58 protein-coding genes (2 of these 58 cut by a window edge) are annotated in these 57,671 nt (G+C 47.9%); 14 read left to right on the top strand and 44 right to left on the bottom strand.

Annotated elements, in window-relative coordinates:
* The 4 genes from HAP68_RS01520 to HAP68_RS01505 all read right to left on the bottom strand — a co-directional run.
* Window positions 1-91, bottom strand: partial view of a nucleotidyltransferase domain-containing protein gene (locus HAP68_RS01520; RefSeq protein ID WP_003156605.1) — the 5' end (the start) only. 695 nt of this gene lie to the left of the window's left edge; only the first 91 of its 786 coding nucleotides appear in the window; it begins with the start codon at window positions 89-91; its stop codon lies beyond the left edge, outside the window.
* 65 nt (window positions 92-156) lie between these two features.
* Window positions 157-1,113 (bottom strand): cephalosporin C deacetylase, encoded by a 957-nt coding sequence (cah, locus tag HAP68_RS01515; RefSeq protein WP_003156607.1) that lies wholly within the window; start codon window positions 1,111-1,113, stop codon window positions 157-159.
* A 144-nt stretch (window positions 1,114-1,257) separates the two neighbouring features.
* Window positions 1,258-1,818: a shikimate kinase gene (locus HAP68_RS01510; protein WP_003156609.1), complete on the bottom strand. Its 561-nt coding sequence runs from the start codon at window positions 1,816-1,818 to the stop codon at window positions 1,258-1,260.
* Window positions 1,819-1,943: 125 nt separating this feature from the next.
* Window positions 1,944-3,254 carry an MFS transporter gene (locus HAP68_RS01505; RefSeq protein WP_003156611.1) on the bottom strand — a complete coding sequence of 437 codons (1,311 nt, stop codon included), beginning with the start codon at window positions 3,252-3,254 and terminating at the stop codon, window positions 1,944-1,946.
* A 203-nt stretch (window positions 3,255-3,457) separates the two neighbouring features.
* Between HAP68_RS01505 and HAP68_RS01500 the strand changes: the two genes are divergently transcribed.
* The 3 genes from HAP68_RS01500 (at window position 3,458) to HAP68_RS01490 (ending at window position 5,359) form a co-directional block, all read left to right on the top strand.
* Entirely contained in the window at window positions 3,458-4,246 is a 789-nt protein-coding gene (locus tag HAP68_RS01500; RefSeq protein ID WP_003156612.1) for a sugar phosphate isomerase/epimerase family protein, read from the top strand.
* A 55-nt stretch (window positions 4,247-4,301) separates the two neighbouring features.
* Entirely contained in the window at window positions 4,302-4,895 is a 594-nt protein-coding gene (gene tmrB / locus HAP68_RS01495) for a tunicamycin resistance ATP-binding TmrB (RefSeq protein WP_024084868.1), read from the top strand.
* A 179-nt stretch (window positions 4,896-5,074) separates the two neighbouring features.
* Window positions 5,075-5,359, top strand: coding sequence for an antimicrobial peptide LCI (locus HAP68_RS01490; RefSeq protein ID WP_003156618.1), 285 nt, complete (start codon window positions 5,075-5,077; stop codon window positions 5,357-5,359).
* 49 nt (window positions 5,360-5,408) lie between these two features.
* Here the strand turns inward: HAP68_RS01490 and nadE are convergent, their stop codons facing one another.
* Both nadE and HAP68_RS01480 read right to left on the bottom strand, forming a co-directional pair.
* Window positions 5,409-6,227: an ammonia-dependent NAD(+) synthetase gene (nadE, locus tag HAP68_RS01485; RefSeq protein ID WP_007409061.1), complete on the bottom strand. Its 819-nt coding sequence runs from the start codon at window positions 6,225-6,227 to the stop codon at window positions 5,409-5,411.
* A 134-nt stretch (window positions 6,228-6,361) separates the two neighbouring features.
* Window positions 6,362-6,958 (bottom strand): DUF1989 domain-containing protein, encoded by a 597-nt coding sequence (locus HAP68_RS01480; RefSeq protein ID WP_011996295.1) that lies wholly within the window; start codon window positions 6,956-6,958, stop codon window positions 6,362-6,364.
* 124 nt (window positions 6,959-7,082) lie between these two features.
* Between HAP68_RS01480 and HAP68_RS01475 the strand changes: the two genes are divergently transcribed.
* Entirely contained in the window at window positions 7,083-8,411 is a 1,329-nt protein-coding gene (locus tag HAP68_RS01475) for an amino acid permease (protein WP_003156623.1), read from the top strand.
* A 1-nt stretch (window position 8,412) separates the two neighbouring features.
* On the opposite strand, the gene HAP68_RS01470 is transcribed toward HAP68_RS01475, so the two are convergent.
* The 3 genes from HAP68_RS01470 to HAP68_RS01460 all read right to left on the bottom strand — a co-directional run bounded on the left by HAP68_RS01470 (window position 8,413) and on the right by HAP68_RS01460 (window position 10,396).
* Window positions 8,413-9,174: a YqcI/YcgG family protein gene (locus tag HAP68_RS01470; protein ID WP_014304302.1), complete on the bottom strand. Its 762-nt coding sequence runs from the start codon at window positions 9,172-9,174 to the stop codon at window positions 8,413-8,415.
* A 67-nt stretch (window positions 9,175-9,241) separates the two neighbouring features.
* The gene (locus tag HAP68_RS01465) at window positions 9,242-9,871 is read right to left on the bottom strand and encodes a LysE family translocator (RefSeq protein ID WP_007409057.1); all 630 of its coding nucleotides are present in this window, start codon (window positions 9,869-9,871) and stop codon (window positions 9,242-9,244) included.
* A gap of 63 nt (window positions 9,872-9,934) precedes the next feature.
* A complete protein-coding gene (locus HAP68_RS01460) occupies window positions 9,935-10,396 on the bottom strand; it encodes a MarR family transcriptional regulator (protein WP_003156626.1) in 462 nt (153 codons plus the stop codon).
* Between the two features lie 113 nt (window positions 10,397-10,509).
* On the opposite strand from HAP68_RS01460, the gene HAP68_RS01455 reads away from it, so the two are divergent.
* The gene (locus tag HAP68_RS01455; RefSeq protein WP_003156627.1) at window positions 10,510-12,042 is read left to right on the top strand and encodes an MDR family MFS transporter; all 1,533 of its coding nucleotides are present in this window, start codon (window positions 10,510-10,512) and stop codon (window positions 12,040-12,042) included.
* Between the two features lie 41 nt (window positions 12,043-12,083).
* Here HAP68_RS01455 and HAP68_RS01450 read toward each other — a convergent pair whose 3' ends face one another.
* The 4 genes from HAP68_RS01450 to HAP68_RS01435 all read right to left on the bottom strand — a co-directional run bounded on the left by HAP68_RS01450 (window position 12,084) and on the right by HAP68_RS01435 (window position 17,528).
* Window positions 12,084-13,037, bottom strand: coding sequence for an L-lactate dehydrogenase (locus HAP68_RS01450; RefSeq protein WP_024084867.1), 954 nt, complete (start codon window positions 13,035-13,037; stop codon window positions 12,084-12,086).
* A gap of 268 nt (window positions 13,038-13,305) precedes the next feature.
* Window positions 13,306-15,285, bottom strand: coding sequence for an alpha-amylase (gene amyE, locus HAP68_RS01445; RefSeq protein ID WP_024084866.1), 1,980 nt, complete (start codon window positions 15,283-15,285; stop codon window positions 13,306-13,308).
* Between the two features lie 229 nt (window positions 15,286-15,514).
* The gene (locus tag HAP68_RS01440) at window positions 15,515-16,003 is read right to left on the bottom strand and encodes a DUF6773 family protein (protein WP_003156631.1); all 489 of its coding nucleotides are present in this window, start codon (window positions 16,001-16,003) and stop codon (window positions 15,515-15,517) included.
* A 91-nt stretch (window positions 16,004-16,094) separates the two neighbouring features.
* Window positions 16,095-17,528 carry a YfcC family protein gene (locus HAP68_RS01435; RefSeq protein ID WP_024084865.1) on the bottom strand — a complete coding sequence of 478 codons (1,434 nt, stop codon included), beginning with the start codon at window positions 17,526-17,528 and terminating at the stop codon, window positions 16,095-16,097.
* A 134-nt stretch (window positions 17,529-17,662) separates the two neighbouring features.
* Between HAP68_RS01435 and HAP68_RS01430 the strand changes: the two genes are divergently transcribed.
* Entirely contained in the window at window positions 17,663-18,784 is a 1,122-nt protein-coding gene (locus tag HAP68_RS01430; protein WP_024084864.1) for a M20 peptidase aminoacylase family protein, read from the top strand.
* Window positions 18,785-18,819: 35 nt separating this feature from the next.
* On the opposite strand, the gene HAP68_RS01425 is transcribed toward HAP68_RS01430, so the two are convergent.
* The 10 genes from HAP68_RS01425 to HAP68_RS01380 form a co-directional block, all read right to left on the bottom strand.
* Window positions 18,820-19,701 (bottom strand): glycine betaine ABC transporter substrate-binding protein, encoded by an 882-nt coding sequence (locus tag HAP68_RS01425; RefSeq protein ID WP_024084863.1) that lies wholly within the window; start codon window positions 19,699-19,701, stop codon window positions 18,820-18,822.
* Entirely contained in the window at window positions 19,701-20,549 is an 849-nt protein-coding gene (gene opuAB, locus HAP68_RS01420; protein ID WP_003156639.1) for a glycine/proline betaine ABC transporter permease subunit OpuAB, read from the bottom strand. Before opuAB ends, HAP68_RS01425 begins: the two co-directional genes overlap by 1 nt.
* A complete protein-coding gene (opuAA, locus tag HAP68_RS01415) occupies window positions 20,550-21,806 on the bottom strand; it encodes a glycine/proline betaine ABC transporter ATP-binding protein OpuAA (RefSeq protein ID WP_003156640.1) in 1,257 nt (418 codons plus the stop codon).
* A gap of 381 nt (window positions 21,807-22,187) precedes the next feature.
* Entirely contained in the window at window positions 22,188-23,390 is a 1,203-nt protein-coding gene (locus HAP68_RS01410; protein WP_003156641.1) for an MFS transporter, read from the bottom strand.
* A gap of 114 nt (window positions 23,391-23,504) precedes the next feature.
* Window positions 23,505-24,593, bottom strand: a complete 1,089-nt coding sequence (locus HAP68_RS01405; protein WP_007609246.1) for a toxic anion resistance protein — start codon at window positions 24,591-24,593, stop codon at window positions 23,505-23,507.
* Between the two features lie 6 nt (window positions 24,594-24,599).
* The gene (locus HAP68_RS01400; protein WP_014304294.1) at window positions 24,600-26,222 is read right to left on the bottom strand and encodes a YceG family protein; all 1,623 of its coding nucleotides are present in this window, start codon (window positions 26,220-26,222) and stop codon (window positions 24,600-24,602) included.
* Window positions 26,223-26,294: 72 nt separating this feature from the next.
* Complete coding sequence (locus HAP68_RS01395) at window positions 26,295-27,068, bottom strand: TerC family protein (protein ID WP_003156644.1); 774 nt, start codon at window positions 27,066-27,068, stop codon at window positions 26,295-26,297.
* 38 nt (window positions 27,069-27,106) lie between these two features.
* Complete coding sequence (locus HAP68_RS01390) at window positions 27,107-27,685, bottom strand: TerD family protein (protein WP_003156645.1); 579 nt, start codon at window positions 27,683-27,685, stop codon at window positions 27,107-27,109.
* A 33-nt stretch (window positions 27,686-27,718) separates the two neighbouring features.
* Complete coding sequence (locus HAP68_RS01385) at window positions 27,719-28,300, bottom strand: TerD family protein (protein ID WP_003156648.1); 582 nt, start codon at window positions 28,298-28,300, stop codon at window positions 27,719-27,721.
* 23 nt (window positions 28,301-28,323) lie between these two features.
* The gene (locus HAP68_RS01380) at window positions 28,324-28,920 is read right to left on the bottom strand and encodes a TerD family protein (protein WP_003156649.1); all 597 of its coding nucleotides are present in this window, start codon (window positions 28,918-28,920) and stop codon (window positions 28,324-28,326) included.
* A 275-nt stretch (window positions 28,921-29,195) separates the two neighbouring features.
* Between HAP68_RS01380 and HAP68_RS01375 the strand changes: the two genes are divergently transcribed.
* Window positions 29,196-30,191, top strand: coding sequence for an LLM class flavin-dependent oxidoreductase (locus HAP68_RS01375; RefSeq protein ID WP_015388735.1), 996 nt, complete (start codon window positions 29,196-29,198; stop codon window positions 30,189-30,191).
* A gap of 43 nt (window positions 30,192-30,234) precedes the next feature.
* Here the strand turns inward: HAP68_RS01375 and HAP68_RS01370 are convergent, their stop codons facing one another.
* The 6 genes from HAP68_RS01370 to HAP68_RS01345 form a co-directional block, all read right to left on the bottom strand.
* Entirely contained in the window at window positions 30,235-31,074 is an 840-nt protein-coding gene (locus HAP68_RS01370; RefSeq protein WP_003156653.1) for a metal ABC transporter permease, read from the bottom strand.
* Window positions 31,032-31,727, bottom strand: a complete 696-nt coding sequence (locus HAP68_RS01365; RefSeq protein ID WP_003156655.1) for a metal ABC transporter ATP-binding protein — start codon at window positions 31,725-31,727, stop codon at window positions 31,032-31,034. Before HAP68_RS01365 ends, HAP68_RS01370 begins: the two co-directional genes overlap by 43 nt.
* A 54-nt stretch (window positions 31,728-31,781) precedes the next feature.
* Window positions 31,782-32,741, bottom strand: a complete 960-nt coding sequence (locus HAP68_RS01360; protein WP_024084862.1) for a metal ABC transporter substrate-binding protein — start codon at window positions 32,739-32,741, stop codon at window positions 31,782-31,784.
* Window positions 32,742-32,931: 190 nt separating this feature from the next.
* The gene (locus HAP68_RS01355) at window positions 32,932-34,611 is read right to left on the bottom strand and encodes a glycoside hydrolase family 13 protein (protein WP_024084861.1); all 1,680 of its coding nucleotides are present in this window, start codon (window positions 34,609-34,611) and stop codon (window positions 32,932-32,934) included.
* Between the two features lie 82 nt (window positions 34,612-34,693).
* Window positions 34,694-35,473: a glucose 1-dehydrogenase gene (locus HAP68_RS01350; protein WP_015388737.1), complete on the bottom strand. Its 780-nt coding sequence runs from the start codon at window positions 35,471-35,473 to the stop codon at window positions 34,694-34,696.
* A gap of 115 nt (window positions 35,474-35,588) precedes the next feature.
* Window positions 35,589-36,710: a response regulator aspartate phosphatase gene (locus HAP68_RS01345; protein WP_003156660.1), complete on the bottom strand. Its 1,122-nt coding sequence runs from the start codon at window positions 36,708-36,710 to the stop codon at window positions 35,589-35,591.
* A 109-nt stretch (window positions 36,711-36,819) separates the two neighbouring features.
* Here HAP68_RS01345 and HAP68_RS01340 point away from each other — a divergent pair, with 109 nt between their 5' ends.
* Window positions 36,820-37,323, top strand: coding sequence for a M15 family metallopeptidase (locus HAP68_RS01340; RefSeq protein WP_015388738.1), 504 nt, complete (start codon window positions 36,820-36,822; stop codon window positions 37,321-37,323).
* Here HAP68_RS01340 and HAP68_RS01335 read toward each other — a convergent pair.
* Window positions 37,320-38,678: a YcdB/YcdC domain-containing protein gene (locus HAP68_RS01335; protein WP_024084860.1), complete on the bottom strand. Its 1,359-nt coding sequence runs from the start codon at window positions 38,676-38,678 to the stop codon at window positions 37,320-37,322. The two genes, HAP68_RS01340 and HAP68_RS01335, sit on opposite strands and share 4 nt — an antisense overlap.
* Window positions 38,679-38,878: 200 nt before the next feature.
* Window positions 38,879-40,279 (bottom strand): YcdB/YcdC domain-containing protein, encoded by a 1,401-nt coding sequence (locus HAP68_RS01330; RefSeq protein ID WP_024084859.1) that lies wholly within the window; start codon window positions 40,277-40,279, stop codon window positions 38,879-38,881.
* Between the two features lie 128 nt (window positions 40,280-40,407).
* Here HAP68_RS01330 and HAP68_RS01325 point away from each other — a divergent pair, with 128 nt between their 5' ends.
* Window positions 40,408-41,403 (top strand): DUF5105 domain-containing protein, encoded by a 996-nt coding sequence (locus HAP68_RS01325; protein ID WP_014304282.1) that lies wholly within the window; start codon window positions 40,408-40,410, stop codon window positions 41,401-41,403.
* A gap of 43 nt (window positions 41,404-41,446) precedes the next feature.
* On the opposite strand, the gene HAP68_RS01320 is transcribed toward HAP68_RS01325, so the two are convergent.
* From HAP68_RS01320 to HAP68_RS01305, 4 genes are all read right to left on the bottom strand, one after another.
* Entirely contained in the window at window positions 41,447-42,379 is a 933-nt protein-coding gene (locus HAP68_RS01320; protein WP_003156667.1) for an aldo/keto reductase, read from the bottom strand.
* Between the two features lie 130 nt (window positions 42,380-42,509).
* Window positions 42,510-43,580 (bottom strand): helix-turn-helix domain-containing protein, encoded by a 1,071-nt coding sequence (locus tag HAP68_RS01315; protein WP_003156670.1) that lies wholly within the window; start codon window positions 43,578-43,580, stop codon window positions 42,510-42,512.
* Window positions 43,581-43,716: 136 nt separating this feature from the next.
* Complete coding sequence (gene estA / locus HAP68_RS01310) at window positions 43,717-44,361, bottom strand: lipase EstA (RefSeq protein WP_003156672.1); 645 nt, start codon at window positions 44,359-44,361, stop codon at window positions 43,717-43,719.
* Between the two features lie 195 nt (window positions 44,362-44,556).
* Complete coding sequence (locus HAP68_RS01305) at window positions 44,557-45,672, bottom strand: type II asparaginase (protein ID WP_003156675.1); 1,116 nt, start codon at window positions 45,670-45,672, stop codon at window positions 44,557-44,559.
* Between the two features lie 177 nt (window positions 45,673-45,849).
* Between HAP68_RS01305 and lmrA the strand changes: the two genes are divergently transcribed.
* A complete protein-coding gene (gene lmrA, locus HAP68_RS01300) occupies window positions 45,850-46,416 on the top strand; it encodes a transcriptional regulator LmrA (RefSeq protein ID WP_003156676.1) in 567 nt (188 codons plus the stop codon).
* A 36-nt stretch (window positions 46,417-46,452) separates the two neighbouring features.
* Entirely contained in the window at window positions 46,453-47,892 is a 1,440-nt protein-coding gene (lmr(B), locus tag HAP68_RS01295) for a lincomycin efflux MFS transporter Lmr(B) (RefSeq protein WP_041482350.1), read from the top strand.
* Window positions 47,893-47,927: 35 nt separating this feature from the next.
* Here lmr(B) and HAP68_RS01290 read toward each other — a convergent pair whose 3' ends face one another.
* Window positions 47,928-49,055, bottom strand: a complete 1,128-nt coding sequence (locus tag HAP68_RS01290; protein WP_024084856.1) for an aminotransferase class V-fold PLP-dependent enzyme — start codon at window positions 49,053-49,055, stop codon at window positions 47,928-47,930.
* Between the two features lie 71 nt (window positions 49,056-49,126).
* Here HAP68_RS01290 and pcp point away from each other — a divergent pair, with 71 nt between their 5' ends.
* Entirely contained in the window at window positions 49,127-49,774 is a 648-nt protein-coding gene (gene pcp, locus HAP68_RS01285) for a pyroglutamyl-peptidase I (RefSeq protein WP_024084855.1), read from the top strand.
* On the opposite strand, the gene tatC is transcribed toward pcp, so the two are convergent.
* The 4 genes from tatC to HAP68_RS01265 all read right to left on the bottom strand — a co-directional run bounded on the left by tatC (window position 49,771) and on the right by HAP68_RS01265 (window position 53,211).
* The gene (gene tatC, locus HAP68_RS01280) at window positions 49,771-50,496 is read right to left on the bottom strand and encodes a twin-arginine translocase subunit TatC (RefSeq protein ID WP_024084854.1); all 726 of its coding nucleotides are present in this window, start codon (window positions 50,494-50,496) and stop codon (window positions 49,771-49,773) included. The two genes, pcp and tatC, sit on opposite strands and share 4 nt — an antisense overlap.
* Window positions 50,497-50,557: 61 nt before the next feature.
* Window positions 50,558-50,755 carry a twin-arginine translocase TatA/TatE family subunit gene (locus HAP68_RS01275; protein WP_003156681.1) on the bottom strand — a complete coding sequence of 66 codons (198 nt, stop codon included), beginning with the start codon at window positions 50,753-50,755 and terminating at the stop codon, window positions 50,558-50,560.
* A gap of 12 nt (window positions 50,756-50,767) precedes the next feature.
* A complete protein-coding gene (locus HAP68_RS01270) occupies window positions 50,768-52,519 on the bottom strand; it encodes an alkaline phosphatase D family protein (RefSeq protein ID WP_014304274.1) in 1,752 nt (583 codons plus the stop codon).
* Window positions 52,520-52,782: 263 nt separating this feature from the next.
* Window positions 52,783-53,211, bottom strand: coding sequence for a cell wall hydrolase (locus tag HAP68_RS01265; protein WP_003156683.1), 429 nt, complete (start codon window positions 53,209-53,211; stop codon window positions 52,783-52,785).
* Between the two features lie 153 nt (window positions 53,212-53,364).
* On the opposite strand from HAP68_RS01265, the gene HAP68_RS01260 reads away from it, so the two are divergent.
* Window positions 53,365-53,748, top strand: coding sequence for a DUF2512 family protein (locus tag HAP68_RS01260; RefSeq protein ID WP_003156684.1), 384 nt, complete (start codon window positions 53,365-53,367; stop codon window positions 53,746-53,748).
* A 144-nt stretch (window positions 53,749-53,892) separates the two neighbouring features.
* On the opposite strand, the gene HAP68_RS01255 is transcribed toward HAP68_RS01260, so the two are convergent.
* The 4 genes from HAP68_RS01255 to HAP68_RS01240 all read right to left on the bottom strand — a co-directional run bounded on the left by HAP68_RS01255 (window position 53,893) and on the right by HAP68_RS01240 (window position 56,486).
* The gene (locus HAP68_RS01255; RefSeq protein WP_024084853.1) at window positions 53,893-54,231 is read right to left on the bottom strand and encodes a thioredoxin family protein; all 339 of its coding nucleotides are present in this window, start codon (window positions 54,229-54,231) and stop codon (window positions 53,893-53,895) included.
* Window positions 54,232-54,410: 179 nt separating this feature from the next.
* Window positions 54,411-54,800 (bottom strand): DoxX family protein, encoded by a 390-nt coding sequence (locus HAP68_RS01250; RefSeq protein WP_007609195.1) that lies wholly within the window; start codon window positions 54,798-54,800, stop codon window positions 54,411-54,413.
* A gap of 102 nt (window positions 54,801-54,902) precedes the next feature.
* Window positions 54,903-55,841, bottom strand: a complete 939-nt coding sequence (locus tag HAP68_RS01245) for a ring-cleaving dioxygenase (RefSeq protein ID WP_024084852.1) — start codon at window positions 55,839-55,841, stop codon at window positions 54,903-54,905.
* Between the two features lie 24 nt (window positions 55,842-55,865).
* Entirely contained in the window at window positions 55,866-56,486 is a 621-nt protein-coding gene (locus HAP68_RS01240) for a nitroreductase family protein (protein ID WP_024084851.1), read from the bottom strand.
* A 397-nt stretch (window positions 56,487-56,883) separates the two neighbouring features.
* Here HAP68_RS01240 and HAP68_RS01235 point away from each other — a divergent pair, with 397 nt between their 5' ends.
* Window positions 56,884-57,671, top strand: partial view of a cation diffusion facilitator family transporter gene (locus tag HAP68_RS01235; RefSeq protein ID WP_014304270.1) — the 5' portion only. Its footprint extends 106 nt past the window's final position; 788 of the gene's 894 nt are visible here — the first part of the coding sequence; it begins with the start codon at window positions 56,884-56,886; its stop codon lies off the right edge, out of view.

Genomic DNA, 57,671 nt, shown 5'->3' with positions numbered 1-57,671 from the left:
ATGCGCGGCTCCCTGATTCTACGGCGTAAAGCACCTTGACGCCGTGCTGTGCTTCAATTCGTTTTAATTCTTCGATGATCCTTTGTTTCATCTGTATCCGTCCTTTTCCGTGATCATTCCTGAAAAAAGCCCAAGTACTTGGGCTTTTCGCTGTCGTCAGCCTTTCAGATGCGCTTTCAGAAAGGCCAGCTTTTCCGTATGGAAAGAAGGTATGTATTCATGTCCGAAATACCGGTAAACCTTCAATTCTTTTTCCGTTTCCAGATGATTGTAAGCGGCAAACACCGTCGACGGCGGAGTCACGCGGTCAATCAGCCCGATAGACATGAGCACCGGAACTTTTACGCGGTCCGCCAGATTCATGATATCAAAATAGGCCAGTGTATTCATCGCGGCCTTCTCCGTCTCAGGGCTGCCGTTCTTTCTGAAAAAGGAGTTAATCTCAAGATACGGCTCATCAAGAGCGACATCAATGGCCCGCTCAAAATTGCTTAAATAAGGATAATCGGCCGCAACCGCTCTCGGAATGTCAGATAGTGCCGCCGCGGCGATTGAAAGTCCGCCTCCCTGGCTCCCCCCGATGACGGCGATTCTCGTCTCATCCACTTCATCAAAGCCGCTGATGACTTCCAAAGCCCGGACGGCGTCTAAGTACACGCCGCGGTAATAATATGTATCTTTATCTAAAATCCCTTTCGTCATCCAGCCGGGAACGTGTCCGTGCGGTGAAACGCTTGTATCTGTGCTGCTGTGCTGGCCGCGGACAAGCATGCCGAACGCGGCATATCCGTGAAGCGCCCAATTTACGATGTCATGTATATCCCCGTCATAGCTCGCGTTGTAGCCGTGATATTTCACGATGGCCGGATGCGGTCCTTGCCGGTCGGGAACGGCGTACCATCCCTCAATTTCCGCCTTGCCGAAGCTTCGGTATGTCAGCCGGAATACTTTCACGCCGTCAGCCGGGTAGCTTTCAGCCGTCAATTCAGGCTTTGCCTCTACCTTTGCAAGCTCATGTAATGATGATGCCCAAAAATCCGAAAAGTCATGAGGAGCGGTTTTATTTGGTTTATAGGTTTGCAGTTGGTCGAGCGGCAAGTCGTATAATTGCATATCCGATTATTCTCCTTTGTTTTATAAGATTTAATTTTCTGACTCTATCTTAACACGATTTTACACTCATTTTCTAAACATTTTAATAAACGTTTGTTTAAAAGAAAACAAAAAAGCCGTACGCTCACAGCGTCACGGCTCTTTTTACATCGGCTGATACAGATCCCAGCCGATTTTTAACGTTTCTACGATATAATCGGCGATTTCTTCTGGTTCCAGATTATCCGTCGCCACTTTTGAATTATGTTTATCATAGATGCTTTGGCGCTCGTTAAAGAGCTGCTGCATTTCATCCATGGAACGGTTATGCAGAACGGGACGGCTTTCAATCAGCAGGTCAGCCCGCTGCTTCCAATTCTCCCATGATAAATCAAGATGGAGCACGAGACAGTTTTCAAGGCAGCACTGTCTGATTTCCTCTTGTTTAAACGAACCGCCCCCAAGTGACACGATCTTGAATTTCGTATTGCGGCAGATATCTAATATATAATCCTTTTCGGTCTGACGGAAAAAGGCTTCACCTTTTTTCTCAAACATTTCAGGGATGGACATATTGAAATCTTTCTCAATCTGCAAATCAATATCAATGAAGTCTCTGTATAATTTCTTAGCGACCAGCTGGCCGATTGTTGTCTTTCCGACACCCATGAATCCGATCAGTACGATGTTTCTTTCTCTTACGGGAATGGCACGTTTTGCGTTCATCTTCGGCGAAATCCTCCTAAGAAATGAAAAAGTTATGTTTATTATATGATAACCCAATATTGAAATATAGAGATAATGCAATGAAAGAAAACCCATCCTTTATAAGAAGAGATGAGTTTTTCTTTCTATCGGAGCGTAATGCGTTCCACCTTTCCGACAATGAAAATATAAGAAAATGCCCCGATAAATGCGACAGCGCCGACAAACAGAATCGCTCCGTTATATGAACCGGTCGCAGAGACGATAAACCCGATGATAAGCGGCGTGATAATACCGGCCATATTGGCGAAAAAGTTAAACACGCCCCCTGCCAATCCGATTGTCTCGCTTGGCGCCACTTCACTCAGCATCGTCCAGGAAATATTGGACATGCCCTGCGCAAAAGAAGCAATGGATAAGATCGCCAAAACCGCCGGGGAAGAGTCCGTAACATTCGCGAGCACGATGGAGCCCGTCAGCAGAAGACCGAGGATAACGGGCGTCTTTCGGGCAACATTCACTGATACGCCCCGCTTCATCATGCCGTCAGACCAAAATCCGCCGAACAATACGCCGAAAAAGGCGGCGATATACGGGATTGATGCGGCGAAGCCGACTTTTAAGAAAGCCATGTGCTTTGCCTCCGCCAGATAAGTCGGAAACCATGTCAAAAAGAAGAACAGCGTGGAGGCTACGGCGAATTGGCCGATATACAAGCCGACAAGCTTGCGGTATTTAAGAAGCTGGACGAAATCCCGCCACGTGATCCTGCCGGCTGATTCAGACACCTCTGTCAGTCCGCCGCCTTCTCTAATATAATCAAGCTCTTCCCGGTTCACTTTCCGGTACCGATTCGGCTCGTGATACATTTTGAACCAGAAAACGGAGAAAACAAGCCCGAGCACGCCTGAAGAAATAAAGACGGCGCGCCAGTCAAATGCCGTTAACACCCAGAATAAAACCGGTGTGGCGAACGCCAGTCCCACATATTCCCCCGCCGTATAAACACCCGTGGCAAAGGCGCGTTCCCGCCTTGGAAACCATGTCGTGACAATCCGGTTGTTTGCCGGAAACGCAGGCGATTCAGCCAGCCCGATAATCAGGCGGCAGCCGAATAAAAATCCGAAACTGGCTGCAAAAGCCTGCACTCCGGTGAAAACAGACCAGATCATTAAAGAAACGCCGTACGTCCGTTTTGACCCGAATTTGTCCAAAATGAGCCCGCCGGGAATCTGCATACCCGTATAGGTCCAGCTGAATGCGGAAAAGACGACGCCCAAAAGCGCGGGGCTTATGTTCAGCGATGTCTGAATGGACGGGGCGGCGATGGATACACTGGCACGGTCTATATAATTAATCGCAGTGATAAAAAACAAAAGAAACAGTATCACATAACGAGCGCGAGTCGGTTTATTGCGGACGGGACTGAAGTCCGTCAGCTCCGTTTCATTTTTCAATGGCTTCTCCCCCCTTACTCGAATGAAATTAATTGTACAACACTTCGGTCAATTATTTAATACTTTGACGCAAAAAAGCGCTAAACAATTTGTGCGCCGCACTGACACTCCGCTTATAAAAGTGTCTGCCCTTTCCACCTGTTTATCCGTATCTCACCCGGGGAAAAGTACACATATGATAGACAGTTACGGGAGGATTACCGATGAAACTGAGTTTTTGCACGACAGGATTTAAAAAAAAGCATATTTTCGACATCATTTCTTTCGCGAAGGAGCACTCCTTTGACGGAATCGAACTGTGGTACGGACACGCTAAACAATATATAGAGGAAATCGGCCCGCTCGACAGGCTTGATCAGCAGCTTCAGGAGGAAGGCCTCGGGGTGCCTGCCGTCAGTTTGTACACTGACTTCGCCGCTCAGGATGAAAGGCAGGCGTTAAAGGATGTTCAAGGGGCATTAAGCGCGGCACGACAGCTGCACAGCCCCTTGATCAGAGTCTTTGCTGGCAATCTTCCTTCGCATCGGACGTCACCGGAAAAGTGGCAACGTGCGGTTGATCAATTTCAGCAGGCGGCACGGCTCGCAGATGACTATGAAGTCGATATCGGGCTTGAGATTCATTACGATACGTACGCGGATACACCGGAGGCGGCACTGGCATTTTTGGAGGATGTCGGACATCCGCGGGTCCGCACCATTTTTGACGGCTCCAACCTACACGTCAATCACGTTGACCAAATGTCCGCTTTAGAAAAGCTGTATCATACCGTCAGCCATATTCATCTGAAAAACTATCACTGGAATTTTGACAACTGGTATCTCAGCAAGCCAACTCCGATTTTCCAAGGAGATCTCGATCAAAAAGCATTTTTAAAAGAGCTGATGAACAGACAATATGACGGTTTTGTTTCTCTTGAGTATTTTGGAGAACATGCCTTTACGCATATAAAGGAATCGCTCCGGGAATATACGTCTGTTTTTTCCCGCTGACTCTTCGATCGAAGGGTCTTTTTTTTGTATCATATAGAAAAAGGGGGATATCATGATGATCATTTGGATAAATGGGGCTTTCGGTTCCGGAAAAACACAAACAGCGTTTGAACTGCACAGAAGACTGAAACCGTCTTACGTATATGATCCTGAAAAGATGGGGTTTGCGATGCGTTCGATGATACCGCCGGATATCGCTGAAGATGACTTTCAAAGCTACCCTCTGTGGCGGGAATTCAATTACAGCATGCTTTCCTATTTGTCAGATACATATCAGGGCATCATCATTGTGCCCATGACCATTACGAACGATCAATACTTCCATGACATTATCAGCAGGCTGAGACAGGATGGCCGGACCATTCACCACTTTACCCTGCTGGCTTCAAAGGAAACATTGCTGAAACGCCTGCGCACCAGAGCGGAAGGAAAAAACTCCTGGGCCGCAAAACAAATCGACCGCTGTATCAACAGCCTGTCTGATAGCCTCTTCGCAGAACATCTCCATACAGACCAAATGTCTATTCAGCAGGCCGCAGAAACGATCGCTGCCCAAGCAAATCTGCCTCTTGAGCCTGATTCGAGAGGCAGCCTTCGAAGATTTACCGACAAATTAATGGTGAAGCTGAATCATATCCGTATCAAATAAAAAAGCGTTTTGAAAACATGTCCCTGACCCATGCAAATGGATCAATAAATAAAAAGTCCCTCCGAAGGTTTGTTTTTTCAAATTAAGAAAAAAATTTTAGAAACATAGAAGGAATTATATGGATAATTGTCTAATTATTAACACTGTAATACATTTCATTTGAAAAGGGAGTGTTCGAAATGAAATTCAAAAAAGTGTTAACCGGTTCTGCGCTGTCTCTTGCCTTACTGATGTCTGCCGCTCCTGCCTTTGCCGCATCACCAACAGCATCCGCATCCGTGGAAAATAGCCCAATCTCAACGAAAGCAGATGCCGGCATTAATGCCATCAAACTCGTTCAAAGCCCTAACGGCAACTTCGCTGCTTCTTTCGTTTTAGATGGAACAAAGTGGATTTTCAAAAGCAAATACTATGACAGCAGCAAAGGGTATTGGGTAGGGATTTATGAAAGTGTAGATAAATAAAAATGAGATAAACAAAAAACCTCCCTTTCAAAAGGGAGGTTTTTTCATTCTATTTCCACCAATCATCAAACATTGATGCCGGCACCTGGCGCTTGTGCTCCGTACTGAGGTAGCGTTTTTCCAGCGCCTCAATCACTTCGGAAGAAACATCCTTGCCTTCTAAATAATCATCAATGTCATTGTATGTGATGCCGAGTTCGGTCTCATCCGTCTGCTGCGGTTTTTCATCAAGCAGATCGGCCGTCGGTAATTTCAAATACAGGCGTTCCGGCGCGCCGAGTTCTTCTAATAAACGTCTGCCCTGGCGTTTCGTTAATCCGGTCAGCGGCAGCAGATCAGCTCCGCCGTCACCGTATTTCGTGAAGAAACCGGTCACCGCCTCGGCCGCATGGTCGGTTCCGATGACAAGCAGCCCCTCTTGTCCGCCGATGGCATATTGAGCGATCATTCTCATTCTGGCTTTTACATTTCCTTTGTTAAAGTCAGACAGCTGATCGCCCGTGTCTTTTTTATACTGATCAGCGAACGCGCTGACAGCGGACTTAATATCAAATGTCCATGATTTATCAGGTTTAATGAATTTGAGCGCCAATTGGGCGTCATCCTCATCTTGCTGTGTGCCGTGCGGAAGGCGGACGGCGATAAATTCAGCGTTTCCGCCTTCTTCTCTGATGCTTTCAGCCGCCAACTGGGCGAGGCGTCCCGCAAGCGTGGAATCCTGCCCCCCGCTGATGCCGAGCACAAAGCCTTTGGCACCTGTTTTTTTCAAATATTGTTTCAGAAAGTTCACTCTGTCCTCAATTTCTTGTTTCGGATCAATTGAGGGCTTTACATGGAGATCATTCATAATTTGTTTCTGGATGCTCATCCCAATCACTCCTCCTGCATTGTTTCTTTATGATCCATTTCCCGTTCATGCTGAAAATGAATCATGCCACTATGTACGACTCTCTGTTAAATATAGCACAGGTGCAGATTTTAAGTGAATCAAATACACCGGGATCAGCTGATTTCCACCCGCAGCGCCGTGATGCTGTCTCCGTTGCATTTTCCTTTTTCGATCGGACAGGATGAAAACGCGACGACGAGATCCATTTCCGCACGGAGCCGTACATAATCACCCGCGTCAGAAAGAGGGGTTTCGACTGATAAGTTCCCCTTCTCATCGAGCACCGTGTTCATAAAGATGGCAAATGGGTAATGCATATGCGGCCGCGGCACCCCGAACGGTTCAAGCGCCCCGCTCATATTGTCATAGCACGTATCCTGGAGCTCGTCTTTATGCTTTCCGTATAAAAGCCTGTTCATATCCGGACGGCAGGCGGGAAGCAGCAAGTCGTGCTTGCCGACTGTATCCTCAATCAGCGTCAGCATCGGCTTGTATAAATTCGAATAAATATGATCACCCGTTTTTACATGAATGGACTGATTGGCATCGATCGTCGCGCCCTGATCAAGATGTTCATAAAAGTCCTTGGCATGATACGCCGTAAAATCAGCCACCTGCTGTCCTTCCACATCGACAACTTTTATAATCTGCCCTTTGTGAACCTTCAGGCCTAGCCCTTTTTTCGGCGGTACGATAAATTGCTGTGTCATCAGACTGCTCCTTTTTTTCTTCTATTATGAACCCCGGCCGTTTGTTTCATGTAAAGCAATTTATTGGATGTATATTCCCCTTCTGACGGCCGCAATCTAAGCTTTGATAAAGGGGTTGAACTTCATGAGTAAATCACAGGACCAGCCTAAAGGGAATCTCGCTTGGTGGCAGCTCTCCTTAATCGGCGTCGGCTGCACAATCGGGACGGGCTTTTTTCTCGGGTCCAGCATCGCTATTGTCAAAAGCGGATATTCCGCGCTGATCTCATTTCTTATTGCCGGGCTTGGCACCTATTTTGTCTTTGAGCAGCTCGCGAAGCTCTCGGCCAAACAGCCCGAAAAGGGGTCTTTTTGCGCGTATGCGAGAAAGGCTTTCGGCACTTGGGCCGGTTTCAGCAACGGATGGGTGTACTGGTCGTCCGAGATGCTGATCACGGGAAGCCAGCTGACAGCGATCTCGCTTTTTACGAAGCATTGGTTTCCGAATGTGCCGCTGTGGATTTTCGCCTCCATCTATGCGGTGCTCGGTCTTTTGATTATATTTACGGGGCTGTCCGTTTTTCAAAAAACGGAAAATGTGCTCGCTGTTGTCAAGACGGCGGCGATTGTTATGTTTATCGTGATCGCCATATTGGCGCTGTGCGGTATATTTTCTCATAAACCGGATGTGCAGGTGCCGAACGAATCAAAGGATTTGTTCCCGCACGGAGCGATGGGGCTATGGACGGGACTGATTTATGCGTTTTACGCCTTCGGAGGAATTGAAGTCTTGGGGCTGATGACCGTGCATTTGAAAAAGCCGGAGGAAGCCTCAAAATCAGGCCGGCTGATGCTTGCCGTTCTTGCGGTGATTTACGTCATTTCTCTCGGCCTGGCGCTGCTGTTAGTGCCGCTGGGCAAATTCACCGAACAGGACAGCCCGTTTATTACATCGCTGAAGGGTTTTCATTTAGATATCATTCTTGATATTTTTAACGGGATTTTTATTATTGCGGGATTTTCCACGCTCGTCGCCTCGCTGTTTGCCGTGACGACATTGCTTTGTACGATGGCAGATGACGGAGATGCGCCGAAATGCTTCAGATTAAAGGAAAACAAAAAAATCTGCTGGCCCGCGCTCGGATTGACGTTTGCCGGACTCATCGTCTCCATCATCCTGTCATTGGTGCTGCCGAAAAACATATATGAACACATGACAACCGCGGCGGGCCTCATGCTTCTTTATACGTGGCTGTTCATTTTGTTCTCGGGCAAGAAACTGCTTGAAACGACAAAGATGGGAACCGTACAGATTGTTATCGCCCTTGTGCTGATTGTCGCGGCCGTCTCCGGGACGCTGTTTGAGAAATCGAGCCGGCCCGGTTTTCTGGTCAGCCTTTGTTTTCTCGCCGTCATTGCGATCGTGACATGGATCGTACAAAAAAAGCAGGGACACAGCCCTGCCGGATCATAGCTTATTTCGTCGGTTTAAACAGTCTCTTCAAATAAGAAAAGGGACACTTTGACACTTGCGTCTCATCATCACGGAGGAAATATTGCTTCCATTCTAAATTGTCTTTTCCTCCGTACCACCCCAATCGGGGATGAAGAGGGGCTTCGTCATATGCCTCTAAACGTTTTCTGATCAGCCGGCTCATGTTTCGTCCGAACGCGGTTGAATCATTTAATCCTTCAAAAACCCATCTCGGCTGAAACGCGAGCATAAAAAACGGGAAGCTTCTGCTTTGTCTCGCTTCATGCGCAGGCGTCGCGCACAGAATAAAATACGGTTCGCCGTCAAAGCAGAACTCCCATTTATAATGTTCAGGGTCTTCCGGCATGTCTTCCGGCCAGTCTTTCGGGTCGCAGCCGCTCAGCCGGTTTAAAAAAGACCAGAACAGCTCTTCATACGCCTCAACGGAATAATGCTCAGCTAAATCCTCAGGCGTATCAAAAATCACAAGCAGCGACGCGTATCTTCCGGTATTCCTTGAGATCTTTCCGTACTCAGACAGCAGCATCCCCACTTCCTCCGGGGTTCCCTCTTCGCGGGGATCACCCGCAAAGGATATCCGGAGCTGATCTGTCAAAAATCCCTGACGTCCGGGAATGCACGGAAACGTATCCGCTTTATCGCCTACTTTTTCTGATAGAAGCTCAAAAGCGATTCTCTGCCAATTTGGCAGATCCAATAACTTTTCCTCAAGGCAACTTTTTGTGTACAGCCCGCTTGCCATCGGCCCACCTCCAGTATCGTCATGATACGTTATGACGGAGACAGGCGATGGGTGACAGTCCTTCTATTTATGAGATGAGCATTTGAATCCCCTGCCATCCGAAATAAAACCCGAAAACGATCAAAGACACACCCGCCGCTCCCGTCAGCCAGCGGAGCGCTTTTTCATGAAGGAGATTTCTGAAAGTGCTCGCGGCGACCGCCATGCAGAAATCCCAGATCAAAATGCCGAGAAGAATGCCGGAGCTGTAAATCAAAAGCTGATTTGCATCGAAGGATTCAGCGGTTTTGGCGAGAATGCTCCCGTATATGCCGAGCCAGAATAAAATGCTCAGCGGATTGGAAAGAGAAATAAAAAACCCCGCGCCGAAAGTTTTGTAAAAAGCCGGTTTTCCTTTTCCGCTTCTGACATTCATGGCTTCCCTTATATTTTTTAACGTTTCGACTCCCGTGTAGGTCAGCACGAAAAAACCGAAGAGCCACAAAAACGTTTTTACAAAAGGAGCGGTCAAAAATTGAGACAGCCCGAAATAGATCAGAATCATATACAGCCCGTCTGCGGCCATGGCGCCGAGACCGAAAATCCATGCATGCCAAAAGCCGTTTTTGATGCCTTTGTCAATTTGCGCCGCATTGACCGGTCCGACAGGTGCTGACAATGACAGCCCGAGAACGATGTAGCTTAAAAAGATGTTCATTGGCTTCCCCCTCATTCATGCAACTTGTACAAGTTATTCATGAATGGGCCGTGCTATGATACATTATTTTAATTTCTCAAGCTCGTCTTCCATCATGTCCGTCGCTTTTCCTAAAAAATCGAATATCAGCCGCAGTTCTTCTTCTTTATATTGCCGGCAAAGGCTGATCGTGGACTGGGATAAGGAGCTGAATAATTGCTTCACATTCGCTTTTCCGGCTGTCAGCGGCACGATGATCACCCGCCGTTTGTCTTCGGGGTCTTTTTTCCTCATGACATATCCCGCTTTTTCGAGCCGGTCAATGAGCGCCGTTACCGAACCTGTGCTGAGGCCGGTTTTTTTCCCGAGCTCGCCTGCGGTCATCGGGCCTGCTTCATTTAAGATATCAGCTGATTTCAAATCGGTCGGAAACAGACCGAGAGATTGAGCGGCCGCCTGATGAAACAGGATCGTCCTTGTGGCCATCTTCCGGAATAACTGTATGGCGGTTTCCTCCGTCTCGCTTCTGGTATTTCTTGTTGACAACTGACAGGCCTCCCTATAAAATCAATTTATCTTGACGATCAAGATAATTTTCGGCAAATCTAATATGATCATAGCAAATTTAATGATCAAAAGTAAGTATGGGAGGAAAAAGCATGGAACAAACAGCCGCGAAGGACGCCTCGACGAAGTTTGTCGTCATCGGTCTTTTGCTGGGCATTTTAATGTCGGCTATGGATAATACAATCGTTGCCACTGCGATGGGAAATATCGTGGCGGACCTCGGAAGTTTCGATAAGTTCGCGTGGGTGACGGCATCATACATGGTAGCCGTTATGGCCGGTATGCCGATTTACGGAAAACTGTCCGATATGTACGGACGCAAGCGTTTCTTTTTATTCGGTCTTATTCTTTTCTTAATCGGATCTGCATTATGCGGAATCGCTCAAACAATGGATCAGCTCATTATTTACCGCGTCATTCAGGGAATCGGCGGAGGCGCGCTGATGCCGATCGCCTTCACGATCATTTTTGATTTATTTCCGCCGGAAAAACGCGGAAAAATGTCGGGCATGTTCGGTGCCGTTTTCGGCCTTTCCAGCGTTCTCGGGCCGCTTTTAGGCGCGCTCATTACCGACTCCATCAGCTGGCACTGGGTGTTTTATATCAACGTGCCGATCGGTATTTTATCATTGTTTTTCATTCTTCGTTATTATAAAGAATCCCTTGAACACAAGAAGCAGAAAATCGACTGGGCCGGCGCGATTACGCTGGTGGTTTCCATTGTCGGTCTGATGTTCGCTCTTGAGCTCGGCGGAAAAACGTATGATTGGAACTCCGTGCAGATCATCGGTCTGTTCGCTGTGTTCGCCGTGTTCTTTATCGCCTTTTTTATCGTGGAAAGAAAAGCGGAAGAACCGATTATCTCATTTTGGATGTTTAAAAACCGTTTATTTGCCACGGCACAGATTCTGGCGTTCCTTTACGGAGCCACATTTGTGATTTTAGCGGTGTTTATCCCGATCTTCGTTCAGGCCGTGTACGGAAGCACCGCGACAAGCGCGGGCTTTATTTTGACACCGATGATGATCGGTTCTGTTATCGGAAGTATGATCGGCGGAATTTTCCAGACGAAAGTGCGGTTCCGCAATTTAATGCTGATTTCCGTGGTCGCTTTCTTTATCGGAATGCTGCTGCTTTCCAATATGACACCGGATACGGCGCGTACGATGCTGACGGTATTCATGCTGATCTCAGGATTCGGCGTCGGCTTCAACTTCTCACTGCTGCCGGCTGCGTCCATGAACGATCTGGAGCCGCGTTACCGCGGAAGCGCCAACTCAACAAACTCGTTTTTGAGATCATTCGGTATGACGCTCGGTGTGACGATTTTCGGGACCATCCAGACGAATGTGTTTACCAACAAGCTCACAGATTCATTCAGCGGCATGAAAGGAGCGGGCGGCGCGATGCAGAACATCGGAAATCCGCAGGAGATTTTCCAGGCCGGCACGCGCGCCCATATTCCGCCGCACATTCTGGATCGCATTATTGACGCCATGTCGCAAAGCATCACATATGTATTCACGCTTGCGCTGGCGCCGATCGTCATTGCGGCCGTTACCATTTTGTTTATGGGAAAAGCGAGAGTAAAAACCTCTCAGGAAATGGCGAAAAAAGCGAATTAAAAAAAGCAGTACATGGCGTTTGTCATGTACTGCTTTTTTGTTTACTCCGCGAAATGCGGAGCGAGAATGTCTTTCAGCACGTTTGCGCTATGGTTGAATTGACGCTGTTCTGTTTCATTCAGCTCAAGTTCCGTCACACCGGCGATGCCGTTCCGATTGACGACAGCCGGAATGCCGATAAAGACGTCGTTTACACCGTATTGCCCGTCCAGATATGTGCTGACGGTTAAAATACTGTTTTCATTACGCAAAATCGCTTTTGTGATGCGGGCGAGGCTCATCGCCACTCCGTAATATGTCGCGCCTTTTTTCTCAATAATATGATAGGCGGCGTTTTTCACATCGTCCACGATCTGATCCAGCTCGTCCTGTTTGTAAGCTGCATTTTTCTCCAGCAACTGCTGCACCGGCACTCCGCCGATATTGGCGTGACTCCATACAGGAAGCTCGGTATCGCCGTGCTCGCCGATAATGTGGGCGTGTACGTTTTGCGGAGCGGCTCCGAAATATTCACTCAGCATATAACGGAATCGCGCAGAATCCAGTGTCGTGCCGCTGCCGATGACGCGTTCTTTCGGCAGACCGCTGAATGTCCATGTCGCATAAGTGAGAATGTCGACCGGGTTTGTGGCAACGAGGAAGATGCCGTCAAATCCGCTTGCCATTACTTCACCGACAATGCTTTTAAAAATGGCGAGATTTTTTTCGACCAGCTCAAGTCTCGTTTCGCCCGGTTTTTGATTGGCTCCGGCACAGATGCATACGATATCGGCATCCTTGCAATCTTCATATGTTCCGTAAGACGTTTTCACCGGATGAGGTGCAAATGCCTTTCCGTGATTTAAATCCATGACATCGCCCATGGCTTTTTCTCTATTTACATCAATGATCACAAGCTCATCTGTGATCCCTTGGTTAATTAACGCAAATGCATAACTGCTTCCAACAAAACCTGCTCCGATTAATGCTACTTTGTTCACTCGTTCGTTCATCATGTATGCTCATCCTCCAGTGTTTCGTGGTGTCTGTTTTTAACTTGTGAATAATTTCACATTTATATTGTGCAACACTTCACAAACTTTTGCAAGAGAAAAGTTTGATTTTTGGACAAAAAATATCGATGATGGTTTCCAGATTGTTGACAACATCCTAAAACGGAACCGTTTTAGGATGTTGTATCTTTTCAGCGTGATTGAAGACGTGCTGTCCTTTTCCCAGAAGCGAGGGTTTGCCGGCACGCTGATGTGATGATAGCCCTATCCATTAATGCGGAAGATAACCGTTTAAACCGGAGTTGTTATACAAACCATTCTGCACATAATCAAATCCGGGCTGGTTCTGCCCGGGCACTTGGGCGCTGCCATTGTTAAAAATCACTTTGGCATTGGCCGTATCCGCATTCGCAGGCAGCGTCAGCGTGTAAATTCCATTTGCATTCTTAGTCATTGCTTTCCCCGGCCACGATCCGGTTAATTCTATGGCCCCGCCTCCATCATGTTTGTAAATATAAGCATTTACCTGGCCCCAATGATCCGGATTTTGATAGCCAATGATGTTGGTTTGGGCCGGGTCTTTTTTGACAAACGTGTATTCTTGGGTTCTCGCTGCACCCTCGCCGTTCGTTCCGGTTAACTTGATGTTGTATGTCGTGCCGATTGGATCTCCTTTCCCGATCGTTAATCGGTCTCCATCCTTAAATGCTGTCTGCTGCCCATTATTGATTTGGTAAACGGCTTTTGTTGTTTTCGCATTTGCACGCAGGGTGACCGTCAGCTGATCATTGAAAGAATGGACTGCCCCCGTTTGGTAATTCTCAAGAAAGACCTGAGGCGCATTTCCAATATCATCAGAATAAAGAACAGCCGCGGATCTGGCATTGATCGTACCTGTCAGTTTGCCGTTCGCTACTTGAAATGAACCGGCGCCGGCCCTATTATCATACCTGCCGTCAGGCAATTTCGTTGAAGTATTGACGGTGACAGAAGACGATCCCGCATTAGCCAGCACAACGCCTTTTGAGCCGCGCTGATTCATCAATATTTGATTGTTCCCATTCGGATTCGAGAGTTCCTCAGGCTGCCCGGCCATTACATTGTGAAATTGATTGACCGCAGTGATCGTCTGATCTTTAAATAAGGCGCTCCCGCGATCTCCTATTTGACTTTTTCCAGGAAATCTTACACCATTTCCTCCGCCCTCAGGTCTGGAAAAGAAAAGAGGCGTGCTTCCTGAGCGGGAACCAATCACTGCCCAGCCTAAACGAATATCGTCATCACTCATCCATGTGGACTCTTCCTCATCATTGGCATACGTATCATGTGATTCCACCCATGTGACCAACTTGTCCGCAGACACGTCAGATGCATAATGGGAGATATTCGACACACTCAGATTACGGTTCTTTAAAGCGGATCTGATGGAATGCCCATAGTTAGAAGCCGTCACATTCATATAATTCGCATAAGCAGTATCTCTGGACGCGCTGTCTTGCAGGATTTCTCCGTATTGGAACTCCGCCGATGTATTTGTGATATTCGGCCAAAATCGGCTGCCGTAATTCCCATCATCCGGAAGCTCTATATGCTTGGCGGCATCATAGCGGAACCCGTCCGCTCCGTCATTCAATGCTCTTTCCAAGAAACGTTTCAGATAGGTTTGCACCTCAGTATTCTGTGTATTCCAATCATACAGCCCAAGCAATGAATTTTGAGTGACGTCCCACCTGTCCGACCAATTTTTAATTTGTGTGTTTCCATGGGTCCAGTTTGGAATACGCTTAATCTCGTCAGAAATCGCGGCGTAATCGCTGGTGGTATGATTGATAACCGCATCAACAATGACTTTTACGCCATATTTTTCCGCGGCTGCACACATGTCCTTAAATTCTTGTTCAGTGCCTAAGTAACGGTTGCCGATTTGGTACGATGTCGGCTGATACAGCCAGTACCAGTTCCTCATGCTTTTATCTCCTTGGTTCCCTTCCTTTACTTGGTTAATCGGAGACGTCTGAATGGCTGCATAGCCCGCATCACGAATCTCTTTCATATTTTGTGTTAACGTATTGAACGACCAATTCCAGGCATGAAGGATGGTCCCGTTTTTGACCGATGACGCGGCCACCTCATTCGATTTGTTTGCAGTTTCAGCGTTTGCAGCCGCCGGGCCTGACAAAACCAAATGAAACAGCAATAAAAATCCGGCGAATAACGGCAGTAAAGAGGTTTTGAATCGTTTTTCAAACATTTTTGACACTCCTTATTTCATTTTTGAAGACTGACTGCGGAGTCAAAAATTCCTCTTACTCTTTCTTCAGCTCCTTTCAACTGTTGTGAAGACTGGAGAATTCTGTTAACGCTTACATTTCAACTTATCATACTCTCTCTATCAAAGCAACGCGGCAGAGTGAATTCAAATCTATATTCCTATCAATTAAAAAGACTTCCCGCTTTCAAACAAAAAAAGAAACCACCTGTCAAGATGATTTCTTTTTTATTTCTTTTATCGCTCTTCTGTAAGACAGCTTCACAATGACATACCGAAGCAGAAACAGAATGCCTCCGCAGACGATAAAAAGAAAGATCATTTTCAGCCAAGCAAAGAATGTATGGGGAAACCCCCTGTCGTACATCGTAAGCGCCGCCACCGCAAAAGTGACTGCTATTGAATCTATCCGCTGCTGCTTCACCCGCTTTTTCAGTTCTTCTTTGGTGTCTATTCTCGGCATGAGCATTCCCGACGCTCCCGCCCTGATGCAATAATAAACAATTATAATGAAGAAAACCGCCAAGCTTCCGGCCCATTCCCTAAACGGACAGTTCAGAACAAGTCCGCGTACGATGATGTCAAGCAAAGACAGTGTGCCCACAAGCATTCCGACTTCTGACCAAATCATTCGTTCTTTCTCTTTCACACTCTCACTCTTTCCATTCACGTTTGAAAGTCTGTTCCGACGCTGATTCATGACTTCCTCCCGTACTATTAAGAATGGCTTACAACTCCCATTATATCTTGCCGATTCATAATGATAAACCGAAATATCATTGACAAAAATGTTAATAAGGGCCCCAATTGATCAGGACGCCTATGCAGATAAACACAAGGCCGATGACAAACCAAATCAGCGCCAGCGGAATCATGAAGCGAAGCCACTTTACGTACGGAATGCCGCTGGCAGCCAGTACGGCCATCAGAACGCCGGAAGTCGGATTGACACAGTTTACGACGCCTTCCCCAAGCATGACCGCTTCAACCGCGACCTGTCTCGTGATGCCCATCAGATCGGCAAGCGGCGCCAAAATCGGAATAAATACGACCGCCTCCCCTGAGCCCGATGATATCAGAAAATGAAGCAGGGCGCTGGAAATATACATTCCGATTGCGCCTGCCATCGGGCTGAAACCGTGCAGCAGTGACGCAAGTCCATTGACTACCGTATCAAGCAGCTTTCCGTGTTCCAGAATAACGGAAATGCTTCTCGCCATTCCGACGATCAGCGCGCCGTAAACGAGCCCCTGACAGCCTGTAATAAACGTTTTTGCGATATCATTTGCCGCCATTCCCGCAATCAGGCCTGACACGATTGAGATAAAAATGAACACGGCGGCCATCTCTGAATCAGACCAGTCAAGAGTAAGCGCGCCGTATAAAAAGCCGGCAAGCGACAAAGCCGCGACAGCCAGAATCAATTTATGGCGGACGGTAAACGGGACTGGCTTGTCCTCCGGATCTGAAGCCTGCGGGATTGAACCTGCTGCCGGAAACCAATCGTTCCCCAGCAGACTGGCGTCCTTTGCTTTTCTGAGCCTTCTCGTATACCGATAAATATATAAAATAGATGATAGCAGAAAACAAATGTAGACGGCAATCCGCAGGCCGATGCCGGAAAACAGCGGCAGCTCCGCGATGCTTTGTGATAACCCGAGCGGTGAAGGTGATAAAATCGTCGCGTTAAACCCGGCATAACAGCCGATATAAATGACGGCCGCTCCGGCCACGGCATCCCATTTCAGCGAACGGGCGACGATCAGGCCGATCGGAATAAAACCGATCACGGAATTAACGACGATGCCGGTTGTGCCGAGGATCGAAAATAGAGATCCGACAATTGCAATAAACAGCAGCTGTTTGGTGCGGAACGTACTGATGACATTACTGATCAATCCATTGATGGCGCCCGTTTTCTCCAAAATCGCAATGGTGCCGCCCGTAAACAGGATTAAAAAAATAATCGGCGCGGAACTTGTCATCCCTTCCTGAATCGCGGTAAAAAAAGCGATCGGGCTGACAGGAGACTGGTCTAAAGAATGATAACTTCCCGGGACGGCGGACGTCACACTGCCCTTTGTCACCCTGTCAAATTCCCCCGCAGGAACGATGTATGATGCTATCGCGCATAGTAAAGCGACAATGAACAGCAGCACATAAGCATCAGGCATCACAAACAATTTCTTCTTTTTCAATACAGGTTCGGCCTTCGGCACAGCCATAACATCACCATCCCGCTTTAAATTTATAAACTATTCAGAAAATACAGATATGTGCTATATTATATACAGACCGATTGCCTGTTTTCAATATCAAAAAATAAAAAACAGACAGCTTTTGAAGGAGGACTTACGGCATGAACAGACTCACAGAGCATGAAAAGCAAGTCATTATGGACATTTTTGACCACCTGCACGCCAATCCCGAAGTAAGCTGGAAAGAATATCAAACAACTGAATATCTGACTGAAAAACTGAAAGAGGCCGGCTGCCGAATCCGTACGTTTGATGATTGCACCGGTGTTGTCGGCGAAATCGGAGAAGGCTCGCCCGTTGTGGCTGTCCGGGCGGATATTGACGCGCTGTGGCAGGAAGTGGACGGTGTCTTTCAGGCGAACCATTCATGCGGACATGATTCACATATGACGATGGCGCTCGGCACGATGATGCTTTTAAAGAGTCAGCCGAAGCTTCCGAAGGGCACCATCCGCTTTATTTTTCAGCCGGCTGAAGAAAAAGGCGGCGGAGCGCTGAAAATGATTGAAAAAGGCGTACTGGATGATGTTGACTTCTTATACGGCGTGCACGTGCGCCCCGTACAGGAAACGGCAAACGGCCGATGCGCACCGTCCATTCTGCATGGCTCAAGCCGGCATATAGAAGGCCTGATTATCGGAGAAGAAGCCCACGGCGCGAGACCGCATCTCGGGCTTAACAGTATCGAAATCGCCGCTCTTCTCGTCCAAAAACTCAGCTTCATTCATCTTGATCCCGGCATCCCGCATTCCGTGAAGATGACAAAGCTTCAGGCAGGCGGAGAAAGTTCCAATATCATTCCGGGAAAAGCATCGTTCAGCCTTGATCTCCGCGCACAAACCAATGCCGCCATGGAGAAATTAACCGCCGAAACCGAAAGAGCCTGTGAGGCGGCGGCTGCCGCATTCGGCGCAAAAATCGAACTGCAAAAAGAACACAGCCTCCCGGCAGCCGAGCGAAACAAGGAGGCGGAAGCCATCATGGCATCTGCGATCAGCAGCATTCTCGGAGAAGAACATGTGGATGAACCTCTTGTGACAACCGGAGGAGAGGATTTTCACTTTTACGGGTTAAAGGTTCCGAACTTGAAAACGACGATGCTCGGCCTAGGGTGCGGCCTGGAGCCTGGACTTCACCATCCCCAAATGACATTTGACCGAAGCGCCATCTTTACTGGCGCTGAGATATTAACGGACGCCGTCCTCAAATCGTTTGAAGCATAAAAAAAAGCAGCCCGTTACAGGGCTGCTTTTCTTCATTACTTCTTCAGATCTTCAATTGAATTGACGTTTTTCATGTACTGAGGAACGACCAAACCCATCTTGACGCCTGTCAGACTCGTTCCTACATCTTCATATTTGCCTTTATATTTAGACGCATATGCCTTATGGGTATTCGGAAGCCAAGCAGACAATGACGCATCCGCGCTGCCTGTCGCAATCGCAGTCCACATCGGTCCTGCCTCCACTTGCGTCAGCTTCACGTCATAGCCGAGGTCTTGAAATACTTTTCCGATTACATTCGTACTTGCGATTTCACTGTCCCATGCCACATAAGCCAGGTTGATTTTATCCCCTTTGACTTTATGGGCGCCTTTTGTCCATTGAGCCACTTGGTCTTTATGTTTTTTCACATAATCAGCTGCGGCTTTGGCCGGCTTTTCGCCTTCCTCAACGGCAATCATGACTTCTCCCATATCGTCCTGCGTCCATTTGAACTGGCTGAGAACTTTGGCCGCGTTAGGCTGTTCCTTACTGAAGCCGGTTCTTGTAATCGTATGAATCTGCTCGGCAGTTCCGTACGTTTTTTTCGGATCATCAAGGAACTTCAGCTTGTATCTGGAGAACATCCAGTGCGGCGTCCAGCCCGTTACGATGATCGGCTTTTTCCGGTCATATGACTTCTTCAATGTCGCCGTCATGGCGGCACTTGACGCCGTGATGACATTCCAGTCTTTCAATCCGTAATCCTTCACGGCCTCATCCGTCAGGGCCATGATCCCCGATCCCGGATCGATACCGATAATGGTTTTGTTCACCTGGTCCGCAGCCGTTGCCTTACCATCAGGCTGCGAACCGCAGGCAGCCAAAGAAAGAGCCAGCGCAGCGGTAACGCCGACACCGATGATTTTCTTAAGCATCAGGCATTCCCCCTGCTCTTCTTCTTCACTTTAATGTTTTGCGTGATACGGTCGAGTGTAATCGCTACGATAACGATCGCGATACCCGCTTCCACTCCGACACCGGTTTTCAACTGTGTCACGGCGCTGTATACTTCAGAACCGAGGCCCGGCGCACCGACCATGGCCGCGATAACGACCATTGACAAAGCAAGCATGATGCTTTGGTTAATACCGGCAAGAATTGTTTTTGTGGCAAGCGGAAGCTGCACCTTGAACAGACGCTGAGACGTCGTTGAACCGAATGCTTCCGTCGCTTCAATCAGATCAGCCGGAACCTGTTTAATACCGAGAACCGTCATGCGGATCGTCGGAGGCATCGCGAAAATAACAGATGCCACAACGCCTGGCACAACCCCGATATTAAAGAAGAAAATTGCAGGCAGCAGGTATACGAAAGCCGGCATGGTCTGCATTAAATCCAGAATCGGTGTGACAATGCGGCGGACTGTTTCTTTCTGAGACGCCCATATGCCGATCGGAACCCCGATAATAATGGAAATCAAAACAGATGTGACGACAAGCGCCAACGTTTGCAGCATCGGCGACCAATAACCCAAATAATCAATAACAAGGAATCCGATTAACGTAAAGAGTGCAATTCCTCTCGTACTGATCCACCAAGCGAGAGCTGCAAAAATAACAGTCAATAAAATAGACGGGATGAAACCCAAACCGCTCACAATCGCGTTTACGAAAGCGGCCAAACCGTTTGAGATTCCGTCAAAGAAACCTCCGAACGTCATGGTAAGCCAGTCAACAAACCGGTCAACGATATCTGCTAACGGAATTCTAGGCAATCTGTCCATTTACTTCACCCCCTGAACAGAAGAATCCTGAGCTTGTTCAGCAGAATCTTCAACATTTATATAATCGTTATTTCCTGAAAGCGCGCCGATTAATGCGCCTTTTACGACAATGCCTTTCATGCGGTCCTTATCGTCCGTGACGGCGATCGGAATATTCGCATCAGACACGACATCGAAAATTTCCGTCAAGTATGTGCTTTCATGCACAGTCGTAAATTCAGTATTTAAAATATCCTGAAGCGATAAGTCGGATTCCACCGCTTTTTTCGCATCCGCCGCGTGAATGACGCCGAGAAGCTGTTTCTGTTTATCAACGGCGTAAATAGAAGAAATACCGAGATTCTTCATGAGCTGCAGCGCTACACGAGGCCCTTTGTCAATCCGCACGGTTTCAGCGCGCTTCATGATGTGGCCCGCTGTCAGAACTTTGGATAAGTCAACGTCCTCAACGAATTTCTCAACGTATTCATTGGACGGGCTCATCAGAATTTCTTCAGGCGTCCCGATCTGAACGATGTTACCGTCTTTCATCAGCACGATTCTGTCGCCGATGCGCAATGCTTCATCAAGATCATGCGTGATGAAGATGATCGTCTTGCCGACAGAGTCATGAAGGTCTAAAAGCTCATCCTGCATGTCTTTGCGGATCAGCGGATCAAGCGCACTGAAAGCTTCATCCATCAGAAGAATGTCAGGATCATTCGTCAATGCGCGGGCAAGTCCGACACGCTGCTGCATTCCTCCGCTGAGCTGATCTGGGAATTGGTGTTCAAAGCCTTCAAGACCGACAAGTTTAAGCGAATCAAGCGCTTTTTGCTCACGCTCTTTTTTGTCGACGCCTTGGAGTTCCAACCCGTATTCCGTATTTTCAAGAATCGTTCTGTGCGGAAACAGCGCAAATTTTTGAAAGACCATGCTGATTTTTTTCCGGCGCACTTCCCGGAGCTGGTCTTTTGACATATTTGTTATCATGTCACCATCAATATAAATATTCCCGGCAGTCGGTTCAATAAGCCGGTTTAACAGCCGAACTAAAGTTGATTTACCGCTCCCCGATAGACCCATGATGACAAATATCTCCCCATCATATACATCAAAGTTTGCTTGATTGACACCAACGGTTGATCCGGTCGCTTTCAGGATCTCTTTTTTGTTTTTTCCGCTGGACAGCATCTGAATGGCTTTTTTTGTCTGTTTTCCGAAAACCTTAGATACATTTTCGACTTTTATCTTAATTGGTTTCTCATCCAAATTCATATTTTCCCTCCATAATAAGCAATCTTTAATACCGTAACACGTTTGTAATAAGTCAAACAAACATCATAATCCCGTTTATTTTGTATCATTACTTTAAAAACATCCCTGTGTCTTATTTTCCTCTGGTATGCTTCTAAATACTCTCTAATCCTCCTTATTGAGGATAAATTATAAAGGAAATCGGGCTTTTATCAGGCTTGAGAACGTTTCCATCGAATGTGTTGCAAACTGATTTCCTATCCTTTTTTTACAAATACAAGAATTTTTTTGCGACATTGTCCCGGAAAAAGAAGTTTTCGCCTCCTGAAAATAAGGAATTTTAAGGAAAAATATAGGTCTGCCAACAGACAGCTCACTAAAAAAAGCACCCCAAAAGGGTGCTCATTGCGCAAGCTCTGTCTGTTTCGTTTCTTTTCCGAGAATAATAATGGTGATGACAGCAATCAGGATGGCCGCACAAAAGACGGCGAAAATAGCTGTAAACGAAACGTTCCGTGCTGCAAGCGATCCGACGAGAAGCGGACCGAAAATGCCGCCGATTCTGCCGACGGCCGCGGTTGTTCCGGAACCGGTCGCGCGGATCGCCGCAGGGTACTGCTCCGGTGTATAGGCGTAAAGCACGCCCCATGCGCCGAGATTGAAAAAGGACAGCAGCATGCCGGCCGTGAGCAGCATGGCCAATGAATCCGCGGCACCGAAGAAATAAGCGCTGCCCGCCGTTCCGAGCAAATAGATGACTAAGATGGTCTTCCGCCCCGCTTTTTCGATCAGCCACGCCGCTGAGAAATATCCGGGAAGCTGGGCAAGCGTCATCAGAAGGACATATTCGAAGCTCTCAATCATGCTGTAGCCTTTCATCAGCATCACGCTCGGCAGCCATAAAAACATGCCGTAATAAGAAAAGACGACACAGAACCAAACGACAGACAGCAGCACCGTCGGCCGGATATACGGTTTCGTCCAGACACTTCCCGCCTGCCCGCGTATGCTTTTTTTCTGCGTCAATGCCTGATGCGCCGGTGATTCCGGAAGGCTTTTCCGCAAGTACAGCGCATAAAACGCGGCCAGCGCCGTTAAGAGCAGTGCGGCCTGCCAGCCGAATGACGGTATGACAAAGTAGGAAATCACCGCCGCAAGAAGCCAGCCCGCTGCCCAAAAGCTCTCAAGCAGCACGATGATCCGTCCCCGCTTTTCGGGAGCGGACGCTTCTGACACGAGCGTCGAGGCGACAGGCAGTTCCCCGCCAAGCCCCATTCCGATCAGAAAACGCAATATGAGAAAAACCGTCAATCCCGTTGCAAAAGCGGATATGCCGCTTCCGACAGAAAAGAATAACAGCGTGATCATAAACACTTTTTTCCGGCCGATCCTGTCGGCCAGCATTCCGAATACAAAGGCGCCCGCTGCCATACCGATGGAATTGACGCTTCCGATCCATTTCATTTGATCGGGTGTTAAATTCCAATCAGTGTGAAGCGCGGCGATAATAAACGATAAAATTCCGACATCCATCGCATCAAACAGCCAGCCCATTCCGGCAATCGCCAGAAGTTTTCGCGGAGTGACGGCAGGTTGTTTGTTCATAAGCAGCACCTCAAATCGAAAATGATTACCGTATAAGTTTACACCTGTCTTTACACGTTGTCATTACCTTTTTCACAAAAAAATCCCGCTTGCCGTAAGCAAGCGGGGTGTGTGTTAATTCTTTAAGACTGCGTTTTTAATATTATCCTGAAGCTGTTGAATCCGTTTCGCTCCGTCTTCTCTGATACGTCTGTTCTCTTCCTCGATCTGTTTCGTTTCCTGCATACCGCTGACAATCGTATTCCAAGACGTTTCAATCGTCTCAATGTCAATGCTCGGACGGCCTGCCATACGGGCAATCTCCACGCTTTGGTTTGAAATATTTTCAGCGTTGCGCTTCAGCATTTCATTCGTGCGGCGGTCCAGCTCGCTCATTGAATCAGCCACAAGCTTTTGCCGTTTGACTGTGACAGCCTGAATGATGCCGTTTTTGAAAATCGGAATCGTAATGACGAAAGCGGAATTGATTTTTCCGATGAGCTTCGTATTTCCGCGCTGAAGGAGGCGGATCTGCGGCGCTGTCTGCAGCGCCACCATCCGCGCCATATCTAAATCATAGACACGTTCCTCAAGCGCCTGAAGCCCGTCACGCAGCGTATCAAGCTGCATTTGCGCAAGCTGGTTTCCGCCGGCCGCTTTTTCTTCATAAGAAGGAATGAGCGCCTGCATTTCCTCAAGCTTCATCTGCCCGGCGACAACATATTTTTCAAGCTCCATGTAGTAGTTAATGTTGTTTTCATACATCTCTTCAAGCGTATGGTTCGTCTTTGCCATTTCATCTTTGTATTTCGAAATTTCGACGTGGATTTTTTCAATTTCTCCGCCCAGGGTGCGGTACTTTTGAAAAATCTTTTCAATCATGCTGTTGCCGCGTTTGAACATTTTAGCGAGAAATCCTTTTGGTTCATCGAAATCATTTTTGTCGAAACGGTCCATGATTTTTCCGAGCTGCGTCAGCATTGTGCCTGAATCCGTGACACTTGTTGTTTTCATCATATTTAAGATGCGGTCGGAGAACTTCGAGATTTCAACTGCCGGTTCTTTTCCGTACTCAAGCAGCTCCATTTGGTTTTTCACGTCAATCTGCTGCGAAATGCGCTGCACCTCAGGGTCTTGGCGCAGCTGCACCCTGATGTCATCTGCTTTTTGTTCAGAAATCTCTTCATTTTTATCAAGAACAAGCGGATTTTGATTTTCTGTCATATTTATTTACTCTCCCTGCTTTTGCGTAATGGTTCTAAACAGCTTTCTTACGAGTGACGGCTCCTTATATTCCTGCCGAAACACCATGTCCTCCAGCCAATGGACATCAAATTGGCTTTCTTCAATATAATGCTCAATGTCCTGATGGCCCGGCGGATTATACAAGATGATATCGACGCCGAATTTATTTAAAAACAAAAGAGCGGCGGCATCAGAACGTGTGAGTTCGCCATTTTGTTCCGTATGATATAAAACGAGTTTCGGAACGGTTTGGGCGTAATCAAACGTCTGAATCAATTGCAGCAGCGAAGCGGGCAGATTCGTCGCCTGGCGGAACAAATAGATTGCGGCATCCCTTGACTGCTCCCCGGGCAAAGCCTTCAGCCCTGGGTTTCTGCACATGTCAGAAATCACATTGGCGATGGCGCTCTGCACACCTGAAGGCAGATGCTTGTACTGCCAGATGTTGCTTCTTTTCAGCCTGTCCGCGTCAACCTCTCCTTTTTCATTTAAAACCTGACTGTAGTGATACTGGTAGTTGGCTTTCAGCTCTTCCGTAAACGGAAAACTGCGGATCATGTGTGTCTCCTGATAGTCCGCGGCGGTATGGAGTCTGTTCCAATATTCTTTCGTATCTTTGGAAACCCCCATCACTTTAGCAAAAAGGTTCGGAACGGCCACCCGCTCCCTGTCCGCTTTAAATTGCGGCCGGATAAACGCCCGCTCCTTCGCAATGAGAAATAACTCATCATACGTCGTTTTTAAGGTCACGGACTGCGGGGTGTGCTCCCTGAACTGCCAAGGCTTATACATCATGGATTCCTCATGGTTCAGCACATGCTCAATTTCTTTCGTTGACCGGTAGGCCGTCGTGGACGTTCTGTCCGGCTTTTCTTTCGGAAAAGGCTCAAGACCGCCTGTTGCGGGGAGCTTTATCACAAAGCTGAGCTCCTCATCCGGATCAATCAAGCTGAACGGATCTTCCGCAGCCGGATGAAACAATAGGACATCACAGCCGATCAGCATGAGATAATAGAGAAAATAGAGCTGGCTTTTGGTCGCGTCTCCATACCACACCACCTTCGGCATCTCACGCTCTATATCGGCTTGTTCGAGCCATGGATTCAGGTGGTTCAGCGAAAACTTTGACACATCCAAGAGCACACGCCGGAAATCGGGATGATTCAGCCCGTTTTCATGCCGGTCCGCAAAGGTTTCCAAAAGCGTCATAAACGCGGTCCTCAGCCGGCGGTGCATAAGCGGATCAGCGTGTTTGGCAAGCAGCCTGCCCCCATCGAGAAACGCGACAAACCTGGAAACCGAAAGCCCTTTCTCTTTTTGATTGACCGAATGAATGTGCTGCAGCGCCTGAAAAGTTTCCGGCGCGATGGTCTTATCCAGCGTCTCGCTCAACACATGGATGTTTTCATGAGAAGACAGCTCGAAAAGCTTACTGTAATACTCCGTCTCATCATAAGGAGTGCCCAAAATCCGGACGGCAAGCCGGGTAAACGCCAGCCCGTTTTCCCGCTCGTAACCGGGACGTTCCGGCAGCGGCCGCATCAGAAACGTTTCCCAGTCATCATTTTCCGGCTCGGCCTTTCGGATCACCAATTCTTCCTGCTTCATCATTTTCCTCCTTTCTCTTCATGATAATCGGTACAAAAAAGGAAGGAAATGAACTCTCCCTCCTTTTTTGTTTTATTCTTCTTTAGATGCAGCCGTCTGCTCCTGAACCTGCTTTTGTTTGTTGAAATAGTGGATAATAAACGTGACCACAAATGCAGCGATGATGATTCCGAAGAACACCACGTGCGGCATTTCATAATCAAAGGCGCTCGCCGCCATTTTCACGGCGATAATCCCGATCAGCACAAAAGCCGTGTTTTCAAGCTCAGGGATTTTATCAATTAACACAAGGAATACTTTTGCGACTGTACGCATCATGAGAATGCCGAGCATACCGCCGATCAAGAGCACCCACACTTTTTCCGATACCGCAAACGCGGCTAAAATGCTGTCAACAGAGAAGGCCAGATCCATTAACTCAACTGAAACGACAGTGGCCCAGAAAATTCCGAACGTACGGACCATCCATGAATTTTTCTTCATGCCTTCCGTATCGTCATCACCTTCTCCGATCCAGAAATGCTTAATGACGAGCCAAGCCAGGTACAGCGCGCCAAGCACTTTGATCCACCAGAACTTAATGAGAAGCATCCCGATTCCGATAAAGATAAAGCGGAAAATATATGCCCCGAACAATCCGTATGTTAATGCTTTCTTCCGCTGTTTTTCAGGCAGATGCCTTACCATAACCGCAAGCACTAACGCATTGTCGGCCGACAGCAGCCCTTCCAGCAGAACCAAGGAACCGATCAGCCCCCATGATACAGGGTCAGTCAGCACCTCACCCCACATTTTCCAATCAAAAAAGGAAGCGTAGGTCGACATAATATGATGTAGAAAATCCAAGTTTTTTCCTCCTATTTAGTAAAACGGTAATTTCCTGCTTACACCTGCAAGCCGTAATTCCGGCAAAGTGATGCCAGACCGCCGGAAAACCCGCTGCCGATGGCGTTAAACTTCCATTCAGCCCCATGGCGGTAAAGCTCACAAACGACAACCGCCGTTTCAATTGAGAAGTCTTCCCCTAAATCGAAACGAAGCAGTTCATTCTGGCTGTTTTCATCGACGACGCGCACGAACGCGTTCGAAACTTGTCCGAAATTTTGGCCGCGCGCTTCCGCATCATGAATCGTGACGGTGATGCCGATCTTTTCAATATTTGCGGGTATTTTTGAGAAATCGACGATAATTTGTTCATCGTCTCCCTCTCCCTCGCCCGTCCGGTTGTCTCCCGTATGGATGACGCCGCCGCTCGGGTGTTCCAGGTTATTGTAGAAAACAAAATCAAGATCATTAACACAGTTGTCATGGGCATCGACAAGAAAAGCCGACGCGTCAAGGTCAAAGTCATGCCCTCCGGAGTACTTGTTCGTATCCCAGCCTAAGCCGATCACCGCTTTTGTAAGACCGGGGTTCGTTTTTGTCAGATCAACACGCTGTCCTTTCGCCAATTGAATAGCCATGTGCCGTCTCTCCCTTCTGTGCTTGATATGGTTTTAGCCGATTTGCAGGCCGTAATCTGTCGCAATACGGGCCAGTCCGCCTTGATAGCCTGAGCCGATCGCGGAAAATTTCCATTCGCCGTTATGTCTGTAAAGCTCCCCTGCGATAATGGCTGTTTCAATTGAGAAATCTTCAGCCAGATCGTAGCGGATCAGCTCTTCATTTGTCTCTTCATTGACAATGCGAACGAACGCGTTGGAAACTTGTCCGAAGTTTTGGCCGCGCGCTTCCGCTTCATGAATCGTGATGACGAATGAAATTTTGTCAATAGCGGCAGGCACCGCGCTCAGGTTGACCCTTACACTTTCGTCATCGCCCTCGCCCTGGCCTGTGAGGTTGTCGCCTGAATGTGCGACAGAGCCGTTTCCGCCTTCAAGCTGATTATAGAAAATAAAATCATCGGGCGACGCGCATCTTCCTGCTTCATTTAATAGAAAGACGCTGGAATCTAAATCAAAATCATGTCCGCCGTCGTATTTGTTTGTATCCCAGCCAAGGCCGACAACGACTTTAGAAAGACCCGGATTTGTTTTAGTCAAATCTACTTTTTGTCCTTTTGCCAATGAAATTGCCATGTGTGCACTCTCCTTTTTATCGTTTAGGCGTATCGGTTAACGATATCGCCGATTTTTGTATCGTTTGTGCCTTCTCCCACCGCGGCGAATTTCCACTCGCCGTCCTCGCGGTAGATTTCAGCCGCGATCAGGCTCGTTCTGCCTGAATAGTTATCTCTTAAATTGTAAGTCACCAGTTCTTCGCGATTAGCCTGATCAACGACGCGGATGAACGCGTTTTGAATCATGCCGAAGTCCTGTTTTCGTCTGACGCAGTCGTAAATATTGACGACAAACACAAGTTTATTAATCTGAGCGGGCACTTTCGCCAAATCGATGAGAATTTGTTCATCATCGCCGTCGCCTTCACCCGTCAGGTTGTCACCCGTATGTACGACACCGCCGCACCGGCTTTTCAGATTGCCGAAATAGATGACGTTTTTGCTGTCTGTCATTTTATCATTTTCAAGCATCAGTACGGAAGCGTCACAGTCGATATTGGCACCGCCTCCGCCGAACAGCTTTCCGAAAAAGCCGCCGGATGATACAGGGTCCCAGCCGAGTCCGACCAGCAGTTTTGACAGGCCGGCTTTTCCTTTTGTTAAATCAATCCGCTGTCCTTTTTGTAAAGAGATCGCCATATGATTCACTCCTATTCTGTAAGGGTGCCGCTAAGCACGCCGCAAGTGCGCATTTTTACTAAATTCCGGGACAAGAATCCCGGTGTTTATTAAGATATACGTCTTTTATTATATCAAAGTTTCATAAAACATAAGAATTTTTGGCGAAAAACGGCGAAAAATTACTTCCTATATTCTCCTTCGTTCCGGAGAGAATAGAGAAAACAAAGAAATTGACGGGGACTGAACATTTTTCCTATCCTTGTATCAATACATGTCAGGAAAGGGGCAGACGAGTGATTGATTTAAGCATACTTGATCAGGCGCCCGTATCCAAAGGAAACGGGCCGCACGAGACGCTCCGCCGTTCAGCGGAGCTCGCCCGCCTCAGCGAAGGATGGGGCTATAAGCGGTACTGGTTTGCCGAGCATCACGGCACAAGAGGGCTCGCAAGCGTTTCGCCGGAAATTATGATCGCTCATACCGCCGCAGCCACAACGTCCATCCGTGTCGGATCAGGCGGCGTGCTGCTGCCGCAGTACAGCCCCTATAAAGTCGCGGAAACTTTCCGTCAGCTTGAGGCGCTGCATCCGAACCGGATTGACCTTGGGGTCGGACGCTCACCGGGCGGCACGACGAAAATCCGGCTCGCCCTCACAGACGGGGTAAAGAAAAGTATGACCGAGTTCAACAGGCAGCTTCAGGATTTATCATCCTTTCTGACAGATTCGGTTCCCTCGGACCATGCTTATGCCGGAATAAAAACAGCGCCTTTGATTGAAACAGCCCCGCAGCTTTGGGTGCTGGGCCTCGGGGAAAACAGCGCCAGACGCGCCGCTCTTCAAGGTGCGGGCTATGTCTTCGGCCATTTCATTAATCCGGAACGCGGGGTAAAAGCCTTTCAGATCTATCGGGACCATTTCCGGGCCTCCTCCCATTTTTCCGCTCCGGCCTCACTCTGTGCCATTTTCGTCATATGCGCAGCTACGGATGAGAAAGCGGAAGAACTCGCCTTAAGCCAGGATTTATGGCTTCTTCGTATCGGAAAAGGCGCCGACAGCCGCGTGCCGAGTGTGGAAGAAGCGAAGGCTTATCCGTATTCGCCGGAGGACCGTAAACAGATTGCAGAAAATAGGAAGCGGATGGTGATCGGCTCTGCTGCCGCAGTGAAACGCCGTCTGCTTGAACTTTCCGAACGTTATCAGACAAAAGAGATGATGGTGCTGTGCAACGTCTTTGATTTCGAAGCAAAAAAAGAGTCATATGAGCGTCTTGCTGATATATTTCTGTAAAAAAAGCCGTCAAACGGCGCAGCAGATGAGACTGCTGCACCGCTTAACGGCGGTTTTTTCGTTCTTTTCCTTTTTTAAACGCATTCCAAATCCCCTGCAGCATAAAGCCGAGCAGAAGCAGAATGATTAACAGTAAAGTGATTGACGGCCCCGGAGGCGTTCCGAGCTGGTACGAAGACGTCAGCCCCATGAACACACTGAAAAGAGAAATAATAATGGCCGCCGCAAACACCCATTTAAACCCTTTGGCGATACGGATTGCAAAAGCCGCGGGCAGTACGAGGAGCGCGGAAACAAGCAGCACGCCGATAATCGGAATAATGACCGAAATCGCCAGCCCCGTCACGATGCTGAATGACATTGACAGGAGGTTTGTGTTAATACCTGATGTCTTCGCCGTCGCCTCGTCAAAGGTAAGCAGATAGAGCGGTCTGTTTAATATAATGAAATAAAGCAGAATCAGCAGGGTAATGCCTCCGATAATATAGACCTGCTGCTGGCTGACCGTGACAAGCGATCCAAATAAATATTGATCGATGCTCATCGACGCGCCGCCTTTTGACAGGCTGATCAGAAACATCGCAAACGACAGCCCGGCCGCCATTAAGATTGCGATGGATACCTCTGAATATGTACGGTATGCCCGTCGCATATATTCGATGCCGATCGCTCCGATTGTGACGACAACGATGCTCGCCGCCGTAATATTGGTACTGAGAAAAAAACCGATGGCCACGCCCGACAATGAAATATGAGACAGCGTATCCGCCATCAGCGCCTGTCTTCTCAGCACGAGATATACGCCTAATATCGGCGCCATAATTCCGATCATGCTTCCCGCTAGAAAAGCTCGTCGCATGAATTCCAAGTCAAACATTTCCATCCGCCTTTTTCCCCCCTCTCAAGCCGTATGACTTTATCCAAATACTGCTGTACTTCGTTTTGTTCGTGTGTCACCATGACGACAGTGCGGTTGTGATTTTTCACCTGATGGTGCATAAATTCGTAGAAACCCTGTCTGCTTTCATAGTCAACCGCGGTTGTCGGTTCATCAAGCATCAGCAGATCCGGATTGCTTGCAAGCATTCTCGCAATGCAGATTTTCTGCTTCTGTCCGCCGGATAAATCGCCGATTTTCCGGTGGCGGAAATCCCACATTTCCACCATCTTCAGCGCGTTTTCCACCTCGTGGTGATCCGTTTCGTTCAATCGTTTAAACCATTTTCCTTTCGTATAACGGCCTGATTGCACAAGCTCCAGAACTGTGCTTGGGAATCCTGCGTTAAATGAAGAAATCTGCTGCGGAACATAGCCGATTGTCAGGCGTTTTCCGGCAGCGTTTTTTTTACTGATCTCGGCCGTTCCTTCCCAAGGTCTGAGCATGCCGAGCATGACTTTCATCAGCGTCGATTTTGACGCGCCGTTCGGTCCTGTAATGCCGACGAATTCGCCGCTTTTGATTTCCAGCGACACGCCGTCAAGCACGGGTGTATGCGAATAACCAAAAACGATATCCTGTAATGTAACGAGATTCATGCTGACCTTCCTTTCCCGCATAGAAATAGTGTGCACCCCGCGGCGCACACTATGTTATTTAACCAATAGCGAATCTTTCAGTGCATCAAGGTTTTTCTCCATAATGTCGATATAACCGATGCCTTTATCCCGTTCTTTTTGGCTTAAACCTTCCAGTGTATTGAGCACTTCCGTTTTCGCGCCGATTTCACCGGCAAGTGTATCTGCAACTTTAGGCGATGCAACTTCTTCAAAATAGATGATCTTCACATCATGCTTTTTGGCAAACGTTTTGAGATCCGCCAGTTTGGCCGCACTCGGCTCTTCTTCAGGAGAAAGGCCTGCAATCGCGACTTGTTTTAAGCCGTATTCTTTGGCGAGATAGCTGAATGCCGCGTGCTGTGTGATCAATTCTTTTTTCGACGCTTTATTTAATGTTGTACGGTATAGTTTATCAAGATCCTGCAGTTTTGCAATATATTCTTTACTATTTTTCTCATAGTATGCTTTATTCTTCGGGTCCTGTTTTACGATCTGCGCCGTAATGGTTTTGACCTCTTTTTGCGCAAGAACCGGGCTGAGCCACACGTGAGGGTCCATGCTGCGGCTGTGGTCATGACCGCCGTGTCCATGTTCCTCTTCCTCTTCATCCGAACCTTCGAGCAAGTCAATTCCTTTCGACGCCTTTACAAACTCCGCATGATCAGAGCTCATGCTTTTTTCCGCTGAAGGAACCCATGTCTCCATATATTCGCTGTTGTATACGAAAAGATCGGCGTTTTGAATGCCGGCGATATCCTTCGGCGTCGGCTCCCAATCATGGGGTTCGACCGATGACGGGATGAGAATGTCTACATCGCCTTTGTCTTTGACAATTTGTTTCGTGAATTCGTACATAGGATAAAAGGTCGTCACGACGTGCAGTTTGCCGCTTTTCGAAGAACCTGACGAACCTTTTGAAGATGAATTGCCGCAGCCCGCCGCGATTAAAAAGCATGCCGCAATGACAATGATTCCGCTCCATTTTTTAAACAAGCCGTTTCCCCCTGTTCTGTAAATCAGAATGATGACGATTTCCAAAGCGTACTTTCTCGTTCATTTGTTACCTATACCATAATAAAACGAAGTAATTACGTTTTGCAAGTAATTTTTTTCTAAATTGATAACCGATTTACCTAAAAAGCCCCCGCCATGTATGGACGGGGGGCGTCGTATCACACACATATCAGGCAAGCAGATAAACTCTTGTTTCGTAAGGGCGGAACGTGATGCGGGATTCCGCGCCGCCGTTATTTTCATAGTTGCTGAGAAGCAGCTCGGCCCTTTCAGATTCGGAGCCGTCCGGCCAATAAAAGGCGGCTTCTTCTTTCGATACGTTGCTGATGGATATGATTTTTTGTCCGTTTGCCTGTCTTTCATACACAAACAGCTGCGGGTCATCGGGAAACAGCAGCGTGTAGCTGCCTTTTATGATATCAGCATACTGTTTTCGCAGGCGGATCAGTTTTTTGTAAAAGTTCAATATAGAATTGGGATCATCCTGAGCCTCGGCCGCATTGACGGTTTTGTAATTGGGATTGACCTTCAGCCACGGTTCGCCCTCCGTAAATCCGGCATTCTTGCTGCCGTCCCACTGCATCGGTGTACGGGCATGATCGCGGCTTTTCGCCATAATGGACGCCATGACTTCTTCCCTGTTGCGGCCCATTTCAAATACCCTTTTGTGATACATATTGACGGTCTGAATATCTTGATAGTCCTCTATTCTGTCAAACGGGGCGTTTGTCATGCCGAGTTCTTCTCCCTGATAAATGTACGGCGTGCCTTTCATGAAATAAAGCAGGGCGGCAAGCATTTTGGCAGATGCCTTTCGGTATTTGCCTTCGTCTCCGAAGCGGGATACGATCCGGGGCTGGTCATGATTGCACCAATACAGCGTATTCCAGCCTTGATGTTCCAGTTTTTCCTGCCAGTCTGTGAGCACTTTCTTCAAATCGGACAGCTCAAGCGGTTTTACATCCCAATGCTCTTGGCCCGGCTTTTGATCAAGCTCCATATGCTGAAAATGAAAAATCATATTCAGTTCATGCTCATCGGTTCCCGTGTAAACCAGCCCCTCCTCAGGCGTCACTGATCCGGCCTCGCCGACCGACATCACGTCATATTTGGAAAATACCTCTTTCGTCATTTCTTTTAAGTAATCATGTATCCGTGCTCCGTTTGGCCGGAAAGGCTTCGGATCTGCCCGGCGGGCGATGTAATCTTCATATGGCGGCAAGTATTCTTTTTTTGACAGAAGATGAAGCTGGTCTATTCGCAATCCGTCCACGCCTTTATCGAGCCAAAATCTCATCATCTCGTATACTGATTGCCGAACCTCGGGATTTTCCCAATTCAGATCGGCTTGTTTAACGGCGTTCATATGCAGGTAATATTCGCCCGTATGTTCTTCGTACTGCCAGACGGATTGTCCGTAATCCGACACCCAATCGGTCGGCGGGCCCTCCGCGGTGCCCGGCCGCCAAATATAATAATCGCGGTATTTGCTGTCCGGATTCATTTCCGCCTCTTTGAACCAAGGATGCTCCGTGGAGGTATGATTTAAAACGAAGTCCATCACAAGCTTTAATCCGCGGCTGCGGCATTCTGTAAGCAGATCGTGAAAGTCCTCCATCGTTCCGTATGATTCCATAATCGCTTGATGATCCGTCACATCGTAGCCGTTATCGACGTTTGGCGACGGGTAAATCGGGCAGATCCATATCACATCGGCGCCAAGCTCTTTTATATAATCGAGACGCGCGATAATCCCCCGCAGGTCGCCTATGCCGTCGCTGTTCGTATCTTGGAAGCTTCGCGGATAGATTTGATAGACAACGGCGTCTTTCCACCAGTCATTCGCCATCTTGCGGCCCTCCTGTTTTTTAGAGAACCATTTCCTGTATGCCCCTTCTCTAAACAAAAAAGAGAAGGTTTCCCCTCCTCTTTTATCTTTCCAGCTGGGACGGATAAAGCGTCATGCCTCCGTCTACGAAAAGTGTCGTTCCGGTTACGTAACTCGCTTCTTCCGACACCATCCATGCGGCGGCCGCGGCGACTTCTTCCGGTTTTCCGAAGGCGTTCATCGGAATTTTTTTCAGCTGGGCCTGTTTATGTGTTTCATCTTCCAGATCCTTATTGGACTCCGTGGCGATCGTGCCGGGAGCGATGGCATTCACCCGGATGCCTTTGTCTGCGTAATTGAGCGCCATCGTTTCCGTCATCATTTTGATCCCGCCTTTGGATGCCGAGTACTGCACGTTTTCAGGACGCGGTATTTGCTGATGAACGCTCGATATGTTTAAGACCGTTCCTTTTTTGCCGTGCTCGAGCATATGTTTCAGTGCCGCTTTCGCCCCCAAAAAGGTGCCGGTCACGTTGACGTCGATGACCCTTTGCCAATCCTCCAGGCTCATTTCATGGGGCATCGCTTCCGCTCCGTTAAAGCCGGAATTGTTGACCATCACGTCCACGCCCCCGAAATGCTCCTGCGCGGCATTAAACAGCGCCTGAATCCCTTCTTCTGAGGATACATCGGCTTTTACGGTGACGGCTCTGCCTCCCGCTTTCTCAATGATATCCGCCGCTTCTTCCGCTCCGGCGGAATCACCGAGGTAGTTCACAACCACATTCATCCGCTCCTTGCCGAAGCGTTCGGCAATGGCTTTTCCGATTCCTTTCGAAGAACCTGTTACAATCGCTGTTTTCCCCTGTAAATCCTGATACATTGTCTCATTTCCTCCCTGATGTTAATACAGAGCATGTACCCGGTTTTAATCGGCTGAAAACAAAAGGAATCATAAAAAGAACGATGAAACCGAAGCTCCCTCGTTCTTTTTTTTATTATGCGTAGTTGTTCATTTGCAGCCTTTTTTGCACGCCGACAAGCCTGCTGAAAAAATAAGATGCCGCTTTGTAGTTCTCCCGTTTATGAAAGAAATGAGCCGCGTCCTGAAGCAGTTCCTCTGTGTCAGCCAACAGCTCTTTTGATTCCAGGATGTCAAAATACTCTTTGAGCGAATCCTGTCCGCCTTCCCCCTGATAAAGCTCTTTAATCAGACGGAATTTTGTCATATAGATCTCATCTTCCCACTCCGCCGCACTTCTCATGCCCCGCGCGCAGCTGGCGGCGGCTTCACTGTATTTTTCCGTTTTAAAGTAGATATGCGTGAGTGAAAAAACAGCCTGGATGACCTGCCGGAAGCTGTGTGCTTCAAATCCGGCAGCCGCCCGTTCAAAATCCTCCGCCGCCTTGCAAAAGTCACCCAGACTGTACATACAGTGCCCGATATTATAATAGGCCGCAGCAATCATATATTGATCATCAAGCCGCTCCGCGTGCTCCAAGGCGCATTCGAGGTATTCCAGCGCTTTTTTATGCTGCTGGGCGTCCATCAGATTTCCGGCAATGATAAATTTGCACTGCACCCTTCTCATTCCGTATAATTCATATTTCTTGTAAATATCAAGCGCCTGTCCCGCATAATTCATCGAAAAGAAAGTCTGCTTGATATGATAGTACACCTCAGAAATTTTATACAGAAACTCGGCTTTCTCTATGTCATCTTCCACATATTCAAGCTTTTCCTCAGCCCGCTTATAATGAGAAATCGCTGAGATGAAGTTTTTCTGCTTAAATTCATACATTCCTCTGAAATAGTAAAAATAATATTCCAGTAAGCCGGTCAGCTTTTGCTGGTTCATCTCAATCTCAGTGAGCATTTCAGAGAACGGAGGCTGGCAGTCGCCGTCTTTCATGGGTTTTAATTTATCCAGCATGATGCGGTGCCTAAATTCCATCAATGAAAAATACAACAATAAATCCTGATTTTCTTCCATATCTTCGAGTTCATATTGAATCTCCCGCTTCAGCGCTTCAGCTTTATCGGCTTCAAACGCGCGGATCAGCTTATACCATTCATTCATCTTTACGGCCACTTCTTCAGATGGAATCTTGGATTTCATAGATTTGCCTCCTTCCTCCGGCTACTAATTATGTTATATTTTATCATAGCAAATTTATGGCAGTGAGCAAACAAAGATTTTAATCAATTAAAGAAAGAGAGAATTCACCATGAAACTACCAGTCAGAATTTCGCTGCTTCTGATCCTCTTCTTTTCTGCAGACCTATGTTTTTCCTATGTGCAGAAAGAATTGAGGCCGCAGACGGCATTACAAGATAGAGCCATTCCAAGCGCTCTTCATCCGCTCGTGAAACAGAATGCGGAGCTATTGCGGACGGCCGCTCTGAAAAAAGGCATCACCGTCGTTATCACAGAGGGTTTCAGATCAATTGAGGAACAAAACGAATTGTACCGTCAAGGACGTTCAAAAAAAGGAAATATCGTCACCTACGCAAAAGGCGGGGAATCTTACCACAATTACGGCCTTGCGATCGACTTCGCCCTGCAAAAAAAGGATGGAAGCCTGATGTGGGATATGACGCACGACGGAAACCGAAACGGCACGCCCGATTGGCTTGAGGTCGTATCGATTGCCAAAACGCTCGGTTTTGATTGGGGAGGCGATTGGAGAGGCTTTAAAGATTATCCTCATTTACAAATGATCCCTGGCTAATAAAACCTTTTCTTTTTTCGCTTCTGCGCATCAATGTACGGAGGATAGACAGGCCTGTACACAAGCTTATATCCTTCATTGCCGGACGGCATAAAATCGCGCTGCCACTCCAGCCGCAGATGGAAATCGGATAAAAAAGCGGCCTTTGCTTCTTCGGGAGTAACGGCCGGCACCGGATTGATCTTCTCCAGCTGCTCCGGGTCAATGTCAGGCGCCATATAAGCTTCCACAAGCCCCGTTACGGGACTGACAAGTATTCTCGCAGCGCCGAACCGCAGCGGAATATCCTGATGCCATACGGAAAAATGGAAGCGGAACCTGCCCCTTCCGTCCGTTTTCAGCGGGTTCATTTTAAAAAACTCGTCCGCTCTCGGATAAAGCTTGTATAAAAATTGAAGCGCGACGGCCTCACACTCTTCCGCAGAATAAAAGGCCGGGCCCTGATGCTCAATAAAAGATTTAAAGGCTGTCATTTTCCCTGTCTTTTTGTCCGTTTTCATCTTCATTGTATTTTTGTTGCTGGTTTCAAAATAGCTTTCGATACTCAAATCTTTCCGTTCCGGAACCGACCCTTTCCGCCATGTCGTTCCGATCTCATCCCCGAGATCGCGCCGGCGCGTCTGAACCATATCCGAGGTAAACCCCATCAATTCATCCAGGCTGATTTCCCGTTTATGTTCAAACGCGGGAAGCGGTTTTGCCGGCTCATTCCTGTCTTCGCAAAGCTGCTGATCCGGCACGATATCATCTTCACCGGCCGGATAGCTGTAAGCCGGCAGAATCGGTTCATAGACGAGACGCGGTATTTTCTCAAAATTGACCACATCATAGACGAGACTGAATGTCAGCACACTCATATAATGCGAGACGACTTTTTCCCGATCGACGAATGTTTCCGGGACGGGCGCTTCACCCTTATCCCCGTAATAGATAAACTGCACGACGAAGCCGCTCCTGGTTACATCAACGAAAAAACCTGAATCGGGAAGCGGCCGGCCGAGCACTTTTTTTGTATAGATAAATCGGATGCACCCATTGCGTTCTTCCCTCGCCTGAAAGATGAAATTCATAAAAGTAAGCGGGCGGTGTCTCGCCGCAAACCGAAGAGCCGTCAGCTTTAATTCGGCGTCTGACAGCTGCATGTCTGAACCCGGACAGTCGTTGCGTGAATAGGTAAGCAAAGATCCGTCGTCGCCCAGCTCAATCGTTACCGTTTTATCCGGATGGTTACGATCTTTCCATATATAATAGGCTCTCGTTTTTTGTTTTTCATCATAATCTTCTATTTCAAGCTCATAGTGCGGCGGTATGTTCCCGATCTCCAGCGCTTTTTTTCTCAGATGTTCTTTCAGCAATGGGGTCATCCTTTCAGAAGAGTGTATAAAAAAGAACTGTTTTTAATTATATAAAAACGTCCTTATCCTTTTAAAGGGAAGAAAGTGCCTTTTATGTGTCTATTTTTAGCAAAGAGGGAAAAGAGCCGTATTCAGAGCGGCTGTTTTTCATACAATAGTCACACTTCCCGCAAAAGACCCGGGACGAACGCCCATGACCTTCAGCCTATTAAACTCGTGATCACTTCTCCCGTATGGGCCTCAATAAACCGCGGGAAAACCGGCTTGTATACGAGCCTGTACACTTTTCCGCAGCTGCCGTCATCGTAACAACGATCCCAAGCGAGCTCGGCTTTGATGGCCCGGCGGATCGCGTCCTTCGCCTCTTCCATTGTCAATGAAGGAACGGGATCGATTTCCTCCAGCTCTTTCGGATCAATTTCCGGCGGCATATATACAGTGACAAGACCCGTCTTTTTGCTGACACAGATTCTCCCCTCTCCGAATCGCAAATCAACGCCGCCCGAACAAGCCTTATATGTAAGTCCCACGTTTTCTCCTTCATCATCCGGCTCATCATATTGAACCCGGAAATACTGATCCGCTTCCGGAAACATGGCGAACAAAAAGCGGATGGCCATGTGATGGCATTCTTCCTCGGAAAACTCCGGTTCGCCTTCACTATGTATAAATGACATCACCCCGGTGAGCCGGCCCGATTCTTTATCATACCTTGTTTTCAATACATGTTCATTCCGCTCTTTGAACAGACTTTCAAAACTTTTATCTTCCCGTACGGATTTTGTTTTTTCAGGGCGCCAGGCAATACCGATACTGCCCTCTCCAAGATCGCTTTCCCTCTCTTTATAAAAACCGTCGTGCAGCCCGATCATGTCATTGATGCTCATCTTTTCCGCTTCAGGGGCAGGACGTGAAATCGGGACATACGGCAGCATGTCGTCTTCCAGCTCTTCATATTCGTCTATTTCTGCATTCTCTTCCTTCAGGTCAGCCGATATCGGCCGCGTCGGAGACACGATTTCATAGACGAGATGAGGCTTGTCATCCCCCTGCACATAGACGGACTGATGCAGTACGGTGAACAACAGCTCCGCTTCAACATGTTTGATAAAGTGAGCCAATGCTTCCCGCTTGTCCGCAATTGTTCCGGGTCTTAAGAGATTATCAGCCTTCCCATGGTAAGAAAAGCCGGTTACTTCCCCTGTCAAAGACAGGTCGGCGTAAAACCCGGTCAGCGGAAGCGGCAGACCGTCAGCCATCTGAACATAGGAATATCTCACATCACCATCATTTGCGGAGCTTTTTTTCTCCAATTCGAACTCAGCCAATGCCCCCGGACGATGGGTTTCTACAAACGCCCGCATCCGTTCTTCTATGTCCGATTCCGAAAGAGCCGGCAGATCAGTCCGGAAAGCCGGACGGGATAAGGATTTCAGTTTTCCGTCCCGGTCCAATTCGACCATGATGCCGGCTTCCGGATCATTCTTATCTTCCCACCAAAACAAAACCTCATCTTCTTGGTATTCTTCCACATTACTCTCGTAGCGGGCAGGTACGTTACCGATCCGGAGAGCCAGCTGTTTCAATTCTTCTTTTTTCATCATAACACTTCCTTTTCTTCCAAAAAGATTGATGATTACCAAGACTCTTTTATACAAAACTAGTATAATTAACCTGTCTGTCTTCATGACTATTGAATTAATCATTATAACAACAGGGGGTAAACCAGATGTCCATCAAAAAAATGAGCGCCGTGTTTTTCATACTGCTTCTCACGGCATTTACCGCCGCATGCAGCAGCGAAACGAGCGGCGGCCAGGAAAGCAGCACGGCGAAAGTGAAAATAAAAGAGACGGCATGGGCCGCTTCAGACGATACTGAACATCCGGCCGCGCTGAAAGTAACGGTCACCGTCAAAAATACGGGCAAAGACCCGCTTACCGTCAAAAGCAGCGACTTCTCGCTTTATCAGGATGACGCGAAAACAGCGGCGGCCGATAAGGATGACCAGATGCAGAGCGGCACGCTTCATGCGGGCAAGACAGTGACGGGCAATCTGTACTTCACGGCTGACGAAGGCAAATCATATGAATTGGTATATCAGCCGCAGGCAAAAGACGCGAAGCCTTTATCTTATAAACTGAAAGTCAAAGGCACAGCCTCAAACGCAAAACCTGACCCGGCGGACGCATTATCCGCATACATTGATGTGATGCTGTACGGCAAGCACAATAAAGATTTCACCCGCCTGACCGGTGTAAATGAAAAAATGACGGCCGCCGCATATCAGGAATCGGCGAAAGCCAGCTTTATCGCTTCTGCAGGCATTTCACAAGAACAGGCGGATTCAAAAGCCATTTCCGCTATTATTGACGCCATGTCATCAGCGCTTCGGGATAACACAGAGCTCAAGGTGCATACCAAATCCATGTCAGGCAAAAAAGCCGTCCTTGAAGCAAAAGTGACGCCGCTTGATATGTCTCCGCTCGCGGGCCAGCTGCAAGACCGCGTGCAAGACTATGCCGGAAAGCACCCCGATGCTGATGAAAACGAAATTGTCAGCCACCTGCTTTCTGTCTATCCGGAAGAGTTTATGCGCCTGAAACCGGCTTCTTCTTCCGTAACAAGAGAAATCGAGATGAAGAAAAACGCCCGCGGCCAGTGGTATCTGGATACAGACGCCGATCTGGAAGGATTGACAGAAGCGTTTTTAAAAACGTCCTGACAGCAAGAAAGGAAATAGCGCAGGCTATTTCCTTTTTTTATTTTCACTTGAAGATGTCACTGATATATTGAACCTCATCCTCGGTCAATTGCACATCAAGCGCGCCCAGATTGTGTTTCAGCTGGCCGGGGCGTTTGGCTCCGGGAATGATCGCATCCACCGCCGGCTGCGACAGAAGCCACGCGAGTGCGATATGCGCTGTCTGCGCCCCTTTTTCTTCCGCAACGGCCCGAAGCTTATCCACTCGCTCCAGGTTTTGGTGAAAAGCTTCTCCCTGAAACGGCGGCCTGTTTTTTCGGCTGTCCTCAAAGACTGTGTCTTTTGTAAACTTTCCCGTCAGCAAGCCGGAAGCAAGCGGAAAATAAGGAATAAAAGAAATACCGTTCTTTTCACAATAAGGCAGCAGATCATGCTCCGCCTCACGCTGAATCAGTGAATATTCTGATTGAAAAACCTCTAAATAACCGTCGGCGTTAAACTCCTGCAATTGCCCGAAGCTGAGATTGGACGCGCCGATTGCTCTGATTTTCCCTTCGTCCTTCAGTTCTTTTAGCGTGCCCGCCACTTCGGAGAGCGGTGTTTTGCCGTCAGGGAAGTGGACGTAATACAAATCAATCACGTCTGTTTTCAGCCGCTTCAGGCTGTTTTCCGCCTCATTACGGAGAAATTCACGGCTGTTGTCCAGCTCGATTTGTCCGTTGACCTCTTTGTGCGCGCCTTTTGACGCAATCACGAGGCTGTCCCGCACGCCGCGCTCTGCGACAACTTCACCGATTAACTCTTCGGAACGCCCCAAACCGTATATAAACGCCGTATCAATAAAATTGACGCCGCCGTCCAACGCTGTGCGGATGAGTTCTTTTCCCGTTTCATCATTAAGATTCGGAAATAGATTATGTCCTCCGACCGCATTAGCGCCAAAGCCGATACGCTTTACCCGTAAATCCGTCCTGCCCAGCGTACGTGTCTCATCCATGGCTCAGGCTCCCTTCCTTTTATCGCTCTGTTTAGTATTAGATAACCGGTAAGAATTATCCTGCCCCGAGAGCATTTCTGCAGAAAAAACCTTGAAAAGCATGTGCCCTTCAAGGTTTTTTGGCTGTGTATTAAGATGTCAGAGCTGCGGCGAAGCGTTCGGCTTCATCTGTGAGAGCACCCTCGATTTCCTTATAGCGGCTGGAAATCGTTGAGGCGCTGACGCCGTACTTCTTCGCCAGCTTAGCCTGAGAAACGGACGCGCCGTTCAGAGAAATACTGTTTACGTAATATTCGACCGCCGCCGCGAAAGCTTCCGGCTTTCTGATCGTCGGTGTTTTTTTGACACAGAACGTTTTCCACAGGTCAATAACGGCCGGAACCAGCTCAGCCGGGTATTCATCCCCGCTCAGGCCTTTTTCAATGGCGTCCGCCGTTTCCTTCTCCATGTCGTTCGCCCACTCCGTCTGTTTTTCTTCAGCAGCCTGCTCAGGCTCTTCCGCCGTTCCTAAAAGAGCGGCCAGCACAGTGTCGAAGTCCTCCTGCATAAAGCGCTCAGGCGATTTTCCTTCCGCAAGGGCCGGGGCAGCCGCCTTTTTCACTTTGCTGATTAGAGCTTCGGTCCGCTTCACAGGGAAGATCGTAAACTGCATGAAGAACTCCGCTTTTTCCGCTTCGTGGATCGGATAGCCGAGAATCAGGCTTCCCGCCGGCGGAAGATCCTGCTGGCTGACGTCCATTTCCACTTTGAATTGTTTCTTTGTCATCACATCTTCAAAGTGAATCATTCCTTCTTTCACATCTTCAAGCACCATAACCGCTGGTGTCATGCTTTTCCATGATTCAACGATTTCCCGTGTTTTCGGACGGTTGATGCCGCCGGCTTTTTTCTGAAGATATTCTTCAAAAATCGTCTTGCCGCCTGCCAGCGGACGGAAGAAAATTCCCCAGATACCGAGGTTGAAGACTCCGATGTCTTTAGTCTGTCTGTCCAGCTCCGTAATGAACTCATGCTGGTTAATAAATGATGATATGCCGTCTCTATGTGCTGTAAAGGCGTACTCCATTAAGCTTTCCTGAATCTGTTTCGCTTCTTTTGCCGCGATGTCTGCCGGAATGGCAGCTTCTTTGCTTCCGCAGCATTTTTTATATTTCTTCCCGCTGCCGCATGGGCAAGGGGCATTTCTTTTCACTTTTCCCACAATAAACCCTCCGAATTCTGATATAACTTTATTATTTTAACAAAAATAACTTCAGAGGGCTTGGTTTACGGCGAAAAAAGAATATGGAAGAAAAAAAGACCCCGGGATATTCTCATTCTCCGGGGCTTTGAAACTGTTAATTTGTATTTTGTCCGCCGCCGTTCAGACCTTCTTTAATCAGCCCGTTTACTTGGCTGTTCATCAAAAGTCCGATGTGTCCGACACCGTGAATCTGCACGTTTTTCCCGCCGATCAGTCGTGACAGCGGGTTCAGAACGATCAAGTCCGCTGAGCTGTAAATCGATGTATATAAAATCTTTTGGTTCGGATCAGTCCCCGGAAGCGCCCGGTTGGTCACAAGGCCGTTCGCTCCGCCGAGTGTGACGACGTTGGCGATTTTGTCTCCGCCGTCAAGATTTTTAATGTAATAGAGCGTGTTAGCGCCGCCCATACTGTGCGCGACGATATCGACTTTTTTCGCACCTGTTTCGCTGAGCACTTTTTTCACGTAATTGGACAGTCTCGGCGCATTGTGTCTGTTGTTTCCGGTTTTGTCTAAGAAATCAATAGCGTACATCTCTTTTCTTGACCAGCCTTGGGATGCCAAGTATGTTTTAATTCCCGCGAAGTTAAAGGACGCCCCGCCGATTCCGTGAACCATGACAACAGGGTTATGCCCTGAGGAGGCTTTCGATACGGTCGGCTGGAAGGCAAATACGGAAATGACGGACAGCATACAAACTGTAAGGATGACTAGGATTTTGCTTTTTATATGTTTCATGAACTTTCCTCCTGCTATGTAATATTTTTGCAGTTTTCATTCTATTAGAGAAGAAAAGGAAAAAATAGTGTATTTTTTACTGTTTTCAACAATTAAAAAAGAGCGGAAAAATGAGAAAGACGCCCCTTTCCCGAAAGCACGCTTATGCTTTAATACGGCATACCGACAAAGGAGAGAACACCCGGTTCTCTACTCCTAGTACTCATTGAAATAGGTTTGAATCCGCTTAGGATCATGCGTTTTTGTCAGCGCGAGCATGAGAAGAATCCGCGCTTTTTGAGGGTTGAGAGAGTTTGAAGCTGTCAAATGGTCTTTTTCATACTCTCGATTCGGTGTTACCGCCCCGTTTCCCGTCCTTGTGGAGCGGACGACCGCCAGCCCGCTTTTGACCGACTTTACAGCGCCTTTTAGCGCCGCATCAGACATTGAGCCGTTTCCCGGGGCTGCAAAAATAATGCCTTGCGCCCCTGATTTTGCGGCGGCTTCAAAGAGATAGCTTCCGTCATTTTGATAGCCGTATATAATATCGACCTGCGGCAGTTTATCAAGTTTATCTATCTTGAAATCTGTATCCTTCGTATGCTTTCGGGTCATGATGTTATTAAAATAGACGTCATCAGCAATTGTTCCGATATAACCCATTTCTTCCGATTTGAAAGTGTCGGTCGCGGTTGTATTGGTTTTTGTCACATAACGCGCCGAAGCGATTCTGTCATTTAATACGACAAGCGTCCCCTTGCCTTTCGCCTCAGGCGCAGCCGCTGTTTTTACCGCGTTATATAAGTTGGACGGCCCGTCCGCTCCGATCGCCGTGGACGGCCGCATTGACCCGGCGACAACAACGGGTTTGTCACTCTTGACCGTCAGATTGAGAAAGTAGGCGGTTTCCTCAAGTGTGTCTGTTCCATGTGTAATGACAATGCCGTCTGTATCATCAGACTTGAGCAGCTTGTTTACCCGTTTTGCAAGTTTCAGCAGTGTCTCGTTATTCATATTCTGGCTGCCGATATTCACAACCTGTTCTCCGCTCACATGCGCGGCCTCTTTTATCTCCGGAACGGCCTGAATCAGGGCACCAACTCCGATTGCCCCCGCCCTGTACTCCGTAGCGGACGTCTTTGAAGGAGCAGCGCCTGCAATTGTGCCGCCGGTGGCAAGAATTTTAATATTCGGAAGTCCGTCTTTTTTCGCAGAGGCTGCGGCTGCCATCTGGGGCGGTGTTTCTTTCGTTTGAGGAGATTGGGAGCAGCCGGCCGCGATGAAGAGCAGAGCCGTGATAAATGTAATGAAGGGCATGAATTGTTTTTTCATTCTTTTCTCTCCTTTTCTTTATTTATGATGATTTTCCTCTCACCGGTCAACGCGCTTGTCAGGCATTCTTCCGAAGAAAATAACCGTTAAAAAACCTTGACACCGTCATGCGAAATCAAGATAATAGACCAGTCACTATATTTTAAATTTGTCACAAATCAGTAAGGTGGGAACATTATGAGCTATGGAGATTCTCGTGAAAAAATCCTCGCCGCAGCAACCAGGCTGTTTCAGCTTCAGGGGTATTACGGCACGGGACTGAATCAGATTATTAAAGAAAGCGGTGCGCCGAAAGGTTCTCTTTACTATCATTTTCCGGACGGCAAAGAGCAGCTCGCCATTGAGGCTGTCAATGAAATGAGCCATTATATCCGTATGAAAATAAAAGAAAGCCTTGATGCCCATCCTGATCCGGCGGAAAGCATTCAAGCGTTTTTACAGGACTTATCACGGCAATTCACATGTCCGGAGAACTTTGAAGGGTTTCCTGTCGGTTTACTGGCTGCCGAGACTGCTTTAAAGAGCGAAAAGCTCCGGCAGGCCTGTCAAAACGCTTATCAGGAATGGGAGAATCTGTTCGCGGGCAAATTAAGATCAGCCGGTTTTTCTGATGAGAAAGCGGCGGAAATCAGCACTGTTCTAAATGCCATGATAGAAGGCGGCATCATTGTGTCCTTAGCCAAAAAAGACAAAATGCCGATCCTCCATATTTCTAAACAAATCCCCAACCTGCTGAAGACATAAAATACGAGAGACATGTACGTATAGAAAGAGAGGAGAATGATTTTGGAAAACGCTCAGCCTTCCAAACAATATAAAGTCATGCCGATCATGATTTCTTTGCTGACGGCAGGGTTTATCGGCATGTTCAGTGAAACGGCGCTGAATATCGCCCTGACTGATCTGATGAAGGAGCTACATATCACTCCTGCGACCGTCCAGTGGCTGACGACGGGCTATCTGCTCGTTCTCGGTATTCTTGTGCCGGTATCGGGTCTGCTTTTGCAATGGTTTACGACGAGACAGCTGTTCATCGTTTCACTCGCTTTTTCCATTATCGGCACGCTGATTGCAGCGCTTGCGCCGAGCTTTCCGTTTCTTTTGGCGGCAAGAATCGTGCAGGCTTTAGGAACCGGACTGCTGCTGCCGCTGATGTTTAATACAATCCTCGTCATCTTCCCGCCGCATAAGCGCGGAGCGGCGATGGGGACGATCGGGCTTGTCATTATGTTCGCTCCTGCGATCGGTCCGACATTTTCAGGGCTTGTGCTAGAGCATTTGAACTGGCATTGGATTTTCTGGATTTCCCTGCCGTTTCTTGTGTTGGCTCTTTTATTCGGCATCGCCTACATGCAGAACGTGTCTGACATTACAAAACCGAAAATTGACGTGCTTTCCATTATTCTGTCTACGATCGGGTTCGGCGGCATCGTATTCGGATTCAGCAATGCAGGCGAAGGATCAGACGGCTGGTCAAGCCCGACGGTTATCGGTTCGCTCACTGTCGGCGCGATCGCGCTCATCTTATTTTCCATCAGGCAGCTGACAATGAAGCAGCCGATGATGAATCTGCGCGCTTTCCGCTATCCGATGTTTGTTCTCGGTGTCGTGATTGTGTTTATCTGTATGATGGTTATCTTATCGACAATGCTCCTATTGCCTATGTATTTACAAAGCGGACTGATGCTGACGGCGTTTACGTCCGGGCTCATCCTGCTGCCGGGCGGTATTTTAAACGGCTTTATGTCTCCGGTGACGGGGCGTCTGTTTGATAAATACGGGCCGAAGTGGCTTGTCATTCCCGGGTTTGTCATCACGGCAACTGTGCTTTCGTTTTTCTCAAACATTAACGGCGCTTCTACGGCGCTTCTGATTGTCGCGCTTCATACATGCCTGATGATCGGCATTTCCATGATCATGATGCCGGCGCAAACGAACGGCTTAAATCAGCTGCCGCCGGAATTTTACCCGGACGGAACAGCCATTATGAATACGCTCCAGCAGATGGCCGGCGCAATCGGCACTGCGGTGGCGGTCAGCATCATGGCTGCCGGCCAGAAGAATTATATGAGCACCGCGAAAAACCCGGATGATCCTTCCGCATACTCTCACGCGCTGATTGCGGGCGTCCAGCACGCCTTTATCTTTGCGATGATTGTCGCCGTTATCGGCTTGATCAGCGCTTTCTTTATGAAACGGGTCAAAGTGAATCATTCATAAGAAAACAGCAGGCTCCCCGTGAGTCTGCTGTATTTTTATATACCGCGCGCTTCAGCCAGTTCATCAATCGCATAAGTCAGATCGTCAGCCGTGTTATAGAAATGAGGCGCCAGCCGGATGATTTGTCCGCTGGGTGCGCATACGATGTTTTTCCGCCTCAACAGCGCAGCCGTTTCCGCCGCTTTTTCATCCCGTATGGAAATCATGCCGGGTCTGTCATCGGCAGACTGCGGCCCTGTGAGGTTCAGTCCTTTTTCAGAAGCGTATTCATACGCAAATGCGCTGAGTTTTTTTACTTCTTGGTGAATGCGGTCTGTACCGGCATCGTTTAATAGAGATAAAGCCGCCTGTGCCGCATATATGCTGATAAATGCCGGGGTTCCGGTCTCAAAGCGTTTGGCTCCGTCCGCATAAGAAAAACGGGTTAAATCCGGCATCGACGCCCGCTGCTGCCCGAACCATCCGGTGACTTTCGGCTTCAGCCGTTCGGCAAGTTCCTTTCTGACATAAAGAAACGCCGTTCCCGGTATGCCGAGCATATACTTTCTCGCACCCGCGGCCAGCATATCAACTCCCCATTCTTTTACATCAATCGGGATGTGCCCCGCCGATTGATAAGCATCGACAAAAAGAAACGATCCCTTCTTTGCGGATATCTCGGCAATGCGCTTTATATCCTGGACAAAACCCGACGTATATGACACATGGGGCACACAGGTGAAAAGCGTCTGCTCCGATATGTACGTCTCATACCGCTCTAACGGGATCATTCCATCTTCAGACGGCACGACTGAAAGCTCCATCTCAGTCTGTGCCTTCAAAATGTGGGCGATCGCCGGAAAATCCAATTCCGTATACACCGCCTGTTTCATTCGGCAATCCGGTAAAGCAGAAACGACGGCAGAGACAGCAGCCGTTACTGAAGGTAAAACGGCGATTTCTTCAGGATGGGCGCCGATCAATTTCGCAAATTCACACCTTGCCTGCTCCGTACGTCCAATGGCTTCTTCCCAGTTTCCGCCATGCTGAAGCAGGCTTTCCTGATAGTCATTGACCGCTTTTGAAACCGGCAGGGCAAGAGCGCTTTGAGAGCAGCTGGCGAGCATCGTATGTGTGCGGAGCGCCGGAAATAAAGATCGGTATTGCACCAGAGGCGAATTCAAGACATGTTTCCCCCTTCGGCAGGAATATATGTCCATTATAGAGTATGGTAAAAAGAAAAGGAGGGTTTTATATGGAGAAAAAAGTATTACTGACAGGCTTTGACCCCTTCGGCGGGGAAACGGTCAATCCTTCATGGGAAGCGGTCAAACGGCTGGACGGTTCCCATGAAGGCCCTGCCTCAATCGTATCCGAACAAGTGCCGACCGTTTTTTATAAGTCTCTTGCCGTGCTGCGCGATGCGGTCAAAAAGCATCAGCCTGACATTATCATCTGTGTCGGCCAGGCAGGCGGCAGAATGCAGATCACGCCGGAACGGGTCGCGATCAATCTGAATGAGGCGCGCATACCGGATAACGAAGGAAACCAGCCTGTCGGGGAAAACATTTCTCAAGACGGTCCCGCGGCCTATTGGACCGGCCTTCCGATCAAACGGATCGTTGAGGAAATCAAAAAGGAAGGCATTCCCGCGGCTGTATCCTACACGGCGGGGACGTTTGTATGCAATCATCTCTTTTACGGGCTGATGGATGAAATCGCCCGCCATCATCCGCACATCCGCGGCGGGTTTATACACATTCCGTACATTCCGGAGCAAACCTTGCAGAAGTCTGCGCCGAGCCTCAGCCTGGATCTCGTGACAAAAGCGCTCAAAATCGCCGCGGTGACCGCCGCGGCGCATGAGGACGATATTGAGACCGGCGGAGGCGAACTTCACTAAGCTGCAGACGCCGCCTCGGCCCATTTCTTCCGGTAAACGATGCGGGACAGCGTCACACTGATTTCATAGAGGACGAGCAGCGGAATCATGACGAGAAAGTCAGACATAAAATCCGGAGGCGTAATCAGCACCGAGACGACGATCAGCAAAAAATACGAAAGCTTCCGCGCCTTTGCCAGCCGGGTTGGATTCACGATTCCGAGCCGTGTCAGAAACATGACGGCCAGAGGCATTTCAAACAAAAATCCGAACGGCAATGTAAGATTCAGCATAAAGGTAAAATACTTGTCCGCCGTAAATACCATGTCAAAATGGCCGGCGGATAATTGTGTTAAAAATCCGAGCACAATCGGAAACAGCACAAAATACCCGAAGGAAATTCCGATAATAAACAAAAGCGAAAGCCCCGGAATGTAAAGCAAAGCGGCGCGGCGTTCGAACGGGGTCAAAGCCGGCGCCGTAAAACGCCAGAGCTGAAAGGTCGCAACCGGAATCGCTGCCGTAAGGGCGCATATTCCCGCAATCATCATATACACCCATAAAATCTCGCTCGGCCCTAAAACGGCCAGCCTGCCATGCAAATCCTTGATCAGCCAGTCATAAATATCCTGCACAAACCAGCAGGCGCCGATAAAAAACACGAGAAAGGCGATAACGGTTTTAATGAGACGCTGCCGGACTTCCTCTAAATGCCCGATCAAGTGGGTTTCTTTTTTATCCAATCGTACATCCTCCTTATAGAGAAAGAGGCAGAAGCGGATTCGTCTGCCCCCATGTCAGGATTCAGCCTGCCGTTTTGTCTTTCTCAGCCGTCTGCTTGTCCGGCTCTTCATTTGAGACCAATGTTTTTGCGGCGCTTTTAAATTCAAGCAGCGTGCGGCCGGCGGCACGGCCGATTTCCGGAAGTTTTGAAGGTCCGAAAATGATGAGAGCGATGACGAAAATCAGGATCAACCCGGGAATGCCGATATTTGAAAACATGAGTGTGCCTCCTTATTGTGAGATTTTGGCCCGTTTCTTTCTCATTTGCTTTTCATGCGCATTGTTATGGGCGAAGAAACGATCCTCTTCCACCTCGTTTGACTGCTTTAAACCGCCTGCAACCGCCGCTTGAGAGACCTTCCGAATCCCCGTCTGGTCTTTCTGATAAATGAATGAAGCCCGCGTGGATACCTCAGCCCCCGGCTCCGTCACGTACGGCACCACTCTGTAATCCGCTCTCCATTGGGCAGGAGTCACCGTACAGCGGACATAGCCGCGGTAATCGTTGAAAAACTTAATATGCGGGTTTTGTTTTAAGATCTGATCCGTATCGGCCCGTTTATCCGCCCCGTTTCCTCCAGATGTAATGGAGGTCCCGACGAATTCGGCCCCGAAAATTTTTGAATTCGTTTGATTAAAATCGGTATGCAGGTTTGACGCCCAGCTTGCATGAACATCACCCGTCAGCACGATAACATTGTTCAGGTTTTTGCTTTTTATAAAATTGATGACCCGCTCCCGCTGAGCCGGGTAGCCGTCCCATGAATCCATGCTGTATATCGGATTGGCGGTTGTTCCGAAATTCCATTGCGCGAAAAAGATTTGCTGCGCCAGCACATTCCACTTCGCTTTTGAGGCGGCTAAATTTCCGAAGAGCCATTGCTCCTGCTCTGTCCCCATCAATGTGCGCTTCGGGTCTCTCCACTCATCAGAAGGCGGCTTATTCCCGTCGCCGTTGGCCTGATCATCTCTGTACTGTCTTGTATCAAGCACATTGAACGATGCTAAATTGCCATAAGAAAATTGCCTGTACAGCCGCATATCAGGACCGTTCGGCAATGACATGCGCCTGAGCGGCATGTGTTCATAATAAGCCTGATAAGCTGCGGCCCTCCTGAGCACAAACGCTTCAACGGATTGGCCTTTTTCAGGGATAACATTGGCATAATTGTTTTCCACCTCATGATCGTCCCACGTCACGACCCACGGAAATGCGGCGTGGGCGGCTTTCAGATTGGCATCAGAGCGGTATTGGGCGTGACGGTTGCGGTAATCTGACAGTGTGTACACTTCGGCGCTGCTGTGCGTCCTGACATTTCCCGTTTTTGACACATATTCGTTCGGTCCGTATTCATAAATGTAATCTCCGAGATGGAATACGAGATCAAGCTTTTCCTTCGCCATATGTTTATACGCCGTATAATAGCCGTGTTCATACTGCTGGCATGAGGCAAATGCAAACGTCATGGCCGATACGTCAGCGCCGGGAGCGGGCAGCGTTTTCGTCCGGCCGACGGGACTGAGCTCATGCCCGCTTTTAAACCGGTAATAGTATACTTTATTGGGCTTGAGCCCGTCCGCCTCGACATGGACAGAGTGTCCGAGATTCGGCTTGGCCATTTCCGTTCCGCGTTTGACGATGTGACGGAAATGTTCATCTGCGGCGATTTCCCATTTTACCGGCACGGCCTGCTTCGGCATGCCGCCCCCATTCAGCGGGTCAGGGGCAAGACGCGTCCAGAGAATGACGCTGTCAGACAGCGGGTCGCCGGAAGCTACGCCGAGGGTGAACGGATAGTTTGAAAATTTCGGAGCGGCATTCACTTCAAACGCGCCGATGGATTGCGCGATCGCTAACCCGAGGGAAAGACCGGCGATTTTCCCGGCGCCCTGTATAAATGCGCGGCGGTCAAACGTATTGTTCTGAAAGCTTTTGTTCTCCAATTCCTTGATCCATTCATCTAAACGGCCGTCATGTGTCATGTCAGTTCCCCTTTCGTCTCATTGATCGCCCTTATTATAAAAAAGAAATGTTAAACCGCTATGAAGAAGTGTGAAGGGTTTGTAAGGCTGAAAAATGAACGGCGGGAGACATTTTTCACATTGTTTCGACAAACCTTGCCCCGCCGGAAGAAAACCCCCTCTGTTTCTTTTTGGCTTGTCATCCGTCAAGCGCACTTTTTTCCTATTTTTCTTCACAAAACATTAAAAAAACACCGTTCATTTTAAGAACGGTGCCCCCGGGATTAAAATGTATTGTACACGTTTTCGCACGTCTCACCTGTCGGCTGATAGAAGCAGTGGGATCTGAATCTGGCGACAAACGGCTGGCCATACCAAGTCTGCGGGCAGTTGCCCGGCGGCTTAAAGTACCACAGACTGAACTTAGCCGGCCAAAACCGTTCTCCGTTAATGTTCCTGCGGGCAAGCCTCCGCTCGGATTCACGCGGTCTCTGGTAAAAGTATCCGTGAGTCACCGCTTCAAACGCGTGCGGCTGAAACACCATCTGCCTGATGGTGCGCAGGCCTTTAAAATCAGAACAATTCGCCCGCACCCGATTGATTCCCACATTGCCGACCAAAAGCATTCCCTGCTTCCCTTCGCCTTCCGCTTCCGCCCTGAGCAGCCTTGCCATTAGATCGACATCGGCGCTCGACGCTTTTACGACTGCCATCATGACACCTCCCGTATTTTCTCCTTTCATCATATTCAGCAGCGGCCCAGTGATGACAGCCAAAAGCCAGAAAACAAATGTTCACGAAAAAAGGGTTTATATTTCACGTTATGAGGAAACATACTAACATGATTTCCATAAGGAGGAATTCGCATGGAACACATTAAAGCGCTTGCCATTAAAGGCATTATGACCATCATTATTCTGTATCTGATACTCGGCTTAGGTTTTCGCTTTACATTCGGTGACGTGCTGCTGATGACCATTGTGCTGGGAGCCGTTTCCTACTTTACGGGCGACCTGTACGTGCTTCCGAGATGGAATAATATCACGGCGGCGTCCGCTGATTTCGGAATCGCGTTTCTTGTTGTCTGGCTGATGGGAATGCCGCTGTCCATGGGCATTTCCGGAGGAAGACTGGCGTTTGCCGCTCTCATTTCCGCCGTCATCATCGCCGTCGGAGAATATTTTTTCCATATCTATCTGATGAGAAAAGACTTGGGAGGGTCCCGTTTTTTAGAACCCCGGTCCGAATAATGTAAAAAAGGCCGGATAACGGCCTTCAGCTTGTAGAGAAAATGATGTTTTTTCTGCAAGCTTTTTTGTTTTTTCCTGTTTCTTTTCATATTCATCTATTTTAGGTGGAGAAAAAGCACTCCCGCATTGTAAAGTATAAACGCTTTATACATCTTGATATAACTGATAAACCCTTTTCAGCCTTTTTTCGAGCTGTTCAAAATGAACAAAGCGGGCTTCTCTCAGAAACTCAGTCCCATCAATGAACAAAAGAAGCACGGGGATAGTGAAGACTGAAAATCTGCCGGCAACCTCTTCTACCTCGTCAGCGTCGGTATGCCCCAATTTGATATTCGGAAACTGATCCAAAACTTTTCTGAGCTGCGGCAGAACAGCGTGACATACTGTACAGGCAGGTCTTGAAATGTAGATAAAACTGAATTGATGCTGCTTAATAAAATTCTCGATAGAATCTAATGAATGTAAGTCTGTCAGCTCTTTCATCAAAACCCTCCTTCAAATCGGCTCGTCTTTCATGACCAAGCTCATCAATACTCGTACATTCACTATACACATTTATATTGATCATATCCGCTTTTTTGCGATTCAGAGCACCTTAACGTCGTGTTTGAAAAATAAAAGAACAGTTACCGCTTTTCAGTAACTGTTCTTAGATACTTATATTAAAAATGCAAAGCGTAAGCTCCTGAACCGATGAGTGCAACTCCGATGGAGACTGCAATCAGCACCAAGTTATATTCAAAACCGCCGGCACCGTTCGCAAACCCTTTCGCTCCATGAACTTTTACAATGGCACCTAACATAATGATCGTTATGATAGCAGCTCCAAGCGGGAGGAATACACCTAAAATAAATAAAATTCCGCTTGCGAGTTCCCCGAGACCTGATAAAGCGGCCGCGGCATTGCCTGGTTTAACTCCAATTGACTCAAACCATTGTCCGGTTCCTTTAATCCCGTATCCGCCAAACCAGCCGAATAATTTTTGTGATCCATAAAACAGAAACACCACACCAATCATGATTCGAATAAGTAATAGTCCTGCATCTTCCATTTTTATCTCTCCTCATCTTTGATTTCATCTGATTCTTTGCTGGACGGTACCATCCAGCAATCATCAATTGACTATATGTTTCTTTATTTTTTATGTGTCAAATCAATCTAATTCTCTTACTTCAAACGGCAGCAGCCCTTGTTCAATTTGTGCCCGGTGCGGTTCATACTGCTCAGGGAGCATCAATTTTCCGCCCATTGTTTCTTGTGACTCATCATGGGCAAAGCCCGGCGGATCAGTTGCGATCTCAAATAAGATTTCCCCATGTTCTCTGAAGTAAACCGCATTAAAATAGTTTCTATCCTGAACAGGAGTCACACCATATCCGTGCGCAGCAATGAATCTTTGCCAATCTAATTGATCTTCGTCATCCTGAGCCCGCCAAGCGATGTGATGCACTGTGCCGACACCCATTTGTCCGCGGCCGATCGGCGTTAATTTAAGATCAATCACATTCCCGATATCACCGGCAGAACGATAACGAACGAAGTCTCCTTCCTTGCCGACTCGCTCAAGCCCCATGATGTTTTCTAGCAATTCACCTGTTTTTTCAGGCTGTGCTGATAACAGGGTTGCACCGCCAAAGCCTTTAATGGCAACATCCGGGGTTACATCTCCGAAAGTCCACGTATCGGCCTCCCCTGCTTCTCTTTCCACGATTTCTAAATGCAGGCCATGCGGGTCATCAAATTCTATATATTGTTCCCCAAAACGCTCGATTTTTGTGTATGGCACGTTGAACTTTTCAAGTCTCTTTTCCCAAAACGCCATAGCACCTCTCGGCACGACGTAAGATGTCACGCCAACCTGTCCGTCTCCAATGATGCCTTGACGGGCGTCCGCCCACGGAAAGAATGTGATGATTGTTCCCGGCTTCCCGCCTTCATCCCCAAAATAAAGGTGATACGTACCCGGATCATCAAAATTGACCGTTTGCTTGACCAATCGCAGCCCCAGCACTCCAGCGTAGAAATCAGCATTCTCTTGAGGGTGGCCGACAATTGCTGTAATATGATGGATTCCCATCGTTTTTTTAGCCATTTTTATGCGCTCCTTTATAAATATTTAAATATACTCCACAAACTCATTCACAGGCTTTCGGTAGCCGCGCGGCCTTCTGCTTTCTATTTTTTCTTTCCCGATTGTAATCATCATGACGACCTCAAATTGATCATCTATATTCAAAATCTGTTTCACGGCTTCAGGATCAAATCCTATCATCGGACAGGTGTCCCAGCCTTTTTCCTTAGCACTCAGCATAAACATCATCGCAGAAAGTGAAGCATTTCTTATCGCCTCATTTCTCTTAAACAGTTCTCCCCTGTTTTCATAAAACGAAACGGTGTTTTGAACCATGTGATCATACTCTTGTTTATTTAATACCCCCAGCACCTTCAATCCTTCATAGATGTCAGCCGCTTGCTGATATGCCTGCTTATCCCCTAAAACCAAAAGAACCGCTGATGAGCTGAACACTTTATATTGTCCGTTTGCGGCCTGCTTCAGCTTTTCTTTTACCTCCGGGTCAAGAACCGTCACATATTTTGTATGCTGCAAATTAAAAGCTGATGGAGCCAACGCAACCAATTCAAACATTTCGTTGAGCTCATCTCTTGTGATTGGATGTTCTGGAAGAAAGTTGCTTGCAGATCTTCTTTCATTCACCAGCTGTACAAATTCAGCCATTTCTCTCGCACTCCCCTTTATCTCGAATTCGAGATATTATGGTATAAAAAATCAAATAATGTATGATCAAAAAACAAAACGATCGGCAGGTTCTTATCCTGCACTCTAATTAAATTGTCTCGAATTAAAATATCTTGAATTCAGGATAATAATAAAAGATAAATACTCAAATGTCAACAGTTCATTTTTAAATTCAGCGCAATTTTGTTTATGTACTATTTAGCCCTGCTCCAACTTTTTTTCTGTCACCTTATTTATTAGTAAACAGGAAACAACCTTGCTATAGACCCACTCGAAACTGAATTGATATGATAAGCAAAGTGATTACACAAGAAAGGATACGGAGAGCGAATCAAGAGCGCTCCTATTTTTTTGTGCAGTTTTATAGGAGGAAAAAATGACAAGTGAAAGAGAACAAATAAGCAAAAAAGTTGCTTTGATTGCATTGATAGCCAATCTGATCTTAATGGCAGGAAAGATCTTTTTTGGACTGATAGGCGATAGTGAAGCAGTTTTTGCCGACGGTATACATTCTGCAGCGGATGTCGTGGCTTCAATTGCTGTCCTGGCCGTCATCGGCATTTCTAATAAGCCGCCCGATCAAGACCATCCTTTCGGGCATGGCAAAGCTGAGGTCATCAGCGAAGCGATTGTAGGAATCATATTAGTGCTCGTTTCCGTGTATATTCTGATAGAAGCGATTTCGTCCTTTGTTGAAGGTCCAAGCATCCCGCAATACAGCGCATTGTTTGCGGCTCTGATATCCTACGTGGCTAAGCAGATCTTATATCGTTATTCGATCAAACAAGGGGAAAAATGGAACAGTAAAGCGATTATAGCGATTGCATACGATCATAAAGGCGATATCGTTGCCTCTCTTGCCGCTTTTATCGGCGTCCTATTGGCGATTATCGGGAACACACGCGGATGGTCCTATCTGTTGTACGCCGATGCAATTGCCAGTGTCATCGTGGCGTACCTCATTTTTAAGATTTCAATGGAATTAATCAGGCCGTCTGTTGACGTTCTCATGGAAAAAAGTGTTGATCCCGAACTGATAGAGGAATATAAAGCGGTTATTTTGGATTGCCCTCAAGTCAAACGGCTCGATAAAATCCGAGCAAGAGAACACGGCCACTATAAATTGCTTGATGTCCGGTTATCTTTGGATCATGATTTGACGAT

The sequence above is a fragment of the Bacillus sp. Bvel1 genome (assembly GCF_014872755.1).
Classification (GTDB): Bacteria; Bacillota; Bacilli; order Bacillales; family Bacillaceae; genus Bacillus; species Bacillus velezensis.
Note: the sequence above shows the minus strand (reverse complement) of the source record. Positions and strands in the feature narration are given on the sequence as shown.

Coding starts and splice junctions, on each gene's coding strand:
- HAP68_RS01260 (WP_003156684.1), top strand. CDS start 53,365: ATGGAACACATTAAAGCGCTTGCCATTAAAGGCATTATGACCATCATT.
- HAP68_RS01430 (WP_024084864.1), top strand. CDS start 17,663: ATGAACAGACTCACAGAGCATGAAAAGCAAGTCATTATGGACATTTTT.
- HAP68_RS01390 (WP_003156645.1), bottom strand. CDS start 27,685: ATGGCTATTCAATTGGCGAAAGGACAGCGTGTTGATCTGACAAAAACG.
- HAP68_RS01330 (WP_024084859.1), bottom strand. CDS start 40,279: ATGAAAAAAGAAGAATTGAAACAGCTGGCTCTCCGGATCGGTAACGTA.
- HAP68_RS01255 (WP_024084853.1), bottom strand. CDS start 54,231: ATGAAAGAGCTGACAGACTTACATTCATTAGATTCTATCGAGAATTTT.
- cah (WP_003156607.1), bottom strand. CDS start 1,113: ATGCAATTATACGACTTGCCGCTCGACCAACTGCAAACCTATAAACCA.
- opuAB (WP_003156639.1), bottom strand. CDS start 20,549: ATGGACAGATTGCCTAGAATTCCGTTAGCAGATATCGTTGACCGGTTT.
- HAP68_RS01380 (WP_003156649.1), bottom strand. CDS start 28,920: ATGGCGATCTCTTTACAAAAAGGACAGCGGATTGATTTAACAAAAGGA.
- HAP68_RS01450 (WP_024084867.1), bottom strand. CDS start 13,037: ATGATGAACGAACGAGTGAACAAAGTAGCATTAATCGGAGCAGGTTTT.
- HAP68_RS01500 (WP_003156612.1), top strand. CDS start 3,458: ATGAAACTGAGTTTTTGCACGACAGGATTTAAAAAAAAGCATATTTTC.
- HAP68_RS01275 (WP_003156681.1), bottom strand. CDS start 50,755: ATGTTTTCAAATATCGGCATTCCCGGGTTGATCCTGATTTTCGTCATC.
- HAP68_RS01455 (WP_003156627.1), top strand. CDS start 10,510: ATGGAACAAACAGCCGCGAAGGACGCCTCGACGAAGTTTGTCGTCATC.
- HAP68_RS01370 (WP_003156653.1), bottom strand. CDS start 31,074: ATGGAAATGTTTGACTTGGAATTCATGCGACGAGCTTTTCTAGCGGGA.
- HAP68_RS01355 (WP_024084861.1), bottom strand. CDS start 34,611: ATGGCGAATGACTGGTGGAAAGACGCCGTTGTCTATCAAATCTATCCG.
- HAP68_RS01345 (WP_003156660.1), bottom strand. CDS start 36,710: ATGAAATCCAAGATTCCATCTGAAGAAGTGGCCGTAAAGATGAATGAA.
- HAP68_RS01435 (WP_024084865.1), bottom strand. CDS start 17,528: ATGGCTGTGCCGAAGGCCGAACCTGTATTGAAAAAGAAGAAATTGTTT.
- HAP68_RS01400 (WP_014304294.1), bottom strand. CDS start 26,222: ATGAAGCAGGAAGAATTGGTGATCCGAAAGGCCGAGCCGGAAAATGAT.
- HAP68_RS01270 (WP_014304274.1), bottom strand. CDS start 52,519: ATGACACATGACGGCCGTTTAGATGAATGGATCAAGGAATTGGAGAAC.
- HAP68_RS01245 (WP_024084852.1), bottom strand. CDS start 55,841: ATGGCTAAAAAAACGATGGGAATCCATCATATTACAGCAATTGTCGGC.
- HAP68_RS01385 (WP_003156648.1), bottom strand. CDS start 28,300: ATGGCAATTTCATTGGCAAAAGGACAAAAAGTAGATTTGACTAAAACA.
- HAP68_RS01465 (WP_007409057.1), bottom strand. CDS start 9,871: ATGAACATCTTTTTAAGCTACATCGTTCTCGGGCTGTCATTGTCAGCA.
- HAP68_RS01470 (WP_014304302.1), bottom strand. CDS start 9,174: ATGGCAAGCGGGCTGTACACAAAAAGTTGCCTTGAGGAAAAGTTATTG.
- nadE (WP_007409061.1), bottom strand. CDS start 6,227: ATGAGCATCCAGAAACAAATTATGAATGATCTCCATGTAAAGCCCTCA.
- lmrA (WP_003156676.1), top strand. CDS start 45,850: ATGAGCTATGGAGATTCTCGTGAAAAAATCCTCGCCGCAGCAACCAGG.
- HAP68_RS01305 (WP_003156675.1), bottom strand. CDS start 45,672: ATGAAAAAACAATTCATGCCCTTCATTACATTTATCACGGCTCTGCTC.
- HAP68_RS01350 (WP_015388737.1), bottom strand. CDS start 35,473: ATGTATCAGGATTTACAGGGGAAAACAGCGATTGTAACAGGTTCTTCG.
- HAP68_RS01320 (WP_003156667.1), bottom strand. CDS start 42,379: ATGGATGAGACACGTACGCTGGGCAGGACGGATTTACGGGTAAAGCGT.
- HAP68_RS01425 (WP_024084863.1), bottom strand. CDS start 19,701: ATGCTTAAGAAAATCATCGGTGTCGGCGTTACCGCTGCGCTGGCTCTT.
- estA (WP_003156672.1), bottom strand. CDS start 44,361: ATGAAACATATAAAAAGCAAAATCCTAGTCATCCTTACAGTTTGTATG.
- HAP68_RS01265 (WP_003156683.1), bottom strand. CDS start 53,211: ATGGCAGTCGTAAAAGCGTCGAGCGCCGATGTCGATCTAATGGCAAGG.
- HAP68_RS01480 (WP_011996295.1), bottom strand. CDS start 6,958: ATGACACAGCAATTTATCGTACCGCCGAAAAAAGGGCTAGGCCTGAAG.
- opuAA (WP_003156640.1), bottom strand. CDS start 21,806: ATGAATTTGGATGAGAAACCAATTAAGATAAAAGTCGAAAATGTATCT.
- pcp (WP_024084855.1), top strand. CDS start 49,127: ATGGAGAAAAAAGTATTACTGACAGGCTTTGACCCCTTCGGCGGGGAA.
- HAP68_RS01510 (WP_003156609.1), bottom strand. CDS start 1,818: ATGAACGCAAAACGTGCCATTCCCGTAAGAGAAAGAAACATCGTACTG.
- HAP68_RS01340 (WP_015388738.1), top strand. CDS start 36,820: ATGAAACTACCAGTCAGAATTTCGCTGCTTCTGATCCTCTTCTTTTCT.
- amyE (WP_024084866.1), bottom strand. CDS start 15,285: ATGTTTGAAAAACGATTCAAAACCTCTTTACTGCCGTTATTCGCCGGA.
- HAP68_RS01240 (WP_024084851.1), bottom strand. CDS start 56,486: ATGGCTGAATTTGTACAGCTGGTGAATGAAAGAAGATCTGCAAGCAAC.
- HAP68_RS01440 (WP_003156631.1), bottom strand. CDS start 16,003: ATGAATCAGCGTCGGAACAGACTTTCAAACGTGAATGGAAAGAGTGAG.
- tmrB (WP_024084868.1), top strand. CDS start 4,302: ATGATCATTTGGATAAATGGGGCTTTCGGTTCCGGAAAAACACAAACA.
- HAP68_RS01410 (WP_003156641.1), bottom strand. CDS start 23,390: ATGAACAAACAACCTGCCGTCACTCCGCGAAAACTTCTGGCGATTGCC.
- HAP68_RS01475 (WP_003156623.1), top strand. CDS start 7,083: ATGAGTAAATCACAGGACCAGCCTAAAGGGAATCTCGCTTGGTGGCAG.
- HAP68_RS01405 (WP_007609246.1), bottom strand. CDS start 24,593: ATGACAGAAAATCAAAATCCGCTTGTTCTTGATAAAAATGAAGAGATT.
- HAP68_RS01490 (WP_003156618.1), top strand. CDS start 5,075: ATGAAATTCAAAAAAGTGTTAACCGGTTCTGCGCTGTCTCTTGCCTTA.
- HAP68_RS01325 (WP_014304282.1), top strand. CDS start 40,408: ATGTCCATCAAAAAAATGAGCGCCGTGTTTTTCATACTGCTTCTCACG.
- HAP68_RS01250 (WP_007609195.1), bottom strand. CDS start 54,800: ATGGAAGATGCAGGACTATTACTTATTCGAATCATGATTGGTGTGGTG.
- HAP68_RS01365 (WP_003156655.1), bottom strand. CDS start 31,727: ATGAATCTCGTTACATTACAGGATATCGTTTTTGGTTATTCGCATACA.